The 55539-nt window shown below is 68.2% G+C and carries 57 protein-coding genes and 1 pseudogene (1 of these 58 only partly in view); 32 read left to right on the forward strand and 26 right to left on the reverse strand.

The genetic code is table 11. The annotated features are described in order from the left end of the window. The coding region (locus JWQ81_RS10600) for an NAD(P)H-dependent oxidoreductase (protein WP_297540129.1) at nucleotides 1-357 on the reverse strand (357 nt) is incomplete at its 3' end. An 84-nt stretch (nucleotides 358-441) separates the two neighbouring features. Here JWQ81_RS10600 and JWQ81_RS10605 point away from each other — a divergent pair. Then, nucleotides 442-909, forward strand: a complete 468-nt coding sequence (locus tag JWQ81_RS10605) for a MarR family winged helix-turn-helix transcriptional regulator (protein WP_297540131.1) — start codon at nucleotides 442-444, stop codon at nucleotides 907-909. Nucleotides 910-1661: 752 nt separating this feature from the next. Next, nucleotides 1662-2411 carry a nucleotide disphospho-sugar-binding domain-containing protein gene (locus JWQ81_RS10610; protein ID WP_297540133.1) on the forward strand — a complete coding sequence of 250 codons (750 nt, stop codon included), beginning with the start codon at nucleotides 1662-1664 and terminating at the stop codon, nucleotides 2409-2411. A 43-nt stretch (nucleotides 2412-2454) separates the two neighbouring features. Here the strand turns inward: JWQ81_RS10610 and pcp are convergent. Further along, nucleotides 2455-3094: pseudogene (gene pcp / locus JWQ81_RS10615) on the reverse strand (pyroglutamyl-peptidase I). A 49-nt stretch (nucleotides 3095-3143) separates the two neighbouring features. Between pcp and JWQ81_RS10620 the strand changes: the two are divergent. From JWQ81_RS10620 to JWQ81_RS10635, 4 genes are all read left to right on the forward strand, one after another. Then, complete coding sequence (locus tag JWQ81_RS10620) at nucleotides 3144-3956, forward strand: class I SAM-dependent methyltransferase (RefSeq protein ID WP_297540135.1); 813 nt, start codon at nucleotides 3144-3146, stop codon at nucleotides 3954-3956. An 11-nt stretch (nucleotides 3957-3967) separates the two neighbouring features. After that, on the forward strand, nucleotides 3968-4645 hold the full coding sequence (locus tag JWQ81_RS10625; RefSeq protein ID WP_297540137.1) for a GGDEF domain-containing protein: 678 nt from the start codon (nucleotides 3968-3970) through the stop codon (nucleotides 4643-4645). 70 nt (nucleotides 4646-4715) lie between these two features. Next, entirely contained in the window at nucleotides 4716-5036 is a 321-nt protein-coding gene (locus JWQ81_RS10630; protein WP_297540139.1) for a metalloregulator ArsR/SmtB family transcription factor, read from the forward strand. After that, nucleotides 5033-5545 (forward strand): SRPBCC family protein, encoded by a 513-nt coding sequence (locus JWQ81_RS10635; protein ID WP_297540141.1) that lies wholly within the window; start codon nucleotides 5033-5035, stop codon nucleotides 5543-5545. The genes JWQ81_RS10630 and JWQ81_RS10635 overlap by 4 nt, the downstream gene beginning before the upstream one ends. A 107-nt stretch (nucleotides 5546-5652) precedes the next feature. Here the strand turns inward: JWQ81_RS10635 and JWQ81_RS10640 are convergent, their stop codons facing one another. The 3 genes from JWQ81_RS10640 to JWQ81_RS10650 all read right to left on the reverse strand — a co-directional run bounded on the left by JWQ81_RS10640 (nucleotide 5653) and on the right by JWQ81_RS10650 (nucleotide 9914). Continuing rightward, the gene (locus JWQ81_RS10640) at nucleotides 5653-6129 is read right to left on the reverse strand and encodes a (2Fe-2S)-binding protein (RefSeq protein WP_297540143.1); all 477 of its coding nucleotides are present in this window, start codon (nucleotides 6127-6129) and stop codon (nucleotides 5653-5655) included. A 10-nt stretch (nucleotides 6130-6139) separates the two neighbouring features. Continuing rightward, on the reverse strand, nucleotides 6140-8470 hold the full coding sequence (locus tag JWQ81_RS10645; protein ID WP_297540144.1) for a molybdopterin cofactor-binding domain-containing protein: 2331 nt from the start codon (nucleotides 8468-8470) through the stop codon (nucleotides 6140-6142). A gap of 217 nt (nucleotides 8471-8687) precedes the next feature. Next, a complete protein-coding gene (locus JWQ81_RS10650) occupies nucleotides 8688-9914 on the reverse strand; it encodes a CdaR family transcriptional regulator (protein WP_297540146.1) in 1227 nt (408 codons plus the stop codon). A 9-nt stretch (nucleotides 9915-9923) separates the two neighbouring features. Between JWQ81_RS10650 and JWQ81_RS10655 the strand changes: the two genes are divergently transcribed. Further along, nucleotides 9924-10289, forward strand: coding sequence for a GntR family transcriptional regulator (locus JWQ81_RS10655; RefSeq protein ID WP_297540148.1), 366 nt, complete (start codon nucleotides 9924-9926; stop codon nucleotides 10287-10289). A 948-nt stretch (nucleotides 10290-11237) separates the two neighbouring features. Further along, entirely contained in the window at nucleotides 11238-13016 is a 1779-nt protein-coding gene (gene murJ / locus JWQ81_RS10660; RefSeq protein ID WP_297540150.1) for a murein biosynthesis integral membrane protein MurJ, read from the forward strand. A 68-nt stretch (nucleotides 13017-13084) separates the two neighbouring features. Here the strand turns inward: murJ and JWQ81_RS10665 are convergent, their stop codons facing one another. From JWQ81_RS10665 to JWQ81_RS10685, 5 genes are all read right to left on the reverse strand, one after another. Then, complete coding sequence (locus JWQ81_RS10665; RefSeq protein ID WP_297540152.1) at nucleotides 13085-13912, reverse strand: hypothetical protein; 828 nt, start codon at nucleotides 13910-13912, stop codon at nucleotides 13085-13087. A gap of 89 nt (nucleotides 13913-14001) precedes the next feature. Further along, complete coding sequence (locus JWQ81_RS10670; RefSeq protein ID WP_297540154.1) at nucleotides 14002-14604, reverse strand: response regulator transcription factor; 603 nt, start codon at nucleotides 14602-14604, stop codon at nucleotides 14002-14004. Then, the gene (locus JWQ81_RS10675) at nucleotides 14601-15701 is read right to left on the reverse strand and encodes a histidine kinase (RefSeq protein WP_297540156.1); all 1101 of its coding nucleotides are present in this window, start codon (nucleotides 15699-15701) and stop codon (nucleotides 14601-14603) included. Before JWQ81_RS10675 ends, JWQ81_RS10670 begins: the two co-directional genes overlap by 4 nt. Beyond that, a complete protein-coding gene (locus JWQ81_RS10680; RefSeq protein ID WP_297540158.1) occupies nucleotides 15698-16483 on the reverse strand; it encodes an ABC transporter permease in 786 nt (261 codons plus the stop codon). The genes JWQ81_RS10675 and JWQ81_RS10680 overlap by 4 nt, the downstream gene beginning before the upstream one ends. Next, nucleotides 16480-17403 (reverse strand): ABC transporter ATP-binding protein, encoded by a 924-nt coding sequence (locus JWQ81_RS10685; protein WP_297540160.1) that lies wholly within the window; start codon nucleotides 17401-17403, stop codon nucleotides 16480-16482. Before JWQ81_RS10685 ends, JWQ81_RS10680 begins: the two co-directional genes overlap by 4 nt. 410 nt (nucleotides 17404-17813) lie before the next feature. Here JWQ81_RS10685 and JWQ81_RS10690 point away from each other — a divergent pair, with 410 nt between their 5' ends. Together JWQ81_RS10690 and JWQ81_RS10695 are read left to right on the forward strand one after the other, a co-directional pair. Further along, the gene (locus tag JWQ81_RS10690) at nucleotides 17814-18764 is read left to right on the forward strand and encodes an ATP-binding cassette domain-containing protein (protein ID WP_297540161.1); all 951 of its coding nucleotides are present in this window, start codon (nucleotides 17814-17816) and stop codon (nucleotides 18762-18764) included. A 5-nt stretch (nucleotides 18765-18769) separates the two neighbouring features. Further along, a complete protein-coding gene (locus JWQ81_RS10695) occupies nucleotides 18770-19564 on the forward strand; it encodes an ABC transporter permease subunit (RefSeq protein WP_297540163.1) in 795 nt (264 codons plus the stop codon). Here the strand turns inward: JWQ81_RS10695 and JWQ81_RS10700 are convergent. Beyond that, a complete protein-coding gene (locus JWQ81_RS10700; RefSeq protein WP_297540165.1) occupies nucleotides 19539-20231 on the reverse strand; it encodes a methyltransferase domain-containing protein in 693 nt (230 codons plus the stop codon). The genes JWQ81_RS10695 and JWQ81_RS10700 overlap by 26 nt on opposite strands. Nucleotides 20232-20240: 9 nt before the next feature. Beyond that, complete coding sequence (locus JWQ81_RS10705) at nucleotides 20241-21437, reverse strand: glycosyltransferase (protein ID WP_297540167.1); 1197 nt, start codon at nucleotides 21435-21437, stop codon at nucleotides 20241-20243. Between the two features lie 16 nt (nucleotides 21438-21453). Between JWQ81_RS10705 and JWQ81_RS10710 the strand changes: the two genes are divergently transcribed. From JWQ81_RS10710 to JWQ81_RS10725, 4 genes are all read left to right on the forward strand, one after another. Then, a complete protein-coding gene (locus tag JWQ81_RS10710; protein WP_297540169.1) occupies nucleotides 21454-21603 on the forward strand; it encodes a hypothetical protein in 150 nt (49 codons plus the stop codon). A gap of 81 nt (nucleotides 21604-21684) precedes the next feature. Continuing rightward, on the forward strand, nucleotides 21685-22704 hold the full coding sequence (locus JWQ81_RS10715) for an acetamidase/formamidase family protein (protein WP_297540171.1): 1020 nt from the start codon (nucleotides 21685-21687) through the stop codon (nucleotides 22702-22704). A gap of 10 nt (nucleotides 22705-22714) precedes the next feature. Continuing rightward, nucleotides 22715-23302, forward strand: a complete 588-nt coding sequence (locus JWQ81_RS10720) for a hypothetical protein (RefSeq protein WP_297540173.1) — start codon at nucleotides 22715-22717, stop codon at nucleotides 23300-23302. A gap of 32 nt (nucleotides 23303-23334) precedes the next feature. Beyond that, complete coding sequence (locus JWQ81_RS10725; RefSeq protein WP_297540175.1) at nucleotides 23335-23607, forward strand: hypothetical protein; 273 nt, start codon at nucleotides 23335-23337, stop codon at nucleotides 23605-23607. On the opposite strand, the gene JWQ81_RS10730 is transcribed toward JWQ81_RS10725, so the two are convergent. Together JWQ81_RS10730 and JWQ81_RS10735 are read right to left on the reverse strand one after the other, a co-directional pair. Then, nucleotides 23591-25288 carry an L-lactate permease gene (locus tag JWQ81_RS10730; protein WP_297540177.1) on the reverse strand — a complete coding sequence of 566 codons (1698 nt, stop codon included), beginning with the start codon at nucleotides 25286-25288 and terminating at the stop codon, nucleotides 23591-23593. The genes JWQ81_RS10725 and JWQ81_RS10730 overlap by 17 nt on opposite strands. A 73-nt stretch (nucleotides 25289-25361) precedes the next feature. Further along, nucleotides 25362-26195 carry an IclR family transcriptional regulator gene (locus tag JWQ81_RS10735; RefSeq protein ID WP_366942280.1) on the reverse strand — a complete coding sequence of 278 codons (834 nt, stop codon included), beginning with the start codon at nucleotides 26193-26195 and terminating at the stop codon, nucleotides 25362-25364. A 213-nt stretch (nucleotides 26196-26408) separates the two neighbouring features. Between JWQ81_RS10735 and JWQ81_RS10740 the strand changes: the two genes are divergently transcribed. Both JWQ81_RS10740 and JWQ81_RS10745 read left to right on the forward strand, forming a co-directional pair. Next, nucleotides 26409-27470 carry a glycosyltransferase gene (locus JWQ81_RS10740; RefSeq protein ID WP_297540182.1) on the forward strand — a complete coding sequence of 354 codons (1062 nt, stop codon included), beginning with the start codon at nucleotides 26409-26411 and terminating at the stop codon, nucleotides 27468-27470. Next, the gene (locus tag JWQ81_RS10745; protein ID WP_297540184.1) at nucleotides 27467-28165 is read left to right on the forward strand and encodes a polysaccharide deacetylase family protein; all 699 of its coding nucleotides are present in this window, start codon (nucleotides 27467-27469) and stop codon (nucleotides 28163-28165) included. The genes JWQ81_RS10740 and JWQ81_RS10745 overlap by 4 nt, the downstream gene beginning before the upstream one ends. On the opposite strand, the gene JWQ81_RS10750 is transcribed toward JWQ81_RS10745, so the two are convergent. Both JWQ81_RS10750 and JWQ81_RS10755 read right to left on the reverse strand, forming a co-directional pair. Then, on the reverse strand, nucleotides 28067-29038 hold the full coding sequence (locus tag JWQ81_RS10750) for a M56 family metallopeptidase (protein ID WP_297540186.1): 972 nt from the start codon (nucleotides 29036-29038) through the stop codon (nucleotides 28067-28069). The two genes, JWQ81_RS10745 and JWQ81_RS10750, sit on opposite strands and share 99 nt — an antisense overlap. 5 nt (nucleotides 29039-29043) lie before the next feature. Further along, entirely contained in the window at nucleotides 29044-29427 is a 384-nt protein-coding gene (locus JWQ81_RS10755; protein ID WP_297540188.1) for a BlaI/MecI/CopY family transcriptional regulator, read from the reverse strand. Between the two features lie 159 nt (nucleotides 29428-29586). Between JWQ81_RS10755 and JWQ81_RS10760 the strand changes: the two genes are divergently transcribed. From JWQ81_RS10760 to JWQ81_RS10775, 4 genes are read left to right on the forward strand one after another with little or no spacing between them, the layout of a single operon-like run. Continuing rightward, nucleotides 29587-30876: a MurT ligase domain-containing protein gene (locus tag JWQ81_RS10760; protein WP_297540190.1), complete on the forward strand. Its 1290-nt coding sequence runs from the start codon at nucleotides 29587-29589 to the stop codon at nucleotides 30874-30876. Next, nucleotides 30866-31591 carry a glutamine amidotransferase gene (locus JWQ81_RS10765; RefSeq protein WP_297540192.1) on the forward strand — a complete coding sequence of 242 codons (726 nt, stop codon included), beginning with the start codon at nucleotides 30866-30868 and terminating at the stop codon, nucleotides 31589-31591. Before JWQ81_RS10760 ends, JWQ81_RS10765 begins: the two co-directional genes overlap by 11 nt. A gap of 27 nt (nucleotides 31592-31618) precedes the next feature. After that, nucleotides 31619-33043: an ATP-binding protein gene (locus JWQ81_RS10770; RefSeq protein ID WP_297540194.1), complete on the forward strand. Its 1425-nt coding sequence runs from the start codon at nucleotides 31619-31621 to the stop codon at nucleotides 33041-33043. A gap of 3 nt (nucleotides 33044-33046) precedes the next feature. Continuing rightward, a complete protein-coding gene (locus JWQ81_RS10775) occupies nucleotides 33047-33718 on the forward strand; it encodes a response regulator transcription factor (protein ID WP_297540196.1) in 672 nt (223 codons plus the stop codon). Here the strand turns inward: JWQ81_RS10775 and JWQ81_RS10780 are convergent. The 7 genes from JWQ81_RS10780 to lysS form a co-directional block, all read right to left on the reverse strand. Continuing rightward, nucleotides 33697-33846 (reverse strand): hypothetical protein, encoded by a 150-nt coding sequence (locus JWQ81_RS10780; RefSeq protein WP_297540197.1) that lies wholly within the window; start codon nucleotides 33844-33846, stop codon nucleotides 33697-33699. The two genes, JWQ81_RS10775 and JWQ81_RS10780, sit on opposite strands and share 22 nt — an antisense overlap. 192 nt (nucleotides 33847-34038) lie before the next feature. Further along, complete coding sequence (locus JWQ81_RS10785; protein WP_297540198.1) at nucleotides 34039-34626, reverse strand: hypothetical protein; 588 nt, start codon at nucleotides 34624-34626, stop codon at nucleotides 34039-34041. 56 nt (nucleotides 34627-34682) lie between these two features. Further along, entirely contained in the window at nucleotides 34683-35186 is a 504-nt protein-coding gene (locus JWQ81_RS10790) for a VOC family protein (protein ID WP_297540200.1), read from the reverse strand. An 86-nt stretch (nucleotides 35187-35272) separates the two neighbouring features. After that, nucleotides 35273-36154: an alpha/beta hydrolase gene (locus JWQ81_RS10795; protein WP_297540201.1), complete on the reverse strand. Its 882-nt coding sequence runs from the start codon at nucleotides 36152-36154 to the stop codon at nucleotides 35273-35275. Between the two features lie 3 nt (nucleotides 36155-36157). Beyond that, the gene (locus tag JWQ81_RS10800) at nucleotides 36158-37645 is read right to left on the reverse strand and encodes a wax ester/triacylglycerol synthase family O-acyltransferase (protein ID WP_297540203.1); all 1488 of its coding nucleotides are present in this window, start codon (nucleotides 37643-37645) and stop codon (nucleotides 36158-36160) included. A 121-nt stretch (nucleotides 37646-37766) separates the two neighbouring features. Then, complete coding sequence (locus JWQ81_RS10805; RefSeq protein ID WP_297540275.1) at nucleotides 37767-39125, reverse strand: amino acid permease; 1359 nt, start codon at nucleotides 39123-39125, stop codon at nucleotides 37767-37769. A gap of 381 nt (nucleotides 39126-39506) precedes the next feature. Continuing rightward, nucleotides 39507-41219, reverse strand: coding sequence for a lysine--tRNA ligase (lysS, locus tag JWQ81_RS10810; RefSeq protein WP_297540205.1), 1713 nt, complete (start codon nucleotides 41217-41219; stop codon nucleotides 39507-39509). 199 nt (nucleotides 41220-41418) lie between these two features. On the opposite strand from lysS, the gene boxC reads away from it, so the two are divergent. Genes boxC through JWQ81_RS10830 form a run of 4 tightly spaced genes read left to right on the forward strand, consistent with a single transcriptional unit; the run spans nucleotide 41419 to nucleotide 46956 of the window. Then, nucleotides 41419-43074 carry a 2,3-epoxybenzoyl-CoA dihydrolase gene (gene boxC / locus JWQ81_RS10815; RefSeq protein ID WP_297540206.1) on the forward strand — a complete coding sequence of 552 codons (1656 nt, stop codon included), beginning with the start codon at nucleotides 41419-41421 and terminating at the stop codon, nucleotides 43072-43074. Nucleotides 43075-43077: 3 nt separating this feature from the next. Continuing rightward, nucleotides 43078-44499: a benzoyl-CoA 2,3-epoxidase subunit BoxB gene (boxB, locus tag JWQ81_RS10820; RefSeq protein WP_297540208.1), complete on the forward strand. Its 1422-nt coding sequence runs from the start codon at nucleotides 43078-43080 to the stop codon at nucleotides 44497-44499. 16 nt (nucleotides 44500-44515) lie between these two features. Beyond that, entirely contained in the window at nucleotides 44516-46102 is a 1587-nt protein-coding gene (locus tag JWQ81_RS10825) for a benzoate-CoA ligase family protein (protein WP_297540210.1), read from the forward strand. Continuing rightward, complete coding sequence (locus JWQ81_RS10830) at nucleotides 46099-46956, forward strand: amidohydrolase family protein (protein ID WP_297540212.1); 858 nt, start codon at nucleotides 46099-46101, stop codon at nucleotides 46954-46956. The genes JWQ81_RS10825 and JWQ81_RS10830 overlap by 4 nt, the downstream gene beginning before the upstream one ends. A 77-nt stretch (nucleotides 46957-47033) precedes the next feature. Here the strand turns inward: JWQ81_RS10830 and JWQ81_RS10835 are convergent, their stop codons facing one another. Beyond that, the gene (locus JWQ81_RS10835; protein ID WP_297540214.1) at nucleotides 47034-47411 is read right to left on the reverse strand and encodes a YciI family protein; all 378 of its coding nucleotides are present in this window, start codon (nucleotides 47409-47411) and stop codon (nucleotides 47034-47036) included. A gap of 100 nt (nucleotides 47412-47511) precedes the next feature. Here JWQ81_RS10835 and JWQ81_RS10840 point away from each other — a divergent pair, with 100 nt between their 5' ends. Then, nucleotides 47512-48873 (forward strand): MFS transporter, encoded by a 1362-nt coding sequence (locus tag JWQ81_RS10840; protein WP_297540216.1) that lies wholly within the window; start codon nucleotides 47512-47514, stop codon nucleotides 48871-48873. Here JWQ81_RS10840 and JWQ81_RS10845 read toward each other — a convergent pair. Next, on the reverse strand, nucleotides 48863-49333 hold the full coding sequence (locus JWQ81_RS10845; protein WP_297540218.1) for a MarR family transcriptional regulator: 471 nt from the start codon (nucleotides 49331-49333) through the stop codon (nucleotides 48863-48865). The two genes, JWQ81_RS10840 and JWQ81_RS10845, sit on opposite strands and share 11 nt — an antisense overlap. A 92-nt stretch (nucleotides 49334-49425) precedes the next feature. Between JWQ81_RS10845 and JWQ81_RS10850 the strand changes: the two genes are divergently transcribed. From JWQ81_RS10850 to JWQ81_RS10870, 5 genes are all read left to right on the forward strand, one after another. Next, on the forward strand, nucleotides 49426-50394 hold the full coding sequence (locus tag JWQ81_RS10850; protein ID WP_297540220.1) for a ring-cleaving dioxygenase: 969 nt from the start codon (nucleotides 49426-49428) through the stop codon (nucleotides 50392-50394). Continuing rightward, entirely contained in the window at nucleotides 50391-50990 is a 600-nt protein-coding gene (locus JWQ81_RS10855) for an alpha/beta hydrolase (RefSeq protein WP_297540222.1), read from the forward strand. Before JWQ81_RS10850 ends, JWQ81_RS10855 begins: the two co-directional genes overlap by 4 nt. Nucleotides 50991-51039: 49 nt before the next feature. After that, nucleotides 51040-51501 carry a GNAT family N-acetyltransferase gene (locus tag JWQ81_RS10860; protein WP_297540224.1) on the forward strand — a complete coding sequence of 154 codons (462 nt, stop codon included), beginning with the start codon at nucleotides 51040-51042 and terminating at the stop codon, nucleotides 51499-51501. A gap of 60 nt (nucleotides 51502-51561) precedes the next feature. Further along, nucleotides 51562-52371, forward strand: coding sequence for a methyltransferase domain-containing protein (locus JWQ81_RS10865; RefSeq protein ID WP_297540226.1), 810 nt, complete (start codon nucleotides 51562-51564; stop codon nucleotides 52369-52371). Nucleotides 52372-52432: 61 nt separating this feature from the next. Beyond that, nucleotides 52433-52810: a lipopolysaccharide assembly LapA domain-containing protein gene (locus JWQ81_RS10870; RefSeq protein ID WP_297540228.1), complete on the forward strand. Its 378-nt coding sequence runs from the start codon at nucleotides 52433-52435 to the stop codon at nucleotides 52808-52810. A 136-nt stretch (nucleotides 52811-52946) separates the two neighbouring features. Here JWQ81_RS10870 and JWQ81_RS10875 read toward each other — a convergent pair whose 3' ends face one another. Further along, nucleotides 52947-53771, reverse strand: a complete 825-nt coding sequence (locus JWQ81_RS10875) for a maleylpyruvate isomerase family mycothiol-dependent enzyme (protein ID WP_297540230.1) — start codon at nucleotides 53769-53771, stop codon at nucleotides 52947-52949. A 91-nt stretch (nucleotides 53772-53862) separates the two neighbouring features. On the opposite strand from JWQ81_RS10875, the gene JWQ81_RS10880 reads away from it, so the two are divergent. Next, on the forward strand, nucleotides 53863-54672 hold the full coding sequence (locus JWQ81_RS10880; RefSeq protein ID WP_297540233.1) for an Abi-alpha family protein: 810 nt from the start codon (nucleotides 53863-53865) through the stop codon (nucleotides 54670-54672). A 10-nt stretch (nucleotides 54673-54682) separates the two neighbouring features. Next, nucleotides 54683-55539 carry the 5' portion of a DUF445 domain-containing protein gene (locus tag JWQ81_RS10885; RefSeq protein WP_297540235.1) on the forward strand. Its footprint extends 379 nt past the window's final position, so 857 of the gene's 1236 nt are visible here — the first part of the coding sequence; it begins with the start codon at nucleotides 54683-54685; the stop codon falls past the right edge of the window.

The raw sequence follows: 55539 nt of genomic DNA on the forward strand, positions 1-55539 counted from the left end.
GACGGATAGTCCGGACGCGATGAGGTGGTCCACCCAGGCCTTGACGCTGCTGGGGGGTCCGAAGTTGTACAGCGGAAGTCCGAGCAGGACGGTGTCTGCTGCCTTGATCTCGTTGACCAGTTCTTCGGCGAGTGCCAACGTGGCGACCTGAGCCGGGTTGCGCTGCTCCGGCGGCACACGCACGGCCAGTCCACCGGCCGCGTCGAGGTGTGGGACGGGGTTGCTGCCCAGGTCCCGGTAGGTGAAGGTGCCTCGGGGGTGCGCGGTGCGCCAGACGTCCGCGGCGCGCGCGGTGAGCTTGCGGCTGACGGACCGGTTGCCCTGGATGCTCGAGTCGATGTGCAGGAGGTGCATCACTTCACTGCCCCTTCGTAGATGGTTTGTGCGACATCAACCATGTATAGCACACCGATCCATGGTGTGGGCGGGTACACTTGACGTATGGTTTCCGTTCCCGTGGTAAACGCTCCGGTGCATCGCTCCGGCGCGCTTCTCGACCACCTCGCGCGTCGCGTGCGAGTGCGTTCCGAGGCAGTGCTGACACCGCTGGGTCTGCGGCCGCGTCATCTGGTGGCGCTGACGGTGCTGCGGCATCGCGGCGACTGCACTCAGCAGTCGCTCGCCGCGACGCTGGAGATGGACGGGACCAACATTGTCGGCCTGCTCAACGAGCTCGAGGCCGGGAACCTGATCGAACGACGACGCTCGCCCGAGGATCGCCGCCGGCACATGGTCGAGCTCACCGACGCCGGCGCGAAGCAGCTCGCGAAGGCCGAATTCGCGCTCGCGGCGGTCGAGGACGAGGTGCTCGGCGCGCTCGACGAGAGTCAGCGCGAGATGCTGCACGCCCTGCTTCTGCAAGCGGCCCGTGGAGGGGAGACACGCTGCCCCACGGACGTCGACGCCTAGGTCGCTGGTCTCGAACGGGGTCCCGTGGCCGTTGACCTGGCTGTTGTTGTGTCGGCCGGTCGTTGTCGTGGATGAGCGCGGTCGATGGTTGGGCAGGTCACCGACGCTGTGGGGTCGGGTGGCCTGGTAGGACGCCTTCCAGGCGAGGCCGGTGTGTCGGGCGCAGCCGGCGGCCAGGTGGGCTTCGTAGTGGCCGACGGTGATAGAGCGGCCGTTCTGGCAGTACTGCGCCCGGTAGTCAGAGGGCCGGCGGCGCGAGCTACTTCTGGAGGGCCTGGCCTGGAATCTCGTCGGACGCTGACCTGCTAGGACGCACTGGGCGGACTCGGCAGGACAAGGTCTACTTGCCTGGTAAACAGGAGGTCAGGGGTTCGATCCCCTTGCCGGCTCCAAAGAATGTTCACATGGTCCCCGTTTGGCTTCGGCCGGATGGGGTTTGTGCGTTCGGGAGTATCTCGGTGAGTTGCGCCTGGACTGGTAGCGGCCGGACGGGGTGGGTTGGGGCTCGTCAGTGCCCTGATCGCATGCTCACTTGGGCTGTGTTGCCGTTTCCGAGGTCGAGCAGTAGACGCGCGAGAGTGGCGGCAATCCAGCTCTCGGCGTCCTGGCCAGACCAGCCCCGATCCTGGATGAGGGAACGGAAGACGTCGCCCGCCGGTCGATCTGGCCGCGCCCCTGCTCGCGGCCGGTTTGGGCGTGCCGTCGATCACCTACGGCACCGGACTACTGCTCGAACCCGAACTGCCGCCGCCATGGCCGGCTGGGTCGGGCCGCTGTGGCTGGCCGCCGGACTCGAGCCCGATGACAACGCGGGGCTCTATCGGTACGGCTACCTCGACCCGGTGCCGACCAGCCTGCAACCCACGCTTGGTCCGGCAGCCGGTTGCGCCCGTCCTGTCCGCCCCACCGTGCCCGGGTCTGCCGACGACGGCCTTCCCCCGTGGGCGGAACGACTCGGCAACCGCCCGGTGGTCTACGTGTCCCTCGGCACCGTCCCGATCTTCAACCAACCCGGGACTTTCTCCCCGATCCTGGAGGCCCTCGGCACCGAGGACATCGACGTAGTCGTCACCGTCGGGAACACCAATGACCCGGCCGAATTCGGACAACTCCCCGCCAATATCCACTTCGAACGGTGGCTGTCGCTGGCCGCGCTCCTCCCGCTGTGCGATGCCGTGGTCTGCCACGGCGGCGCCGGTACCACGCTGGCTCACGGCCTTCCCTTGGTATTGCTGCCCCGGGGCGCGGATCAGTTCCCCACCGCGGCAGCCTGCCGGCGTGCCGGAGCGGCTCAGGTGATCACTCCCCGGGAGGTCAGCGCCGACGCCATTCACAGCAGTGTCCACGCTGTCGTGAACAACAGCGACCATCGCGATGCGGCAGTGCGGCTACAGGAGGAGATCGAGACGATGCCGTCCGTCGAGTCGGCTGCGCGAGAACTGGTCGACATCGCCCTCAATGCGAAGCGGTTCGGCACCCCATCGACGAGATGGACGTCATAGTGGAGAAAGCAATGCAGATCTTCGAAAATGCCAGTCGGCAGTGTCAATGCAGCGATCCGGCGGGCGTGGTGAGGTCGGTGGTCGTGCTGAGGGCGGTGTCGACGAGCACGCCGAGGGCGTCGGCGCATCGGTCGACCGACAGACTCGGGGCGTCGGTTCCGGCGGCGGCCACGTGCTCTGGACTGTAGGGCACGTGGACGAAACCGCCGCGCACGTTGGGGAACCCGGTGGCCAGTAGGTGCATCAGGCCGTAGAACACGTGGTTGCACACGTACGTCCCGGCGGTGTGGGAGACTGACGCCGGGACGCCCTCCGCTCGGATCGCCGCTGCGCACGCTTTGACGGGCAAGGTGCTGAAGTAGCCGACCGGGCCGTCCGGGACGACGGGGGTGTCGATCGGTTGCGCGCCCACGTTATCGGGGGATGCGCGCGTCGGCGAGGTTGACGGCGACGCGTTCCAGTGAGACGCCGGGGCGGCCGCCCGCTTGACCGACGCAGACGACGAGGTCTGGCCGGTGTTCGCCGATCGCCGGGTGGAGCGCGGGCAGTGAGGCGGCGAACTCGCAGGGTAGTTGGACGGCGATGATCGGCCGGCGTGTCGCGAGCAGGGAAACCGCCTGTCAGGAGGGATTTACCCGCTCAACACCGAAAGGGGTGAACCCGGTCATCAGGATACGACGCATATGCGCGAGTATGCCCGCGCGCGGCCGAGGCGTGGGGTACCGTCCCCCGATGAATCCCACCGCTTCCTCGGTACGTAAGTCCGCGCGCAGAGTGGTCGGAAGAGGTCTGCACAAGGTGGCGAGGAAGTTCAGCGACCCGTACGTCGAGGAGCTGAACCGGATCGCCGCCGAACTCCGCGAGGAGATCGTCCGGCAGGGAGACCGCTGCCTGGACCGCGTCGTCGAATTCGAAATCCGCACCCGACGCGACATGATCTACGCCGGCGACCTCGAGGCGGCCGCGGAGAGCAACCGGTTCGCGTCCGAGTTCCTCCGTAGCGCCACACCCTTCGCCCGGCCCCAGGAGACCTTGGCCAACGCGCTCCTCCTCGCGCCGGCCGGCGGGATGGCACTGGAATTCGGCGTCGCCACCGGGAACACGCTGCGAGTGATCGCGGAGTCCCGGGGTGGCAAAGGCGTCTTCGGATTCGACTGGTTCCAGGGGCTGCCCGAGGACTGGATCAACGGGATGCCCGCCGGGTCGTTCGCCAGGCCCGACCCGCCCGACGTCCCCGGAGCGGAACTGGTGGTGGGCCTGTTCGCCGACAGCCTCCCTGGCTTCCTCGACACCCACCCCGGGGACGTGTACTTCCTGCACGTCGACGGCGATCTGTACAGCTCGGCCAAGACCGTGCTCGACCTGGTGGGGCCGCGGCTGCGCCCGGGCAGCATCGTGCACTTCGACGAGTTCTTCAACTACCCGGGCTGGCAGCAGCACGAGCACAAGGCCTGGCTGGAGTACGTCGAGCGGACCGGTGTCGAATTCGAGTACGTGGCCTACACCTACGCCGACAACCAGGTGACCGTGCGCATCGGCGGCTGACTTCTCAGCCCATGGCGTCCTTGGCGGCGAAGTTCGTCGTGGGCAACCCGGTGGACTTGGTGCCGGTGGTGCTCGTCCTCGTCGCGTTGCACCGAGGGCTGCTGCTTTCGCAGTTTCAGCTGCTGTCGCGGACCGACGGCAAGACGGGACTGTCCACCGCGCGATGGTGGCAGCAGATCGCCGAGAAGATCTTCAGCACGGCGCGCGGCAGGGGCGCGACGATGGGTGTGCTGATCATCGACATCGATGACTTCAAAGGCGTCAACGACCGCTACGGCCACCTGGTCGGTGATCGGGTGCTGCGGGCGGTCGCCGAGGAGATCCAAGGCGAGATCCGCGGCCAGGACGTGTGCGGCCGGTGGGGCGGGGAAGAATTCGTCGTCGCGATCGCCGATGTCGGCACTCGGGGCAACCTGTTCGCCGTGGCCGAGCGGATCCGGTTGCGGGTGCGGGGCCTGCGCATCGCCGACGTCCCTGGCGACGAGTCGGCTGAGGTGACGACGACGGTCTCGATTGGTGGCGTGTGCTATCCGTCTCCCGGCCTGGACAGCGTCGACGATCTTGTCCGTATCGCCGACAACGCGTTGTACCGGGCCAAAAAGTCGGGGCGTGACCAGGTCCGGCTGGTCGACGGGAACCCGCCGCTCGGGCGGGACCACCCCGCTTTCGTCGAACCCCCGCTCGGGTAGTCACGGTCATCCACGGCAGGGCGTCCTCCACACGTTGACATGTGACCTTTTAGTCACCTATCCTCGCTTAGTGACCGACGACGACCTGATCTTCAAGGCGCTCGCCGACTCGACCCGCCGCTTCCTGCTCGACCTGCTGTTCACGCGTGACGGACGCACGCTCACCGAACTGGAGTCGGGTCTGGAGATGACCCGATTCGGGGTCATGAAACATCTGCGGGTGCTCGAGGAGGCGGGGCTGGTCGTCACCCGGAAGTCGGGCCGCGAGAAGTTGCACTTCCTGAACCCGGTCCCCATCCGGCTGATCCACGACCGCTGGATCGACAAATACACCGCGGCACAGGTGTCCGCGCTGGCCGAGCTGAAAGCCCAATTGGAGGAAGAGCCATGACCGACACGAAGACCACGCAGGTTTTCCGCGTCTACATCAAAGCCACGCCGCAGGCGATCTGGGACGCGATCGTGAAGCCCGAGTGGACGGCGAAATACGGCTACGGCGGCAACGTCGAGTTCGACCTGCGCCCGGGTGGCAAGTTCGCCATCTTCGCCACCGACGAGATCAAGAAGTCCGCGGCCGACCAGGGCTACCACCTGCCGGACCTGATGGTCGACGGCGAGGTCATCGAGGCGGACCCGCCGCGCAAACTCGTCCAGACCTGGCGGATGGCGATGGACCCGGGGGCGAAGGCCGAGGGCTTCACCCAGCTCACCTACGAGATCACCGAGACCCAGGGAAGCGGCACCAAGCTGACCGTGATCCACGAAACCGGCGAAGCCAAGAGCGTCGCGGCCATGATCGAGGGCGCCGGCGACTCCCAGAGCGGTGGCGGCGGCTGGCCGTGGATCCTCAGCGACCTCAAGACGTTGCTGGAATCAGGCACCGCCCTCGTCGACCACTGACGCCCCGGCCCGGCCCTGTGGACGCTGCGCAAAAGACCCCTCGGGGCCACCCTGATGGCTTCTAACGCCACAAGGGTGGCCCCGAGGGGTCCTGAACACGAGCCGGACTACATGTTCTTGGCGCCGGCTTTGATGGCGTCGCGGATGCGGGAGTAGGTGCCGCAGCGGCAGATGTTCCGGATCTCGTCGAGGTCGGCGTCGCCGATCTCGTGTCCGGCGGCCCTGGCCTGCTTGACTTTCGCCACCGCGGCCATGATCTGGCCCGGCTGGCAGTAGCCGCACTGCGCGACGTCGATCTCCAGCCAGGCTTCCTGCATCGGGTGCAGGTCCTTGCCGACGGTCGCCGGCAGGCCTTCGATCGTGGTCACCTCGTCGGTGGCGTTGATCTTCGACACCGGCACCGAGCAGGGGTTGAACGCCTTGCCGTTGATGTGCGAGGTGCAGGCCTTGCAGACGTCCAGTCCGCAGCCGTACTTCGGGCCGGTGACGCCGAGCATGTCCCGCAGGACCCACAACAGGCGAACGTCGTCCTCGGCTTCGACGGTGACCTGCTTGCCGTTGAGTTTGAAGGTGTGGCTTGGCACGGAAGGCTCCTTAGAAAGCGTGGTCGAGGCCGTCGGTCGGCGATTGCGGGGTCGACGGCTCGGTCGGGTAAGGCTCGAAGCTGAGCGTGCCGTGGTTGATCGGGAAGGTGGTCGGCATCGTCCCGGTTGCTCGCGCGTAGGCACACGCGACGGCGGCGAACGACGGGGCGACACCGAGTTCACCGGCACCACTGGGCTCACCGGTGGTGGGCGGCATGATGACGACCTGAATCTCCAGCGGCGTGTTCCACTGTCGCGTGTAGAAGTAGTTGTCCCAGCTGCCTTCCAGCGGGATACCGTCCTTCATGTGCAGGCTGGACGTCAGCGCGAGCGCGATACCGTCGTTCATCCCGCCGATCATCTGCGCTTCGAGCCCGCGCGGGTTGAGCGCAAACCCCGCGTCGACCACGATCAGTGCCTTGGTCACGCGCGGCCCGGTGACACCGTCGGTGACCTTGCGGTTCACCGTCTCGGGCCGGCAGTCGAGTTCGACCAGGCAAGCGATCGCGCCGCGATACTCCGAGTGCAGCCCGATGCCCTGCGCGACCCCGGCCGGCAGCGATTTGCCCCACTGCCCGACCTGGACGGCCTTTTCCATACACGCCTTGAGCCGGTCGTCCTTGAGGAACTCGCGGCGGAACACCACCGGGTCCTTGCCCATCTTCTTGGCGAGCTGGTCGGTGATGAGCTCCTGGGCGCACACCACGTTCGGCGAGTAGATGTTGCGCATGCTGCCGGTGTTGTACTTCAGCGGCGACTCCATCAGGAGCTGCGTGGTGATCCCGTAGTTGTAGGGAACCGACTGGGTCAGCTCGAAAATCGACTCAGCGAAGCTCAGGTTCCCGGCGATCGGCAGGTGCGCCGCGGTCGCGGTGATCATCTCGCCGAGCCCGTGCCCGAAGTCGGTCTCCACGCTGGTGTGCCGCTGCTCGTAGCTGACGACGTTGCCCAGCAGGTACGTCGCGCGAACCCGTGACGTGCACATCGGGTGGACGCGGCCCTGGCGGAAGTCGTCGGTCCGCGACCACATCAGCTTGACGGGCTTCTTCATCTTCTGCGAGATCTCGGCCGCTTCGGCCGCGACGTCGTGGAAGAGGTGGCGGCCGAACGAGCCGCCGCCCTGTGCCACGTGCACCTTGACCGCGCTGATCGGCAGGCCCAGGTTGGCGGCGATCGCCTCCTGCGCGACGATCGGCACCTTCAGGCTCGACCAGATCTCCGCGCTGTCCGCCCGGACGTCGGCGATCGCGTTGTCCGGTTCGAGCGGCGCGTTGCTGGCGAAGGCGAAGGTGAACGACGTCTCGACGTACTGGGTCAGCAGCGGCGGCACCACCATCGGCAGTTCGGCCGCCTTCAGCGCCTTCGCCACGGTGGCGTCGGACTGGCCGTCGACCGTGCCCCCGCCCCAAATCACTTTGAGCGCACGGATCCCGTCGACACACTGCCCGAAGGTCGCGGCGCGCACAGCGACGCCGTTGGCGATGATCGCGACGTCGGTGACGCCGGGCATCGCCTTCACCGCGGCGAGGTTCGAGACGGACTTCACCGTGCCGTTGATGGTCGGCGGGCGGCGGACCATCGTCGGCAGCGCGTTCGGCACCTTTATGTCCATGCCGTAGGTCTTGCGGCCGGTGACGATGTCGTGCGCGTCGATGCGGTTCTGCGGCGTGCCGAGGATCTTGAAGTCGGCCTGCTTCTTCAGCGGCGCGGAGATGACGGTCGTGACCAGCGCGGCCGCGGCCTCGGTCAGCGAGCCGAAGCTCAACGTCTGGCCGTTGGGGTGCACGACGAAACCGTTGCGGGTGCTCAGGTTCGCGGCGGGGGTGCTCCACTTCTTCGCCGCGGCCGCGACGAGCTGCTGCCGCGCGATCGCCGCCGCCGTGCGGATCGGCGTGTACATGCTGCGGACCGAGTTCGACCCGCCGGTGAGCTGGTTCATCAGCAACTCCGGCCTGGCGTCGGCCAGGGTGACGACGACCTTGCTCAGCGGCAGGTCCATCTCCTCGGCGATCATCATCGCGGTGACCGTGGTGATGCCCTGGCCGACTTCGGCGCGGGGCAGCGCGAAGTGGGCGACGCCGGCGGTGTCCACCTGGACGCCGATCAGCCCGGACGTCGGGAGCGCGGCTAGGTTCTGCAGGTCACCGAGGTCGAAGAGATCGGCGGGCTGGGGAATCGACGGGATGGCCGCGCCGGCCTCCTGCGGGGAGGCGGACTGCAGTCCCCACTGGACGCCCACGGCGAGTGTCGGCGCAGCGATCAGATATCCCAGGAACCGGCGGCGCCCGAGGCCGCTCGAATCCGGGTCCGGAGCTTTTGGCGAACGTCGGTGTTCTGCCATGGAGGGTCCTCTCGACGAACGCGGACGGACGGAGCCGCCCGAGCAGCTAACTGGTGTGTTTCGCGCGGTCGCGGTGGGGGTGCGCGTGACCTTGTGTCGCGGAGTGTGTCACGAGACACACGCACCGTGCCATGACCAACGCGCCTACATTTGGCCTAGCGCCGCTGTGCACTCTGCCCAATCCGCCCAGCCGCAAGATCAAGTTGGACGTGCGGGGTCAGGCCAGGGGGCCGGGGGCCAGGAGCCAGGAGGCTCGCAGCGCGAGGGAGAGTTCCAGGTGGGGCGCGACGTTGGCGAAGTCGTGCCCGGTGACCTCGTGGATCCTGTGCAGCCTGTTGATCACCGTGTTGCGGTGGCAGTGCACGAGCTCGGCCGTGCGGGTGGTCGAACCGGCCGTCGCGACCCACGCTTCGAGGGTGTCGAGCAGCAGCCTCCGCTCGGCCACCGGCACCCGCAGCAAGGGGCCGAGCCACAGCAGGACCAGCCGCTCGGCCAGCTCCGGCGAGCCGAGCAGCAGCGCCTCTGGCAGCCGGGCTTCCAGCGCCACGACCTCGATGCGGCCGGGTACCACCGTGCGTCGCGCGAGGAGTGCCTGCCGGTACGCGACGTCGATCCCGGCGAGCCCGTCGACGACCAGCGACACTCCCGCTGTCGTGTCCAGCGAGTCCCTGAGCGTGTGCAGCGTTGTGCCCAGTGTCGGTTCGGCCAGTGCGAGCAGCCCGACCAGCGTGTTGGCTCGCACTTGCCATGCCGACTGGACGCCGTCGGCGGTCAGCCGCTCGCCGAGGTGGTCCGCGATGCCCTCGTCCTCGGCGCGCAGGTCGATCGCCACGACGACGTAGGGTCCGTCCACCGGGACGCCGACGATCCGCGCGGCTTCGTGGGCGAACGCGAGGTCCTTCGCGCGGCCCTGCAGCAGCCCTTCCCAGAGCATCGCGCGCCGGCGTTCGTCGGCGCGGACGAGCTGACGTTCCGCTGCGTGATACGCGAAAGCGACCTGCGCGGAGATCGCGTCGACGACCTCCCACACTCGCGTCGCGACGTCGAGCAGCCCGTCGGTGTCGACCGTGTCGTCCTCGCGAGCCTGGTCGATCAGGGCTTCCCAGACCAGCCGCCCGCCGAGCCGGAACGACCGCAGGACGTCGTCGAGCGGCATCCGCTGCTCGGCGCGGCGCTGACCGGTCGCGCGCGCCGCGTCGTAGTAGCGCTCGCGCGCGGTCTCCGGGACCTCCTGGCCGGCCGTGCCGGAGATCAGTTCGAGGACGCGGGTGACGTTGTCATGGCAGGACTTCCACAGGTCGTCGCGGCTGACGACCTTCACCCGGCGGTAGCCGGGATTCTGCTCCTGGATCGTGCGCACCATGACGTCGGTCAGCGCCGGCACCCGCAGCAGCACACTCGCCGCGAGTGACTCCGCGATCAGCCCACTCGGTAGGTCGCCCATAGTCGCCTGATGCTAGTACCCGTGATGGCAAGAAAGCCGCGAAGCGCCTCCACCCGGGTGGAGCGGATGTACCTCGCGCTACGCCAGGACACCCTGGCCGGACGGCAGGCGTCAGGAAGTCGCCTGCCGTTCGCCGAGCTCTGCGCCCGGTACGACGTGAGCATGGGGGTGGCCAGGGAGGCGCTGTCGCGGCTGACCGCCGAGGGCTTGGTTCAGTCTGAGCCGCAGCTGGGCTTCCGCACCACGCCCATCTCCGCCGAGGACCTCGTGCACCTGACCGACGCCCGGTGCGCGATCGAATCGCTCGTGTTGCGCGAAGCCCTCAAACGCGGGGGCGTGCGGTGGGACGCCGTTTGCCCGGGCCGCGACGGCTGACGAGCGGGAGCACGCGACACCAGCCGCAATGAAGAATCCATGAAGGCTTGGTTCGCCTTCGATGAAATCAAGATCGGATCGGCTCAGCACGGCTTCTTCATCACTTCTTGATCGACGCCGACCTAGCGTGGTTTCCAATCCGACGCGGGATTTGTCGTTGAGGTGACCGTGCCCACCCGGCGGGGTGACAGGGAATTGTCGCGAACCGATGGGGAAAGGCCGGTCGATGAACCAGAGCACGCTGTCCGAGGTCTGGACGCCGATGACCGCAGCGGATCGGGACGCCTTCGAGCGGGACGGCTACCTGGTCGTTCGCGGTGCGGTCGGCTGTCAGTGAATGTGGGACTCGTCGGCCTGAACGTGGAACTCGCCAGGCCGGAGTGTGGGACTCGCCGATGTGCTGTGCGAGTCCCACGTTCAGCGAGGGCGAGTTCCACAGTCAGACCGACGAGTCCCACACCCAGCTCCGGACACCGGCATTCGCCGTACACCGCCCGTCCCAGCCCTTGTCGCGGTAATACGCAGCGAGTCCACAGCAACCAGCACCCACATATACGACCGAAGAGCCACAAAGGTGTTGCGCTGCATCAGCTCAGCGCGGTCAAGTGCTGCCCGGACTTGGCGGGGCTGCTCGACCACCCGGCGGTTTTCCCTTTGTCTGGTCGATCCTCGGCTGGAACGTGCATGTTTATGGTTCTTCGAAAACTTCGGTCTGGGTGACGTCGTCGACGTGACCAACTCCGGCGGCCCCGCGCTGCCACTGGACGACCTCTACGGCGACTGGTCGAAGTCGTGGACCGACTGGCAGGCCGGCAGTGCCATCAAGTGAGCCGGCTCACCTCTCCAGCGTCGCACTTTGGCGCTTTTGTGGGGTCTCTTAGTTTTTAAGAGATCGCAAGTCGCCGTCGAGTTGCGGTGGCGGAAGGCTCGTTTCCGGGGAGTCTACGGGTGGCGGACGACTACATTGCGAAGGTGATCGACGACGAGCCGACGGTGTTCATCCCGCGTGACCGTGGGCTGCCGATCGGCGTGCGGTGGCCGACGAACGACCCCGACGTGCGGCGCCCGTACTCGGAGCTCGCCAGCACGGTCGTGTTTTCGGCCGTCACGGTCGGTGGCCCGGCGCCCGCTCAGTCGCTGGCGAAGTCGAGCGGCCGGATCGCGATCGCGTCGCTGACCAGCCGGATCACCGGGTTCGGGTGGAAGATCGCGCTGGTCATGGTGGTCGGCGCCGGCGCGGTCAACGACGCGTTCAACGTCGCCAACACGTTGCCCAACATCGTCTTCGAACTGCTGCTCGGCGGGGTGTTGTCGAGCGTGGTCGTGCCGCTGCTGGTGCGCTCGCACGACGACCCGGACGGGGGCCAGGCGTACGCCCAGCGGCTGATCACGATGGCGCTGGTGCTGCTCGCGGTGGGCACGGTCGTGGCGGTGGCCGCGGCGCCCTGGTTCACCTCGCTGTATGTCGACAAATCGGCCAACCCGACGAGCCGGACGCTGACCACGGCCTTCGCGTACCTGCTGTTGCCACAGATCCTGTTCTACGGCATGTTCGCGCTGCTGTCGGCGATTTTGAACGCGAAGAACGTCTTCGGGCCACCGGCCTGGGCACCGGTGCTCAACAACCTGGTCGTCCTCGTCACGTTGGCCATGTTCTGGCTGGTGCCCGGCCAGATCTCGCTGAATCCGGCGCGGATGGGCGACGCTCACGTCCTCGTGCTCGGCTGCGGCGTGACCCTCGGCATCGTCGCGCAGGCGGTGACGCTCATTCCGCCGTTGCTGCGCAGCGGATTCCGGTTCAAATGGCGCTGGGGCATCGACCCGCGGATGAAGGAGTTCGCCGGCCTCGCCGCGTGGATCCTCGCCTACGTCGGCGTCAGCCAGGTGGGTTTGGTGGTCAACACCCGGGTGCTGACCGGCTGGGGCGTCGACGGGAGTGTCACCGCGTACACCTACGCGTGGCTGCTTTTCCAGCTGCCGTACGGCGTCATCGGAGTGTCGCTGCTGACGGCGTTGATGCCCCGCCTGAGTCGGGCGGCGGCGGACGGTGACACCGCGAAGATGGTCGGCGACCTGTCTTACGCGTCGCGGATTTCGACCGTGCTGCTGCTGCCGATCGCCGCGGTGCTCGCCGTTGGCGGCACACCGATCGGGATCGCCGTGTTCAGCCACAACGGGCTCGAAGCCGGAAATCGGCTCGGCGAGACGTTGGCGATCTCGGCGTTGGGCCTGTTGCCTTACGCGATGGTGTTGCTGCAGCTTCGCGTGTTCTACGCGATGAAGGACGCACGCACGCCGACGTTGATCGCGCTGGCGATGACCGCGGTGAAGATCCCGCTGCTGTACCTGTGCCCCGCGTTGCTCGGCCACGACCAGGTCGTACTCGGCGCGATGCTGGTCAACGCGCTGAGCTTCGTCGTCGGCGCTGTCCTCGGCCAGGTGTGGTTGTGGGTCAGGCTAGGGCATCTTCGCAGCCGGCGTGCGCTGCGCGTCGTCCTGTTCACGGCCGTCGCCGGTGGGGTCGGCGCACTCGCCGCGTACTTGGTCGGACTCGCGGTGCCCGGCTCGTTCGGTGCGCTGTGGCAGGCGTGGGTCCGGGTCCCGGTCGAGGGCCTGGTGGGCGTCGGCGTCGCGTTTGGCCTGCTCGCGGCGTCGCGGATGCGGGAGTTCGCGCCCGTCACCCGCCGGGTCACCGCTCTCTGGCGCCAAACCTTCGCAAGCTCGTGAGCGTTCCGGCCGGTTACTGCGCCCCTGCGGGACACCCGCACCGGGGCGTGCCGGAACGCTCACGAGCCCTACGAGGTGGGCGGAGGGGTGGTGGCCTGGTGCACGGTGAGGGCCCCGTCGGCGGCGCCGGTCTGCGCCCAGGTGCCGGACGAGGCAGTCCACGTCTGGCCGTCGAAACGGACCTGGTCGACATTGAAGCCGTCGGCGTGGGCGACGAGCCAGCTCGCGAGCTGCCAACCCCGCGTCGCCGCGTACTGGCCGGTGAGCTTCGACGTGCCGAGTTCGTCGCCGGCCGCTGACGCGAGGTCGGTGCCGGACGGGGTCATCACCAGGTTGTGGCAGGTCAGCGCGGCTTGGCGTTCACCGGTCAGCGCACCGGCGACGGCCCGGGCTTCGACCTCCCACTGCGCGTACGCCTCCGGTGCACCGGAGTGCTGGACGGCTTGGGCAGCTTCCGTGACGCTGATTGTCGTCCAGTTCGAGAGCTTGGAGAGCTTCTTGTAGAACGCCGTCGACGCGTACACCGGGTCCGCGACCTGTGTCGCCGTGCCCCAGCCCTGGCTCGGCCGCTGCTGGAACAGTCCGATGGAATCCCGGTCCCCACCAGGCAGGTTGCGGAGTTTCGACTCCTGCATCGCGGTGGCCAGCGCCACCGTGACCGCGTGGTCGGGCATGCCGAGCTTGAGTCCCACCGCGGCGATGGTGGCCGCGTTCCCGGCCTGGTCCGGGTCCAGCGTGTACTGAGTGGCCTTGCCGGTCGAATCCGGAGCGGCGGTGGCTACACAACCTGGGGCCGGGGTAGTGGTGTGCCGCAAGAACGTCCACGCCGTGATCCCGCCGGCCACCACAACCCCGACCGTCACCACACCGACCACCGCGCGCCGGACATTCCCCACTGTCGACCTCCTGTCCCACCAAGTTACAGCCAGCGATGTGTGGGCAGGGCGTGCTCAGTGTTCGGTAGGCGTTAAGCGTCTACTAAGGACTACAACCAACCGCGTTCCTGTGCGGTCCTGGCGGCGTGTGAACGGCTCTGCGCCGCCAGTTTCGCCATCGCCCCGGAGAGGTAGTTGCGGACCGTGCCCTCCGCGAGGTGCAGCCGGGCCGCGATCTCGGCGTTCGACGCGCCGGTGAGCACCTCGCGCAGCAGCTCCCGTTCCCGGTCGGTCAGCGGGTCGGCGTTGTCCCAGGCGGCGACGGCGAGCTCGGGTGCCACGACACGTTTTCCCGCATGCACTTGGCGTAGCGCGTCAGCCAGGTCGTCGATCGGGGCGTCCTTGAGCACGTAACCCGAGACGCCCGCGTCCAGCGCGCGACGCAGGTAGCCGCTGCGGGCGAACGTCGTCACGATCAGCACCCGCGTCGGGTCGCCGAGCCGGTGCAGCTCGGCGGCGACGTCCAAACCGGTGCGGCCGGGCATCTCGATGTCGGTGAGCAGCACGTCCGGGCGATGTTCGGCGACGGCTTCGAGCGCCTGGTTCCCGTCGGTCGCGGTGGCCACCACCTCGATGTCCGACTGCAGGTCGAGCAGCGACGCGAACGCGCCGAGCACCATGGTCTGGTCCTCGGCCAGCACGACCCGGATCACATCGCCACCTCCAGCGGTACCGCGATCGTCAGTGTCGTCCCGGCCACGGTGACCCGGTCCAGCCGGCCCCCCAACGCCGTCACGCGCTCGCGAATCCCGGTCAAACCGTTGCCCTCACGGGATTTCCCGCCGACGCCGTCATCCGAGATCCGCATTCGGAACTCGCCGTCGGCTCGGCCGATCTCGACCCGGCAGGTGCCCGCGCGAGTGTGCCGGGCGACGTTGGTGACGGCTTCGCGCAGCGCCAGCGCCAGCTCGTGTTCGGCGGACCCGACCAGCACGAGCCCTGGTTCGCGCTCGACGACCAGGTCGATCCCGAGACTGGACAACGTGCCGCGCGCGGATTCCAGTTCGGTTTCGAGGTTCGCCTGACGCCAGCCGGACAACGCGTTGCGGACCTGCGTCAACGCTTCGCGCGCGGTGCTCTCGATCTCGGCGGCCTCGGCGGCTGCCCTGGCCGGGTCGGCGACGATCAGCTGCGCCCGCATTACCACCGCGGTCAGCGAGTGCCCGAGCAGATCGTGCAGGTCACGGGCGATCCGCTCGCGTTCGGACATCGTCGCGAGGTGCTCGATCCGGGCGTTCCGCAGCCGCAGCTCGGTGGCATCACGGGCCCGGTCGGCCTCCTCGATCATCACCAGGCCGATGACCCACAAGAAGATCAGCGAAGGCGCCATGCTCACGAACCGCCACGGCACCGCCACGGGCGACACCAACGCCGACAGGATCAGCAACACGGTGAGCGCGGCGAACCAGCGGATCGCGTCCCGCCGGGTTTCGGTCCGGCCCGCCGAACCGGCGGCATACACGAGCAGGATCGCCGCGCCGGTGTTCAGCGGCATCGCGGCGACACTCAGCGCGGCGAGCGGGATCGTGCTGGCCCATCGCGCGTGCTCCGGCCATCGCTGGCCGACGAGGACCAGCGCCGCGCCGGCCGCGATGAGCGCGGCGGCGAGGTACCACCGCCACGGCCGCGTCGTCGGGTCGAAGACCGGCTGGAACACCATGATCAGCAGGTAGATCATGGTGATCCAGCGGAAAACCCGCTGCCAAGCGGTGCCGGCGGCGGGTGGTCCGGAGGGCTCGCAGTTTGTCATGGTCGCTGATGACGATAGGACATCGCGGCCAAAAGGCCGGTGATGACCGTCATTCCGGCCAGCACCAGGAGGTGCACCAGCACCGGACCACCGGTCAGCACGGCGAGCGCGAGGTGGCCGAGGTGGTAGGTCGGCAGGTACAAGGCCAGATGCTGGACAAACGGCGGCAGGATGCCGAGCGGCATCCACAGCCCGGCGAACACCGAAAGCGGCAGCAGGATCGCATTGAGGACGGCCGAGGTCGCGTTGGGGCTGGCCCAGAACCCGACGGCCAACCCGAGCAGCACGAACGGCAGCGAGCCGAGCAGCAGCACCGCGGCGACGGCGAGCAGCCTGCCGACCGGAGCGTCGAGCGTTCCGGTCAGCGCCGCGACGATCGACATCGCCACCAGCTCCGCGAGCGCGTAAGGCAGTGCGGCCAGCAGTTTCGCGACCAGCGTGATTCCGGTCGGCACCCCGGACACCTGTTTGGCTCGCAGCCAGCCGCGGTCGCGGTCGGACGCGACGCTGACGGCGGGGTTGAGCATCATCACCGACACCACCCCGAAGGCGCCGAAGGTGGCGACCATCGTCGTGCCGACGAAGTTCGTCGTCCCGGTGCTGGTCTGGTGCCCGAACAGCGACGCGAACAGCGCGAAGAAGCCCACCGGCATCAGGACCGAGAAGAACAGCGCCGCGGGTTCCCGCACGATCGCGCGGACGTCTTCGGCGACCTCGACGCGCAGTACCCGGATGTTCAGTGCCGTGTTCTGGGCCGTGGTGTGGGTGCTGATGGTTGTCATGCCGCTACTCCTGCCGTGGCCCCGCGAGTCAGCGCGACGACCGCCTCTTCCAGCCCGGCACCCTCGACCCGCAGGTCGGCGAGCCCGGGATCATCGACGAGCAGCACCCGCAGTAGCGCCTCGGGCGACCGGGTGGCGAGCCGCACGTGCTCGCCCTCCCGGTCGACCGAGACGACCCCCGGAAGGCGGAGCAACTGGGCATCGGACAGCCCGCTCCGCGCGGACACTGTGCGGTCCGGCAGCCGGTCGACCAGCGCTTCAGGCCGGTCGTCGGCCAGGATCCGGCCGTGGTCCAAGACGACGACGCGGTCGGCGACCGCGGCGGATTCTTCGATCAGGTGGGTGGTCACCAGCACCGCGGTGCCCTTGGCGCGCCGCTGTGCCAGCAGGTTCCAGAACTGGCGGCGAGCCGGGACGTCGAGCCCGACGGTCGGTTCGTCGAGCACGAGCAGCGCCGGCTCGGCGACCAGCGCCATCGCCAACTGCACACGCTGCCGTTGGCCTCCGGAGAGCTTCACGACCCGCTGCTTGACGAAGTCGGTCAGCCCGAGCTCCGCGATCACCGGACCGGCCGCACTCCGCCGGACCCCGGCGCGGATCGCGGCGCCGATCACCGCTTCGCCGACGCCCAGCGTGTTCGGGAACCCGAGCGACTGCTGCACCACCCCCAGCCGGCGTCGAGTCGCCGCGTGTCGTGGATCCCCGCCGGCCAACGTGATCTCTCCGGCCTGCCGTGCCAGCAAACCGATCGCGAGGTTCACCAGCGTCGTCTTCCCAGCTCCGTTCGGCCCGAGCAGCGCGACGCATTCCCCCGCCCGCACGTCGAGGTCGACCCCGGCCAGCGCGATCGTGTCACCGTAGTGGTGCTTCGCTCCCCGCACCCGGAGCACCGCGTCCGTCCCGTCCCCAGCTCGTTCCATGTCTCATACCGTGCTCTTGCTGGGCGGATGCCGGTAGTGAGCCGCAGTCACCACCCGGATATGACGAATGTCAACTGGGGCGACTGGCTGGCTACGCTGCCGTCGGGCGCCAGGACAGTGCGGGGTCGGGTCGGTCGACGAAGCCGAGCGAGCGGTAGAGGGGTTCGCCGTCGGGCGAGGCAGGGGAACTTCGAAAAAAGAAGTTCACCGACGAGGTTTGGAAGTGGCGGGGGCGGGGTACGAAGGGTCCAGACTTCACTGAATCGAAGCGCCGGCGGCTGCCTCCAAGGCCCGCCGGCGTTTCTACTTCCCGCAACTTTAGTTGCACCGGTCGCCCTCTTTTCGCGCTAGAAAAGCAATCCGCCAAGGGGGTTCGCTGTCCTCAGGTGCAATCGAGGTGGGGAGCTGCGATGATCCGAGCGGACGGTCTGGCGAAACGGTATGGGGGCACAACGGCGGTCGACGGCTTGTCGTTCGACCTGAAACCCGGGGTCGTCACGGGTTTCCTGGGGCCGAACGGGGCAGGCAAGTCCACCACCATGCGCATGATCCTCGGGCTGGACCGGCCCAGTGCCGGCTCGGTGACCGTCAACGGCAAGGCATACCGGGACCTGCCCGCGCCGATGCACGAGGTCGGCGCGTTGCTCGATCCCAAGGCCGTGCACGGCGGCCGGTCCGCGCGTAGCCACCTGACGTGGATCGCGCAGGCCGGCGGCATCGCGCGCAAGCGGGTCGACGAGGTGCTCGACGTCGTCGGGCTCACCGAGGTCGCGGGCAAGAAGGTCGGCGCGTTTTCCCTGGGTATGTACCAGCGGCTCGGCATCGCGACGGCTCTGCTGGGCGACCCGCCGGTGCTGATCCTCGACGAGCCCGTCAACGGCCTCGACCCCGAAGGCATCTACTGGATCCGCACGCTCATGCGGAAGCTGGCCGCCGAAGGCCGGACAGTGTTCGTCTCGAGCCATCTGATGAACGAGATGGAGGAGACGGCCGAGCACGTGCTCGTGATCGGCCGCGGCAAGCTCATCGCGGACATGCCGATCGCCGAACTGACCCGCGGCAGCGGGCGTAGCCACGTCCGGGTCGTCTCCCCGCAGGTCGCCGAGCTGGTCGAAGGGCTGCACGCGATCGGCGCGACCGTGACCGCCGAGGAGGACGGCGCGCTGCACGTCGTCGGCATGGACGCCCCGGAGATCGGGGATCTCGCGCGCGTCATGGGGGTCGGACTGCACGAGCTCACGCCCAAGCGCGCGAGCCTGGAAGCGGCGTTCATGGACATCACCCGTGACAGCGTCCAGTACTCCTCGGGCGCACCCGAAGTCGCCGAACCGTTGCGGGCACTCACGCCCGAAGGGAAGTGAAGACCATGAAACCGAGCCTGCTCGGCACTGTCGGTTCGGAATGGACCAAGCTCCGGACGGTCCGGTCTACCTGGTTGACGCTGGGGATCGCACTGGTGGTCAGCGTCGGGCTGTCCGTGCTGTTCACGTTCGCCGCCGCGTCGCAGTTCGACAAGCTCTCCGTGGACCAGCGGACGAACTTCGACGCGGCGGGCACCAGCCTGGTCGGGGTCAACCTGGGGCTGATCCTGTTCGCGGTGCTCGGTGTGCTGGTCGTTTCGGCCGAGTACGCGAGCGGGATGATGCAGCTGACGTTGTCCGTCACCCCGCGGCGTGCCCGCGTGCTGGTGGCGAAGGGTGCTGTCGTCATGGTGCTGTCGTTCGTCAGCGGTCTGGTCTACACGGCCATCGCTTTCTTTGCCGGACAGGCGGTTCTCCGGGGATATGGCGTTCCCAGCGCCGGGCTCGGCAGCCCCGGGGTCGTGCGCGGCCTGCTCGGCTGGGGCCTGGCCGTGGCGGCCTTCAGCCTGATCGCCATGTCGCTGGGCATCCTGCTGCGCAGCGCCGCCGGTGCCATCGCGACGTCGATCGGGCTGATCTTCGCGCCGGTCATCGTCAGCGGCCTGCTGCCGACCTGGGTGCGGCACAACATTCTGGCGTACCTGCCGGATTCCGCCGCGTCGAACCTGAGTTCCGCGCAGCTGGACCACACGTCGGCCACCTACCTCGCCCCCGGCGCGGCCTTCGCGATCTTGGCGGTTTGGGTGGGCGTACTGCTCATGACGGCGTATTCGGTCATGAAGAGCCGAGACTCCGGCTGATCTCGTAGTACGAGTGGACGGCGGGCTGGCCGGTGTAGTTCGGGCCGGCCCGCTCGTCCGCGCCGAGGTAGCGGAACGGAAAACCGACCGTCGCGTGCCCCTCGCGGCGTATACGCCGGTTGCGGGCGTCGTAGTCGAAACCGGTCTGACGCAACGCGGCGGACAGTCGCCGACCTCCCGGGGAACCGTCCGAGAGCCGTACGCCGGACGTGTCGAAGTTGGCGACGAACAGTCCGTCCGCGGCCAGCCAGGAAGCCGCTTTGGCGAGCGCGCCCAGCTTGTCCCCGATGTAGTGCAGGCCGTGGACGCAGGTGATCAGGTCGAAACTGTGCGTGGGTGTCCAGGTGGTGATCGACGTCGTCAGCAGGTCGACCTGCGCGGGGACGTCAGCGGTGAAGTACCCCGCGAGATCGACGCCGGTGATGGCCAACCCCGTCGCGTTCAGCGCTCGGGCAGCGTCGACGAGCGCCTTTCCACTGCCGCAGCACAGATCCAGCCAGCGGAACGTGCCCGCCTCGGCGAGCCTGGCCGTGATCAACGCGGCGATGTCGAGACCGAGAACCCGCGAATACCCGTCCCGTCCGGCCAGCCGGCGGGTTCGGTTCATCGCGTTGTTGGCCACCACGGAAGACCGCTCAAGACGCCCGTCACCGACCAGTTCCGCCACGCCCCGATCCTAGTGTGTTCCGTACCAGGGGGCCCCCGGTTCGACACTTCCCACCGCCATTTTGCCTAGGGCTTCCAGTAGGGGAATGGCGGTCTCGGGGCCGGGCAGGGCTGCCATCTCGTCGCGGATTCGCTCGGCGGCGTCGCGGTAGGACGGGACTTCGAGTACGTCGGACACCGTATCGCGCACGGTTTCCGACGCCACGCGGACGGCGTCGAGTACGCGGCCGACGCCGAGTGCGGCGCACCGTTCCGCGTTCTCCGGCTGGTCGGCGCCCATCGGGACCAGTACCAGTGGCAGGCCGTGCGCGAGGGCGCCCATCACGCTGCCCGATCCGCCGTGCGAGACGACGATGTCGCAGCGCGGCAACAGAAGCGACTGAGTGACGTACTGTTCGATGTGGACGTTCGCGGGCTGCGGCCCGAACTCGGCCGGGTCGATATGCGGTCCGACCGTGACGACGAGGTTCACCGGCAGCTCCCGTAGTCCATTGAGGACTCGCGGGAAGAGGTCCCCGGACTCGGTATTGAACACCGTGCCGAGGGTGAAGTAGACCGTCGGCACGTCGGTCAGGTCGTCGAGCCACCGCGGCGTGACTTCGCTCGTCGCCGGACCGGCGAGGTGCGTGCGGATCGAGTGCGCGGTGGCGGGGAGCGGAAAACCCGGATCCCGGAAGCTCGGCGGGAACGGCGACAGGACGAGGTGACGGCCGAGCATCTCGAGTTCGGGATCCGGCGCGAGCCCGTAGTCGGCCCGCAGATCGTTGAGCGGTTCCGCGACGGTTTCCTTGCGTACCAATGATCCCGCAGCGGTAACCTGCACGGAGGCGTGTGGCAGACCGAGGCTTTCGGCGACGACGACGCCCCCGAAGTCGACCTCTTCGCAGACGAGCAGGTCCGGTTTCCACTCGGCGCACACGGCGTTGATCAGGCCGGCGCGTTCCGGGGCCGTGCGGCGCGCGAAGCCCTCGCGGAGATCCCGCTGCTCGCGTTCGGCGTCCAACTCCAGCAGCGGACGTCGTTCGCGTGCGCCGAAAGTGTCACCACCGGTGGGGAAGAACCGGTGCCCGGCGTCGGAAACCATCCCGGCCAACGCCGGCTGTCCGGCGAACGCGACCGTGTGCCCGGCGGTTTCGGCAGTGTGCGCAATGGGGAGCAGCGGCTGGAGATGGCCGTTTCCGCCGGCGAACGTGAACAGAATGCGCACCGGAGGTCCTTTCGGGATGAGCGCGCAGGCTACCGCGGCGCGGCCCGGTAGCTCAACCGATTTCCCGGACGCTGTCGAGCAGTTCGCGCACCTGCGGCACGTGGTCGTAGAGGGTGACGACCTCGAACGTCGTCACCCAGAGCTTGCGGCCTTGGAACTGAAGTGAGCCGCGCAGGTGCGAAGTGGTTCCACGGCTTTGGCGACTAGCGTTAGGTTGCCTTGAAGGAAACCACGGACGGAGGGTGACTTGAGCGACTTGACGGTGCGGCGGCTGGATCCGTCGCCGGACCAGTTGCGGTACGTTTTCGGTGGTGGCGAACCACTTCTGCGCATCGAGCCCGGCACGGTCGTCGAGCTCACCACGGAGGACTGCTTCGGCGGCCGGGTGCGCGGCGTGGACGACCTGCCGAGCCGCGTGTGCGACTTCCCGCGGCTCAACCCGGTCACCGGCCCGATCCACGTGGCCGGCGCGGAGCCGGGTGACCTGCTGGCCGTGCACTTCGCCGACATCCGGCCCCGGCGCGACTGGGCGGTGTCGACGACGTTCCCGCACTTCGGCGCGTTGACCACCACGCACAGCACGGCGATGCTCCACCCGCCGCTGGACGAGGTCGTGTGGATGTACGACGTCGACGTCGAACGCGGGGTGGTCCGCTATCGGGCCCGCCGCAGCGAGTTCGAGGTCGATCTGCCGCTCGACCCGATGCACGGCACGGTCGGCGTCGCGCCGGCCGCGGGCGAGGTCGTCATGTCGATCACCCCGGCCGCCCACGGCGGCAACATGGACACGCCGGAGCTGCGCGCCGGCACCACGATCTACCTCCCCGTCAACGTCGAGGGCGCGATGCTCGCGATCGGCGACGGGCACTGCCGCCAGGGCGAAGGCGAGGTCTGCGGCACCGCTGTCGAGGCCGCGATGGAAACGGTGATCGTCGTCGACGTCGTCAAGGACGCCCAACTCGCCTGGCCGCGGCTGGAAAGCGACGAGTTCGTCATGTCGACCGGCTCGGTGCGCCCGCTGGAGGACGCGTACCGGATCAGCCAGCACGACCTGGTCGGCTGGACGGCCGAGCTGCTGGGTCTCGACCCGCTCGACGCGCTGCAGCTGGTCAGCCAGGCCGGGCTCGCGCCGGTCGGCAACGTCGTGGACACCAACTACACGATGGTCGCCAAGCTCCCGTCGTCGATCCTCGGCGCCGCGCGGCCGTACGACGGCCTGCACTCCAGGCTCCGGGAAACCGCCCGCTCCTATCTGGCCGAACGCTGAGGAGGACGTCGTGACCGTCACCGCCGAAGACCTGGACGTCGCGCTCGTCGCGGTGGACGTCGCGCTCCAACCCGTCACGTTGCGTGACTGGTCCTCCGTTCCCGGCACCGGCGAGCTCACCGCGTGGCAGACCGCGGAGCACCTGGGCGACTGCCTGCTGTCCTATGCCGCTCAGCTCGCGACTCGACAGGTTGACGGTTATGTCCGGTTCGAAGCGTTCGCGGACAAGGAAGCCACCTCAGCCCAAGTGCTTGAGTTCGCCAGGGCCGGGGGCGGCATTCTCGCGGCGACGGTCCGCGGCGCGCCCGCGGACGCCCGGGCCTATCACCCGAGCGGCATCGCCGACCCCGAAGGTTTCGCCGCCATGGGCTGTGTCGAGGCCCTCGTCCACGGTGAAGACATCGCGCGCGGCCTCGGCGTCGCCCTCGATCCGCCGCGTGACGTGTGCGCTCGCGTGCTCGCGCGGATGTTTCCGCAGGTCAACGAGGACGTCGACGCTTGGACAGCGCTGCTTTGGGCCACCGACCGGGTCCAGCTCCCCGGCCGTGGAAGGCAGACGGGCTGGCGTTGGCGGGGGTCGCCGCTCGGCGGGGATTAGGCAAAGCCGCCCGATGGCGGGAGACTTCGAGGATGACTCCCGAACTGGTTGAGGAAGAACGAGTAGCCCATGCCCTGCGTTCGGTGCGGAAGACCTCGTTCCGGGTGAGCCGGAGCCCCGCCGGAGTCGGGCTGACCCTGGTGATGGGCGCGAGCGCGGCCGGGCGGCGAAACGCGGCCGCGATGATCGTCGAACTGCTCAAGGCGGACGGCCTCACCGTCGCCGCGACGGACCCCGTCGGCGCGCTCGCGATGAGCCGCGACGCCGTCACCGTCACCGGATCGGCGGTTACTGCGGGACCATGAACGACAGGATCGTCGACTGCAGCAGCGAGATGATCCCGACGACCCCGGTCAGCGCCAGGGACCACAGGAAAGTCTGACGCAGCAACGAGCCTTCCTTACCGCTCTGCCCGATCGCGGTCGCGCCGATCGACAGGTTCTGCGGTGAGATCATCTTCCCCATCACTCCGCCGGACGTGTTCGTGGCGCCGGCCAGGATCGGGCTGATGTGCAGCTGCTGCGCCGAGATGACCTGCATCGGCCCGAACAGGCTGTTCGTCGACGCGTCCGAGCCGGTGAGGAACACACCGAGCCAGCCGATGTAGGCCGAGAACAGCGGGAACACCGCGCCGGTGGTGGCCAGTGCGAGGCCGAGGGTCTGCGTGGCGCCGGAGTAGTTCATCACGAACGCGATCGCCAGGATCATGAAGATGGTGAACGCGGCCCAGCGCATCTGGTACATCGTCTTGCGGTAGGTCGCCAGCAGCTTCCCCGGCGTCGCGCCCATCACCAGACCGGCGATGATCGCCGCGATCAGCGCGATGGTGCCCGGCGAGAACAGGAAGTCGAACGTGAAACTCGCCGCGTACGGCGTGTTCTTCGCGGTGATCGGCGCGTGCTGGATGACCTCCTTGTTCAGCCCCGGCCACGCGAAGATCCAGTCGGCCTTGTGCAGCAGCTTGCTCAGGTCGAGCCAGGTCGGCAGGTGCGTGAAGATGCTGCCGATCCGCGAGGCGAAGATCGCGATGATCAGGATGACGTACGGCGTCCAGGCGTATAGCGCGCCGTGGGCCGGTTTCGCCGCCGCGCCAACGCTTTCGGGCACCTTGGGGGCCGTCGGCTCCTCGCCGTCGAACCGCCACACCGTCTTCGGCTGCCAGAACCGGGTCAGCACCCACAGTGCGGCCATGCCGGTCAGCGCCGCCATGACGTCGACCAGGCTCGGGCTGATGTAGTTGGACGCGACGAACTGCATCGCGGCGAACGCCAGCCCGGCGGTCAGCACCGCGGGCCACACCTCGACCATGCGCTTCCAGCCGGCGAGCACGACGATCAGGAACGCCGGGATGATCAGCGCCAGTATCGGGACCTGGCGGCCGACCATCGCGGTGAACAGGTCGGTCGCGTGGTCCGGTTTGAGCCCGACGATCGGCGCGGTGATCCGGCCGAGCACGATCAGGGGGTTGCCGAGGCCACCGAACGCCACCGGCGCGGTGTTCGCCAGCAACGCCAGCACCACGGCCTTGACCGGCGGAAACCCGAGCGCGGCCATCATCGCCGCGGTGATCGCGATCGGGGAGCCGCCGCCCGCGACGCCTTCGAGCAGCGCGCCGAAGCCGAACGCGATCAGCAGCGCCTGCAGGCGGCGGTCCTCGCTGAACCCGGCGAGCACGGTCTTGATGTTGTCGAACCGGCCGGTCGCCACGGTCATGTTGTGGAAGTACACGGCGTTGAACGCGATCCAGGCGACCGACCACACGCCGAACACCACGCCCATGGCCGCGGAGTCGAACGCCAGCCCGACCGGCATGCGGTACAGGAACAGCGCCACCGCGAGCGCCGTGACCAGCGCGAGCCCGGCCGACAGGTGTGCCGACCGTTTCAGTACCCCGAGGCTGACCAGCAGCACGATGATCGGCAGGGCGGCTAGCAGCGCGGAGAGCCACAAGCCACCCGCCGGCTGGTAGTCCTGGATCCAGCCCACGGTCAACCCCTTTGTCTTCGTGGATGGTGTCTTCGTGGATGGTGCGAGTGTTTCGGCCGGGCGATGTAAGCGCTTACGCGGTCTTCTGGAAAGACGCGGGCACGTACCCGAGCCGCAGTGACAACGCCGCGGCACCGGCGGCGACCCGCGAGCCGAGGTCCTCGAGCCGCACCAGGACCCGACTGGCCGGGCCGGCGATGCTGATCGCGCCGACCGGATCGCCGGAATGGTCCCGGACGACCGCGGCAACGCAGCCGACGTCGGGTTCGTTCTCGATGTCGTCGATCGCCCAGCCGCGCTCGCTGGTCGCGGTCAGCTCGTCGAGCAGGCGTTCGTGATCGACGATGGTGTTGCTGGTGAGGGGGTCCAGCCGCATCCGGCGGACGCGTTCCGCACGGTCGTGCTCGGGCAGCGCGGCGAGCCAGGCCTTGCCGAGCGACGTCGCGTGCTGCGGGCGGCGGGTGCCGAGCCGGCAGGCCAGCGTCACCGCGCTGGGGCCGCCGCTCTGCTTGGTCGCGACGTAGACCATGGCGTCGTTGTCGGGGACGGCGAGATACGTCGTTTCGCCGGACTCGTCCGCGAGCGTGCTGAGATAGCGCGGCGCGCAGCGGTGCAGATCGGTCGCGGACATCGCGCGGACGCCCAGCTCGACGAGCCGCGTGCCGAGGCGGATGCGCCCGGTGACGTGGTCGGCTTCGAGGTAGTCGAGGTTCTTGAGGGTGCCGACGATGCGGTACGCGGCGCTCCTCGAGAGCCCGAGCTGGCGGGCTATGGCGTTCGTGGAGATTTCCTGGCAGCGTCCTACATGTTCGAGCACGGCGAGGCCGCGTTCAAGGGTGCCGCTCTGGCTGAGCCCGACTTCGGTGTTGTTCACGGCCTGCCGTCCTTTCCCGTCGGAGACATACATCAGCAGATGTACGTCAGGAGACATACATCAGACCTATGTCCCGCTGAGTGGTATGGGTGCCCATCCAGCGGTGTGGTGACGTTAACAGCTCCGACCTTTGATAGGGAAGGTCTTAATTCAAGTTCAAAAAGAACTCACGTTTGGTGATCACCGCGCGCCCTTGAATCTACGATCGTGTAGAACTACTACAGCCCTGTAGTAGTGGAGGAAGTCATGGAGCGGATCGTGATCGTGTCGGCGCGGGTCGGCGCGGGGCACGACGGCGCGGCCGAAGAACTCGCGCGCAGGTACACCGCCCGCGGCCGGCAGGTCGACCGCTACGACTTCCTCGATCTGCTGCCCGGCCGCCTCGGTCAGCTCCTTTGCGACAGCTACCACCGGCAACTGCAAGTCGCGCCGCGTAGCTGGGACTGGTTACTCGGCGCGCTCGGCTCACCGCCGCTGTCCACTGCGGCCCGACGGTTCGCCACGCTGGCCGGCCGTGAGCTGCGCAAGGTGCTTACCCAGGACGTCTCGCTGGTTGTGTCGACATATCCACTTGCGACGCACGCGCTCGCGCAGCTCAAGCGACGCGGCAGCCTCGAAGCGCCATTCGCTGTCTACCTGACCGACCCGGCCGTGCACCGGCTTTGCGTGTCCCGGCACGCGGACCTGCACATCGCGCCCAACGAAATTGCGCGGGAGCAGGCCCAACGGCTCGGCGCGCTGTGGACGATCGTCTCGGATCCCGTTGTCGCCCCGGGTTTCCGTCCGGTCACCGGCGACCTTGAGCGGGCTGACCTGCGGCGGAAGTTCGGCCTGCCGGCCGAGGGACGGCTGGCGCTGGTGCTGTGCGGATCCTGGGGCATCGGTGAGGTCGAACGGATCGCCGTCGACATCGCCGCGTCCGGCCCCGTCGAGCCGGTGGTCGTCTGCGGCCGGAACGACGCCTTGCGTGCCAAGCTCGCCGACGCCGGAGTCGGGCACGTTTTCGGCTGGGTCAAAGAGATGCCGGAACTGATGCGGGCCTGCGACCTCGTCGTGCAGAACGCCGGCGGGCTGACCACGTACGAGGCGTTGGGCAGTGGACTCCCGGTGCTCACGTACCGGAGTCTGCCGGGCCACGGCCGCGCGAACGCCGAGGTGCTCGACGCGGCGGGGGTGGTGCCGTGGGTCCGGGACCAAGCCGACCTGCCCGAGGCGCTGAACTGGGCGATCACGGTGACCCGCAAAGAAATCCCCGAGAAGATCCCTGAGAAGATCTCCGAGGAAGTCCCCGAACGGATCGCGGGATGAAGCGTGCGCTCGCCGGGCTGGCCGCGCTCGGCTTGGCCCACGCCGCGCCCGCGGCCGCGTTCGTTCCGGCCCTGCGGCCCGGCGGGCTGGCCGGGCAGGGCGAACCGGGGCACGTGGCCCTCACCTTCGACGACGGTCCGCATCCGCGGTCGACCCCGCATTTCCTGCGGCTGCTGGCCGAACACCACGTGCGCGCGACGTTTTTCGTGCTGGGCTCGGAACTCGCGCGGACACCGGGGCTCGGTGCGGACATCGTCGGTGCGGGGCACGAGATCGCGTTGCACGGCTGGGACCACCGCTGCCTGCTGCGGCGAGGTCCTCGTGCCACCTACGACGACCTCGCCAGGGGCGTAGACCTCATCGAACGAACAACCAGCGTCACTCCGCGCTGGGTCAGAGCGCCTTACGGGGTGTTCAGCGCAGCGTCGCTGGTCGCCGCGCGTCGGCTCAGCCTGACTCCGGTGCTCTGGACGTGCTGGGGCTTCGACTGGACTAGTCGCGCGACTCCGCGCACGGTATTCGACACCGTCAACCGCCGCCTGCGCGGTGGCGGCACGATCCTGCTACACGACTCTGATGTCGCGGCGAGCGTCGGCTCATGGAAGTCGACGCTGGGGGCACTTCCATTGCTGCTGGAGGAATGCCGCTCGCGCGGGCTGAGCGTCGGCCCGCTGTCCGAGCATGGCATGCGCTGACGGGCAGACCTCGAGCGAGATTTGCAGGTCAGTCGCCGATTCGACGACGACCTGCATGGACCAGCCGCTGACGACGAGCACGACAGCCGCGCCGGCCCCGGCCATGGACAGCCAGCGGGAGCGCCTCGCGGAAGGGGCGCTGAGCAGTGCAGACACCCGTTGAGGTACCGGACCACCGGCGCCGGCGAGTGCGAACGACGTCGTCTCCTGCGAAGCTAGCGCCGCCTTGGCCACCGCCGATGCCACTACTTTCCGGCTGCCGACCCGCTCGGCTGCGACCTCGTCGGCCCAGCGTTCCAGCGCGAACACCGTGGCCGGTCGCAGCGGCCTGATCAGCGGGTTCAGCAGGCCCGCCAACGCGATGGCGCCGAGGAAGAGGTGATGGCGGCACCGCAGATGGGCGCGTTCGTGGGCCAGGAGTGCGCACCGTTCGTCCGGGTTCAGCAGGGCGAGCATGCCGCTGGAAATCGCGATCCGCCCGCCACGCCCCGGAATCGCCACGGCCAGCGGTTCCAACCCTGGCAGCACGACAATTCCAGGCTCACGGCTGTGGCTGTCGAGTTCGCTGTGCAGCCCGCGTGACCAGCGTCGATAACGCAACACTGTCCGGACCAACGAGCCGCCGATCCAGGCGAGCGCGATCCCGCAGCTGACGCCGGCCGGCCATGCGGCGACACCGTTGATCGGCGGAATCGCGAACAAGCTGGCGAAAGTGAGCAGTAGCAACGACGCCGTGCTGCCGACAGCGAGTGTCACGCCGGTGACGCCCAGCAGCCAGCTGGCGAACCTCGGGGGCAGCTTCGGCGCCGCGAACCGGCTGACCGGCCACGCCGCCAACGGGAGCAGCAGCGGCAGGAAAGTGTCGGGGTCCACCGGGTTCAGCCGATGGTTTCGTTGTCGTGCAAGAGCTGCCGCAACAACTTTTCGTCCGCTTCGGACAGATGCGAGACGAAACTCGCGAGCACGCCGACGCGGTCAGGCTCGTTGTCGAGCACCTTGCGCATCCGCCGCGCGGCCAGCCCGGCTTCGTCGTCCACCGGTGAGTACAGGAACGAGCGGCCCTGTTTGTCGCGCACGGCGACGCCCTTTTCGTGCAGGCGGGAAAGGATGGTGACGACCGTGGTGTAAGCCAGGTCACCGTCGAGGCTGTCCTTGACTTCGGCGGCGCCGACCGGTTTTCCCGCGCGCCACAAGGCCGCCAGCACCTCGGCCTCCAGCTCGCCGGGAGCCCGCCGCGCGTGCCCGCCTACCTGCCTCACCACGCGCTCAATCTACACGTGTGTAGTGGGTCACCAAAGGCCCCGAGGGCCACGCACCTGGCCGACGTGCGCTCTCAGTGTCCTCACAGCGGCAGTGGCGCACGGTGGGCCCCAGTTGCGGGAGAACTCCGTTCCCGCCCGGGAGAAAGGTGTGGCGCACCGGTGACCACAGGCAGCCCTGTCCGTCCTGACCGAGCGAGCCTGCCCGGCTTTCGGGCCCCCGGTTCGAAACTTCCCTTCCGTACCAGGGCTTCCGTCGCCGCGGGAAACCTGACGGCCTGGCTGTCGCGCAACGCCGGCCTCGGCAGCGGCGGGATGATCGGCGGCCGCGTGACGCTCAAGCTCGACCCCCGCGCCCTTCGCCGTCTCGCCCGCGATCGCACGGTTGTCCTCGTGACCGGTACGAACGGCAAGACGACGACGTCGCTCATGCTCAGCCGTGCGCTCGAAGCGCTGGCGCAGGTCGCGTCCAACACCGACGGCGCGAACATGCCCGACGGCGTGCTCGCGGCGCTGACCGCGAGCCCCGAGGCGCCGTACGCCGTGCTCGAAGTCGACGAAACCTACGTGCCGTGGGTCGCTCAGCAGATCCAACCGGCGGCCGTGGTGCTGCTCAACCTCAGCCGCGACCAGCTCGACCGCGTCGGTGAAGTCCGCGGCACCGAGCGTGACCTGCGTGCGGCGATCGAGGCGCTGCCGAACTCCGTCGTCGTCGCCAACTGCGACGACGTGCTCGTGACGTCTGCCGCGATGGGCGCCGCGCACCCGGTCTGGGTCAGCACCGGACAGCTCTGGCGTGAGGACTCGGTGTCCTGCCCCCGCTGCGGCCAAGCCGTGGAGCATGTCCTCGAGTACTGGAGTTGCGCATGCGGCCTGGCCAGGCCGGTGCCTTCCTGGTCGCTCACCGGTGACCTGTTGTCGACGCCTCACGGCAGTGTGATCGATCTCGACCTGCGCCTGCCCGGTGACGCGAACCGCGCGAACGCCGCGCTCGCGCTGGCTGTGGCGGACAGTGTCGGCGTGCCACCGCACCTCGCGATCGCCCGGCTCCGGACCATTTCCGACATCGGCGGGCGGTACCGCACGATCCAGCGGCCCCGGCATTCGGTGCACCTGATGCTCGCCAAGAACCCGGCCGGCTGGGCGGAAACGCTGCCGGTGCTGGCCGACGACGCGCCGGTCGTGGTCGCGGTGAACGGCAGGGAAGCCGACGGCCGCGACCTGTCCTGGCTGTGGGACGTCCCGTTCGAGCGCCTGCGCGGACGGCACGTCGTCGCCGCGGGTGAGCGTTCGGCGGACCTCGCCGTGCGGCTGCGGTACGCCGACGTCCCGCACCAGTGGGTCCCCGACCCGGTGCGGGCCATCGACGCGCTCCGTGCCGGGTCGGTGGAGCTGGTCGCGAACTACACGGCGTTCAGAGAGCTCGTGGGCAGGTTTGACAGTGGCCGGTGAGTCGACCGCCCGGATCGGCCTCCTGCTGCCCGAAGTGCTTGGTACGTATGGTGATTCCGGTAACGCCACGGTGTTGGCCAAGCGGCTCGAGTGGCGGGGCTTCGAGGCGGAGGTGGTGGAGGTCCGTCTCGGTGAGCCCGTGCCGTCCACATTGGACATCTACCTGCTCGGCGGTGGCGAGGACGACGCGCAAGCCCTGGCCGCCGACCATCTCCGCAAGTACCCGGGTGTCCGGCGCGCGGTCGCGAACGGCGCGGTCGTGCTCGGTGTCTGCGCCGGCCTGCAGCTGCTGGGCACCCGGTTCCGCGGGACCGACAACGTCGTCCACGAAGGACTGGGGCTGCTCGACGTCCGCACCGAACCGGGCGAGAAACGCGCTGTCGCCGAACTGGTCGCGACAGCGCTCCCGCCGCTGGATTCCGAGCCGTTGACCGGCTTCGAAAACCACCTCGGCCAGAGCCGGCTCGGCCCGTCGAGCGAGCCGCTCGGCAAGGTGGTCCGCGGCACCGGGAACGGTGACGGCACCGAGGGCGCGGTCACCGGCAACGTGCTCGCGACGTACCTGCACGGCCCGGTGCTCGCGCGCAACCCGGCACTCGCCGACCTCCTGCTCGGCCGCATGCTCGGTTACCCGCTTCCGCCACTGGAGCTGGTCGAGGTCGCTCAGCTACGACACGAACGGCTTACCGCCGCGAGTGGCCGCCGGGCGCGCTGAGCTGTGCACCCCACCTAGGCTGCAGGAATGAGAGGCGAACGAGTGGTGCCCGGGCTGCTGGCGAGGACCGGCGTCCGGATGCGGACCACGGCCGTCGCGATCGTGGCGCTGGCGCTCGCGCTGGCCACGGCCGGGATCATCGTCGTGGTGCTGCTGGAGCAGTCGCTCGACACGACGATCACCGACAGCGCGCGCAGCACCGGTCGCCAGGTCGCGATCCAGATCGCCAGGGAAGGCGCGCGGGACTTGAGCGCGAGCGAGGTCGCCAGCACCGGGGACACCGAGGCCGTCACGCAGGTGCTCGACCGCAACGGCGCCGCCATCGCCAGCGATCCCGCGATCGCGGGCCGTCCCGCGGTGACTTCGGCCCGTCCGGGACCCGGCCGCGAGATGGTCGAGACCTTGAGCCTCGGGTTGAACAACGACGACTACGAGTACCGGGTCGTCTCCCGTGGCGTGTCCGGGCCGGGCGGGCTGTTCACGGTGATCTCCGCGCGTTCGCTGGAGCCGGTCACCGAGGCGTCGACGCGGCTCACTGTACTGCTGACCACGATTTCCGCGCCCCTGCTGGCGATTTCCGGGCTTGCCGTCTACCGCGCGGTCGGTTCGGCGCTGCGGCCGGTCGAACGGATGCGCCGTACGGTCGCGGAAATCTCCACCCGCGACCTCACCGCGCGGGTCGGCCTGCCGCCCGGACGCGACGAGGTCCATCGGCTCGCGACCACGCTCAACGGCATGCTCGGGCGGCTCGCTTCGGCGCAAGCCGCGCAACGCCGGTTCGTCGCCGACGCGAGCCATGAACTGCGGTCGCCGTTGTCCACCATCAGTACCGCGCTCGACGTCGCGACCCAGCATCCGGAGACGATCAGCCACGAGGAGCTCATTCCCGTGGTGACGCGGGAAACCGCGCGGTTGCGGGAGCTGGTCGACGACCTGCTGGTGCTGGCCAGGACCGACGACACGACGGACCGGCCGTCCTCGACCGAAGTGGACCTGGACGACATCGTGCGCGCGGAGGCCGAGCGCGTGCGTGCCGGGTCGCCGATCGAGATCGAAGTTCGCGCGGGCCCGGCGAAGGTCCGCGGCAGCGAGGCGCAGCTGCGGCGCGCGGTGCGCAACCTCGTCGACAACGCTCGTGACCACGCGCAGGGGCGGATCCGGGTGGCGAGCACGGTGTCCGGCGAGTTCGCGCGGATCGAGGTCAGCGACGACGGCCCCGGGGTGCCTGCCGGAGACCGGGAGCGCGTGTTCGAACGGTTCGTGCGGCTCGACGCGTCCAGGCAGCGGCAGCACGGCGGAACCGGGCTGGGGCTGGCGATCGTCGCCGGGATCGCGGCCAGGCACGGTGGTAGCGCCCGGTATGCCGACGTCGGCGACGAGCGTTATCCCGGCGCGCACTTCGTCATCGAGCTGCCCGCGATCGAGCTGCCGCTCGGCGAACCGGAGGACTGAACCATGCGGTTGCTGATCGTCGAAGACGAGCGCGAGTTCGCCGAGACCCTGCGGAAAGGCCTGCTGGCCGAGGGTTTCACCGTCAACATGGCCCACACCGGGCCGGACGGGCTGTGGGCCGCCACCGAGCACGACTACGACGTCATCGTGCTGGACATCATGCTGCCGGGGTTCTCCGGGTACGAGCTGCTCAAGCGGCTGCGCGCGGCGCAGAAGTGGACGCCGGTGCTGATGCTGACAGCCAAGGACGGCGAGTACGACGAGGCCGACGCCTTCGATCTCGGCGCCGACGATTACCTCAGCAAGCCGTTTTCGTTCGTGGTGCTCATCGCCAGGCTCCGCGCGTTGCTCCGGCGCGGCGCGCCTGCCCGGCCGACCGTGCTCAGCTCGGGTGACCTGCGGCTCGACCCGGCCGCCCGGACCGTCTACAGGGGACAGAAGCGGATCGACCTGACCGCGCGGGAGTTCGGGCTGCTGGAGTTCCTGTTGCGGCGGGCGGGTTCGGCGCTGAGCAAGAACGAGATCCTCACGCACGTCTGGGACGCCCACTACGACGGCGACGAAAACGTCGTGGAGGTCTACGTCGGCTATCTGCGTCGGAAGATCGACACGCCGTTCGGTACGCACACCATCGAGACCGTGCGCGGGGTCGGTTACCGGCTTTCGGTGTCCTGACGGCTTTCGGTGTCCGGGTGCACGGCTGTCACGGGCGGTCCGTCACCGACGCGGCGGAACCCCCAGACGAGCACGGCGACCAGCGCACACCCCAGCGCGAGCACCGCCACCACCGAACCCGTCGTCATGACGCCAAGTTAAGGCCACCGCACTGTGAGGAGCCTGAGTCCCCGCTGTGAACGCCCTCAACCGCAACTCGCCGTCGAGTTGCGGTAGGTGACGTTCGCAACCATCGCAACTCGACGGCGAGTTGCGATGGTTGGTGTGTCCAACGATCGCAACTCGACGGCGAGTTGCGGGGCGCTAATGCGCCCAAGGGGTCAGAGCTTCCAGAGGCGGAGGCCGCGGACGCGGTAGACGGGCCACAGCACGTGCCACGGCGTGCGCCGCAGGAACCGGTCCGAGCAGGTCAGGACGTTGCGCGCGGACGTCGTCTGGACGAGTTCGCGATCCGGCCACACCGCCCCGGGCGGCCCGATCGCCAGCCGGAACACCGTGAGCAGACCTCGCCCCTGGAGGTCGTACTGCGCGCCGGTGTCGCCGGAATCGGGCACGAGCCCGGCGATCTCGGTGCGGAAGACGTTCGCCAGCACCGTCCCCGCCAGCTCCGACCCGCTCTCGCGCGGGATGTCGCTGACGGTCGCCAGCACGGCCTTCCCATACAGCCGCTTCGCGTAGCGCGCCAACAGGAACCGCTCCCACTTCGGCAGCAGGCGCTGATGGTCGAGCAGCTGCGAACACTCGTAGTGCGCGAGCGCGAAGATGTCGGCCACGTTGTCGTACGGGCTACCTTCGAGTGGCTCGTTCAGATGGAGACGGACTTCGTACCGTGCTCGCGCTATCAGCTCGTCGAGGTGCTCGCGGTGATCGAGCCTGGCCTTCGCGCGGGACTGCAACCAATCGGACATCTGTCTCCCAACCGTCGCGGACAGGTTAGGTGAGTTCGGCCATCCGTGTGCGGGGATCAGCCGATTTTTTCGCCGTACATCTCGCCGAGCTGGTCCGAGATGAGTTCGATACGGGCGCCGTCGGGGTCGGGCAGGTAGATCGAGTTCTCGCTCTCCACCTGGTACTTGACGCCGGCCGCGTCGAGGCGGGCGCGCTGTTCCGCCCACCGCTGGGGGGTGACCGACAGCGCGAGGTGGTGCAGGCCGCCGAGCACTTCGGCGTAGGGACCGAGGTCCAGCCCCGGCAGGTCGAAGAAGGCGACCGCGTTGCCGTTGCCTACGTCGAAGAAGAAGTGCGTCGACCCGGGGTAGTCCCGGTTCTCGAACATCTCCGTGAGCGGGAAGCCCAGCAGGTCCTGATAGAACTCGATGGTCTTCTCGACGTCGCTGGAGATCAACGCCGTGTGGTGGATCCCCCGGCCGGCGGTCTCCGGGCGCTCCGACGCCGGGTGCAGGTGGCGTTCGGCCAACCGCGCGCGGGTCTCGGTCAGTTCGGCGACGGTGCTTGCGGCGAGGGTCATGATCGTCCACTTCCTCTAGCTCGGCTGGTAAGAGCAAAGCTACGCCGGTATTGTCTCGCGCGCAAGAGGTTTTCTGGCGAGAGGTTTTAGGGCCGCGTCCCTACCTCGGCCCGGTCGGCAGTCCGCACGATGCCGTCGATCAGCCGCGGCCACACCTCGCGAGGCATGTCGTGACCCATGCCAGGCACCAGGTCGAACTCGGCGCCGGGGATCGCACGCGCCGTCGCCCGCCCGCCCGACGGGTGCACCAGCGGATCGCGCGAACCATGGACGACCAGCGCCGGAACGCGCAGCCGCCGCAGCAGCGGACCCCGGTCGCGCGAAGACATGATCGCCGCGAGTTGCCGGGCCGTGCCACCGGGGTTGAGCCCGCGGTCGAACGTCCGCGCGGCCCGGTTGCGCATCCGGGGCTCGTCGAACGGAAACCCCGGCGACCCGATGACCCGGAACGTCCGGACCATCAGGTCGAGGTAGGCGTCCCGGCTGTCCGGCCGTCGCGACAGCAGCATCGACGCCGCCCGCAGACTCGGCCGCCCGACGAACCGGGCGCCAGTGGTCGACATGATCGACGTCAGCGACCGCACCCGCGACGGATGGCGCACGGCGAGGGTCTGCGCGATCATCCCGCCCATCGACGCCCCGACGACGTGCGCCGCGGGAATGTTCAGCACGTCGAGCAGCCCCACCGCGTCGTCGGCCATGTCGGTCAACGCGTACGGCGCGGACCTCAGGACGTACGCGCCGGGCAGCGAACCGCGGCCGCGCATCTTGGTCGACCGCCCGCAGTCGCGGTTGTCGAAGCGGACGACGAAGAACCCGCGTTCGACGAGCTGCTCGCAGAACTCGTCGTCCCACCAGATCATCGGCCCGCCGAGCCCCATCACGAGCAGCAGCGGACGCGCCGAGGGCTCACCAAACGTCTCGTAACAGAGGTCGATGCCGTTGACCCTGGTCATGACTTCGGTCAAGGGCTACTCCTTCGAAAGTGACTCAGTAGCCCGATCCGTGGCGAGCTTGGTGAGTTCGTCGAGCGCCTCGTGGAGGTAGTCGATGATGTTCCAGACGTCCGGGATCAACTCGCGGCAGGCGACCAGGCCGAAATCCAGCTGACCGTTGTAGGACATCACAGTGATGTTCAGGCCGCCACTCGCGTCGGTGATCGCCGACACCGGGTAGTTCGCCAGCAGCCGCGCCCCACCCTGGTACAGCGGGAACTGCGCGCCGGGCACGTTGGAGACGACCAGGTTGACCACCGGGGCCGTCGCGCCGAGGTACCGCATCAGCGCCCGCGCGGACAGCCCGCCGAGCGCGGCAGGCAGCATTCCGCTGAAGTCCACCAGCCACGACGCCGGCAGCGGCTGGTATCGCTTCTTCGCCGACACCATCGACGTCGTCATCGCGGCGAGCCGCTCGGCGGGGTCGGCGATGTTCGTCGGCAGCGGCGCGAGCATCGCCGAGATCTGGTTCCCGGCGGACCCGGCCTGCTCCGGCGTCCGGACCGACAACGGGACGAGCGTGACCAGCGGGTCCGCCGGCAGTGCGTCGTGGTCGATCAGCCAGCGCCGCATGGCGCTCGCGCACAACGCCATGACGACGTCGTTGACAGTCACGCCGAACGCCGTCTTGAGCGCCTTGACGTCCGCGAGCGGCAACGAGCCGTAGGCGAACCGGCGGTGCTGGCTGATCGGGCCGTTGAACGGCGTGTGCGGCGCGACCATCTTCGGGCGTTCGGCCTCGTGCCGGCCGGGGCCCTGCCGGGTGAGCCGGCTCAGGGCGTCGCCGGCCTTGGCGAGCAGGTCGATCCCCGGTACGCGCTCGATGCCCGGGATGTCGTCGACGTGCGGGAGCAGGCGAGGCACCTTGAGCAGGCTTTTCACCGGCTGCAGCAGGATCCTGCGCACGCCGTCGGCCAGCAGCTCGAACTGGCTCGGCGGCCGCTTGGCGATCCACCGCTCCGGCTTCTCGATCTTGCGCGGCTCGGGGCTCGTGTCCATCAGTGCGCCCAGGATCTCGGCGCCCGAAACACCGTCGATCGCCGAGTGGTGGACCTTGGTGTAGATCCCGACGTTGCCGCCCTGCAGACCGTGGATCAGGTACGACTCCCACAGCGGACGCCGTCGGTCGAGCGGCCGCGAGGTCAGCCGGGCGACCTGCTCCGCGAGCTGACGCTCGTCGCCAGGGGCAGGAAGCGCAATCTCGCGGACGTGGTACTCGATGTCGAACTCGGTGTCGTCCATCCAGTATGGGTGGTCGATGCCGAGTGGGACGTGGAGTAGCCGCCATCGGAACGGTTTCACCAGGTGAAGCCGCTCCAAGATGAGCTCGCGGAAGCTTTCCACGGTGAGTTCGCCGCCGGGTGCGGTGGACGGGTCGAGGATCGACAACCCGCCAACGTGCCCGGTGGTGGTGGTCGATTCGGCGTTCAGGAACTGCACGTCCAATGCGGTCAACTGGCGCATGGGGCCTCCTCTGCGGCGCTCACAAAGTCTGCCGACCCCCCGTGCGACCGTCCATCCGCCGCACGGGGGGACTCGTGAGCGTTCCGGCCGCCTAGAACCAGCCTAGAACCGGCCGGAACACTCACGAGTCGTCGGTCATCGCGGCCAGTTCGGCGTCGGCCTGCACGCTGGTGACGCGCTTGCGGACCAGGAACCAGCCGCCGACGAGGATCGCGACGATGATCGGGATGCACAGCAGCGTCACGCGGCCGGCGGGCTTGTCGAACCACATGAGCACGGCGACGGTGGCGAGGAAGACCAGCGTCACGATCTGCGTGACGGGCGACCACGGCAGCTGGTAGCTCGGCCGGCTCACTTCGCCGGTCTTCGCCTTATGGACGAAACGCAGGTGGCAGACGATGATCATGGCCCAGGTCGAGATGATCGCGACCGCGGAGAAGTTGAGCACGATCTCGAAGGCCGACGCGGGGACCAGGAAGTTCAGCCCGACCCCGAGTACGCAGATCCCGCCGGTGAGCATGATGCCGCCGAAGGGCACCTGGTTCTTGTTCATCACGCCGACGAACTTGGGCGCGGACCCCGACTTCGACATCGACCGCAGGATGCGCCCGGTCGCGTAAAGGCCGGAGTTGAGGCTGGACAGCGCCGCGGTGAGCACGACCAGGTTCATCACGTCGCCGGCGGCGGGAATACCGATGTTCGACAGCACGGTGACGAACGGGCTTTCGCCCTGCTTGTACGCGCTCGACGGCAGCAGCATCGACAGGAGCACGACCGACCCGACGTAGAACACGCCGATCCGCCACATGATGGAGTTGATGGCCCGGGGCATCACCTTCGCGGGCTCGGCCGTCTCACCGGCCGCGACGCCGACCAGTTCCAGTGCCGCGTAAGCGAAAACGATGCCCTGGGTGACCATGATCAGCGGGACCAGGCCGTTGGGCAGGATGCCGCCGTGCTGCGCGATCAGCTGCGGGCCGGGGGTGTTGCCGCCGACGTGGTGCTGGGTGACGAGCAGGAAGATCGCGATCACCATGAACAGCACCAGCGTCGCGACCTTGACGATGGAGAACCAGAACTCCATTTCGCCGAAGATCTTGACCGAGATCAGGTTCAGCGTGAGCACCACGGCCAGTGCGATCAGCGCGAGTACCCATTGCGGAATCGAGGTGAAGAAACTCCAATAATGGGCATACAGCGCGATTGCGGTGATGTCGGCGATGCCGGTGGTGGCCCAGTTGAGGAAATACATCCAGCCCGCGACAAACGCCCCTTTTTCGCCAAGGAATTCGCGGGCATAGGAGACGAACGCGCCCGAGGACGGCCGGTACAGCACGAGTTCACCCAGCGCGCGGACGACGAAGAACGCGAACAACCCGCAGACCCCGTAGACGATGGCCAGTGCGGGGCCGGCCTGGTGCAGCCGTCCGCCGGCGCCGAGGAACAGGCCGGTACCGATGGCACCGCCGATGGCGATCATGCTGATGTGCCTGGGCTTGAGTGCCTTGCTGTAGCCGGCATCCCCGGCGTCTACGTGAGTCCGTTTTCCCAGCACCTTGGTGGGCAGCATGCCTTGATCGGTCACGGTTCCGCTCTCTCTTCAGGGTTCACTTGAAGGTGCAGAGAGTGGCCTCGATCATCTGGTCAGGTCAACGTTATGCATACGGAATATGTACATTTGGGCAGGGATTGACGTCAGCGCAGGCAATACTTGATCTGCATTTAAGGCGATTGTTGGGACGGATTTAAGGTAACGCTATTTCGGCGCCGTGTCACTGCTTAGGGCTCGTGAGTGTTCCGGTAAGCCCGGGTGCGGGTGTCCCGCAGGGCACAGCTGGCGGTCGGAACACTCACGAGTCCGTCAGCCGCCGAGCAGGGTGCGGACGCGGTCGGCGCCGACGGCCAGCAGCAGTGTCGGGAGGCGCGGGCCGGTGTCCTTACCGACGAGCAGCTGGTAGAGCAGCGCGAAGAACGTGCGCTGCGCGACCTTGAGCTCCGGCGTCGGCTTGACGTCGGCGGGCAGCCCGAGTTGTGTCTTCGGCACGCCGTAGACCAACGTCGTGAGCCCGTCGAGCGACCAGTGCGAGCCGAGGCCTTCGAGCAGCAGCCGCAGCGACTCGCGCTCGGTGTCGCCGAGCGAGCCCAGCAGCTCGGTGTCCGGCTCCTCGCGGACGCGGGTGCGCTGGTCGGCGGGCACCTGGGTGGTGATCCACCGCTGCGCGCGGTCGAGCCGGGGCCTGGTCACGTCGAGCGAGGTGACCGGGTTCTCCGGGTCGAGCTCGTGCAGGATGCGCAGGGTCTGCTCGTCATCGCCGGTGGTGATATCCACAATGGACGCGAGTGTGCGGTACGGCAGCGGACGCGGGGTGCTCGGCAGCGGGCCGGCCGCGGTGCCGATCGCGCGGCTGTGCGCGGCGATGTCGCCCGGCTGGGCGTCCGAGCCGGCAACCTTGCGCTCCAGCGCGTCCCACTCGTCGTAGAGCCGCTGGATCTCCTGGTCGAACGCGATCTTGAAGGACTGGTTCGGCTTGCGGCGCGCGTACAGCCAGCGCAGCAGCGCCGGTTCCATGATCTCCAGCGCGTCGGACGGGGTCGGGACGCCGCCCTTGGAGCTGCTCATCTTCGCCATGCCGCTGATGCCGACGAACGCGTACATCGGGCCGATCGGCCGCTCGCCGCCGAACACCTCGCCGACGATCTGGCCGCCGACGACGAAGGACGAACCGGGGGACGAATGGTCCACACCGGACGGTTCGAAGGTGACGCCTTCGAAGGCCCAGCGCATCGGCCAGTCGACCTTCCAGACCAGCTTGCCGCGGTTGAACTCGGACAGGAACACCGTTTCGGTGTGTCCGCAGGAACCGCAGACGTACGTCAGCTCGGTGGTCTCGTCGTTGTACGCGGTGACCGTCGTCAGGTCGCGCTCGCAGTTGCCGCAGTACGGCTTGTACGGGAAGTAGCTGCCGCCGGACGCGCCGTCGTCCTCGGTCGCCGCGCCGGAACCCTCGGCGGCGGCCTCTTCGGCTTCATCCTTGGGCTTCTTCGACGGCGCCTTGCCCTTGGTCCGGAAGCGGCCCAGGATCGTGTCGATCCTGGCGCGCTCGCGCATCGCCAGCAGGATCTGCTCGCGGTACGCGCCCTTGGTGTACATCTCGGTCTGGCTGATGGGCGTGTACTCGACGCCCAGCTCGGCCAGCGCGGCGATCATCGGCGCCTTGAAGTGCTCGGCCCAGCTCGCGTAGGTACTGCCGGCGGGGGCCGGGACCGAGGTCAGCGGCTTGCCGATGTGCTCGGCCCACGACGGGTCGATGCCGGCCGGGACCTTGCGGAACCGGTCGTAGTCGTCCCAGGAGATGAGGTGCACACACTCGTGCCCGCGGCGGCGGATCTCGTCGGCGACCAGGTGCGGGGTCATCACCTCGCGCAGGTTGCCGAGGTGGATCGGGCCGGACGGGCTCAGGCCGGACGCGCAGACGATCGGCTTGCCGGGGGCACGTCGTTCGGCCTCGGCGATGACCTCGTCGGCGAAACGGGAGACCCAGTCGGCCTCGGGACTCTGAACCACGGTGGACATGTCCCCGATTCTCCCCGACCGCTGGTTGTGGCGGTGCGAGGACCCCTCAAGCATCCTGACGGCGACCCTAAAGTTCCACCCTTGTGGCGTTCAACGCGCTGCGAGGGTCGCCAGGTCGTGACCTTGAGGGAACGTCCGATCGGGGGGTAAGTTTCTACATAACATTGACGTGCTCAATTAATGTGTAGACAATCAGGGGGTGACCACTCCTGAAGCGGTGACCTTCGAGCGCGCGCCCGCGTCGTACCGGCACTGGCGGCTCCGGGTCGACGGCGAAATCGCCTGGCTGGAGCTGGACGTCGATGAGCAGGGCGGGCTGCGGCCCGGCTACGAGCTCAAGCTCAACTCCTACGACCTCGGTGTCGACATCGAGTTCTATGACGCTACGCAGCGGCTGCGTTTCTCCCACCCTGAAGTCAAGACAGTAGTCCTGACCAGCGCAAAGGAGAAGGTCTTCTGCGCCGGTGCGAACATTCGCATGCTCGCCGCGTCCTCGCACGCGTGGAAGGTCAACTTCTGCAAGTTCACCAACGAGACGCGCAACGCGGTCGAGGACGCCACCGAGAACTCCGGGCAGACCTACGTCGCCGCGGTGAACGGCAGCTGCGCCGGCGGCGGTTACGAGATCGCGCTGGCCTGCGAAAAGATCCTGCTCATCGACGACAACTCGTCGACGGTCGCGCTGCCCGAAGTGCCGCTGCTCGGGGTCCTGCCGGGCACCGGCGGCCTGACCCGCTTGGTCGACAAGCGCCGGGTGCGCAAGGACCTCGCTGACGTCTTCGCGACCCGGCCGGACGGCGTCAAGGGCAAGACGGCCGTCGAGTGGAAGCTCGTCGACGAACTCGTGCCCCGCGCGGGTTTCGCGGAGTCGGTCGAGCGCCGCGCGCGCGAAATCGCCGAGGGCAGCGATCGCCCGGCCGCCGCGAAGGGCGTCGAGCTGACGCCGCTGCACTGCAAGGTCACCGATGACGGCATGACGTACTCGCACGTCAGCGCCGTTTTCGACCGCGCCGGCGGGATCGTCTCGATCACCGTCAAGGGGCCCGAGGAAGCGCCAGGCAATCTGCACGAACAGGGTGCCGAGAGCTGGCTCCTCGCGCTCACCCGCCAGCTCGACGACCTCATCCTTCGCTTGCGTACCAACGAGACCGAGCTGGGAACCTGGGTGCTGCGCACTGAGGGTGACCCGGTGAAGGTGCTCGCGCATGAGCGGGCGCTGTTCGAGGCGCAGGATTGGCTGGGCAACGAGATCGTCCACTACTTCAAGCGGACGCTCAAACGGCTCGACGTCACCAGCCGCAGCCTGATCGCGCTCATCGAACCCGGAAGCTGCTTTGCGGGACTATTGCTGGAAATCGCCCTGGCCGCCGACCGTCAGTACATTTTGGATGGTCCGCCGATTTATGACGAGGACAGCGAGCAGCGCGCCACGATCACGTTGTCAGCAGCGAACTTCGGCTTCTTCCCGATGGGCAACGGACTGTCCAGACTGGAATCGCGCTTCTACCGCGAAGACGCGCACATCGCTTGGCTGCGCCGCGAATCCGACCGTCCGCTGAGCGCGTCCGAAGCCAACGAGCTCGGCCTGGTCACCGACGCGCCCGACGACCTCGACTGGGAAGACGAGATCCGGATCGTGCTGGAGAGCCGCGCCTCGCTCAGCCCGGACGCGCTGACCGGTATGGAGGCCAACCACCGGTTCGTCGGCCCGGAGACCATGGAGACCAAGATCTTCGGCAGGCTCGCCGCGTGGCAGAACTGGATTTTCGTCCGCCCGAACGCTTCGGGTCCCGAAGGTGCCTTGCGTCGCTATGGCACCGGGCAAAAGGCCGTGTTCGACGACAAGCGGGTGTGACCGATGCCGGAGAAGATCGACTACGACGCCAAGATCCCCAACAACGTGGACCTGGCGGGTGACCGCCGGCTCCAGCGCGCGTTGGAGGGTTGGCAGCCGAAGTTCATGAACTGGTGGGGCGAGATGGGCCCCACCTTGGCGACTCAGGGCGTCTACCTGCGCACCGCCATCAGCGTCGGCCGGGAGGGCTGGGCGCATTTCGACCACGTCAACGTGCCGGACTACCGCTGGGGCATCTTTCTCGCCGAGCGTGACCCGGACCGCACGATCGCCTTCGGCGAGCACCGCGGCGAACCCGTGTGGCAGCAGGTCCCGGGTGAGTACCGGTCCGAGCTGCAACGCCTGATCGTCATCCAGGGCGACACCGAGCCGGCATCGGTCGAGCAGCAGAAGCTCCTCGGCTTGACCGCGCCGAGCCTGTATGACCTGCGCAATCTGTTCCAGGTCAACGTCGAGGAAGGACGCCACCTGTGGGCGATGGTTTACCTCCTGCACGCCTACTTCGGTCGTGAGGGACGGGAAGAGGCCGAGGGCCTGCTGCTGCGCAACTCCGGCAGCCCCGACGCGCCGCGGATCCTCGGCGCGTTCAACGAGGAAACCGCCGACTGGCTCGCCTTCTACATGTTCACCTACTTCACCGACCGGGACGGCAAGTACCAGCTCGGGACGTTGAAGGAGTCCGCGTTCGACCCGTTGTCGCGCACGTGCGAGTTCATGCTCAAAGAAGAAGCGCACCACATGTTCGTCGGCACCACCGGCGTCGACCGCGTGGTGCAGCGCAGTGCCGACCTGATCCGCGAGCACGACACCACCGATATCGCCGCGCACGGCGGGATCCCCCTGGAAATCATCCAGCGCTATATCAACTTCCACTACACCGTGTCCTTGGACCTCTTCGGGAGCGAGACCTCGACCAACGCGGCGAACTACTACACCGCGGGCCTCAAAGGACGGTGGCTCGAGACCCGGCGCAAGGACGACCACAAGCTCACCGACGACGCCGCGCTCCTGGCGAAGCCCCTGGCCGACGGCACCTGGGGGTCCGAAGAACTGCAGGCCATCCTGCTGCTGAACCTGGATCTGCGCGCCGAGTACATCGCGGACTGCCAGACCGGGGTCAAGCGCTGGAACAGGATCCTCGAGGACGCCGGAATCTCGTTCCGGTTCGCCCTGCCGCACCCTGGTTTCAACCGGGAAGTGGGCATAAACTCTGGCCACCACGTGACGCCGGACGGCTCCATCGTCGACGAGCAGACCTGGCAGGCCGCCAAACACCAGTGGTTGCCGACCACGGAGGACCTGTCCTTCGTGCGTTCGTTGATGCGACCCGTCTACGAGCGCGGCAAGATCGCTAGCTGGGTGGCGCCACCGCGCCAGGGAATCAACGGCAAGCCGTTCGACTACGAGTACGTGTACCTCCCTTAGCGAACAGGGGCGCGCAGTGACCGTTCTGCCGAGCACGTTCAACGCCGCCGACTTTCTGGTGGACAGACATGTCCGCGAGGGTCGCGGGGAGAGGGTCGCGGCCGTCTCGGCGCGTCGCACGCTGACCTATGCCGAGCTGTCGGCGGAGGTGCGCCGGGTCGCCACCGGGTTCCGGAACCTCGGTGTGCGCCCGGAAGAGCGCGTCATGCTGTGCATGGTCGACGACGTGGAGTTGCTGTCCGGGATATTGGGCGCGATGTACGCCGGGGCTGTGCCCATCCCGGTGTCCACTATGGTCACCGGTCCTGAGCTGGGCAAAGTACTCGGTGACTCGCGCGCGCGGGTGCTCTGCGTCTCCGGCGAGTTCGCCGGGCAGGCGGTGGAAGCCGTCGCGCTCGCGCCCGAGGTCACCGACGTCGTGCTCGATCGCGGGGAGACGGCCGGCTTCGGAGACCGCGTTGCCACCCACGACTGGACTTCACTGTCCACAATGGAGGACAACGGGCGCGGGCCGTATGCGTCGTGGGAGGATTCGCCCGCGCTGTGGCTCTACACCTCGGGCACCACCGGCCAGCCCAAGGGCGCGATGCACCGCCACGGCAGCATCCGCGCGGTGTGCGAGACCTACGCCGACCAGGTCCTCGGGGTCCGTGCCGACGACCGGTGCCTGTCCGTCCCGAAGCTGTTCTTCGCGTACGGACTGGGGAATTCGGCGTTCTTCCCGCTCGCCGCGGGTGCCACCACCCTGCTCGAACCGGGCCGGCCGACCCCGCAGCTCATGGCCGCGCGGGTGAGAGCCGACGCGCCGACATTGTTCTTCGGAGTGCCGACGTTCTACGCGGCAGTACTCGCCAGCGACCTGCCGTCGGACTCGTTCGCCTCGGTGCGCCAAGCCGTTTCTGCTGGTGAGGCCCTACCCCCGGCGCTGTTCGAGCGCTTCCGCGCGCGGTTCGGTGTCGAAATCCTGGACGGGATCGGCTCCACCGAGGCGCTGCACATCTTCCTGTCCAATGTGCCCGGTCAGGTGCGGCCCGGCAGTACCGGGGTCCCGGTACCGGGCTACCGCGTCGAGATCCGGGACGAGCTCGGCGCGCCGATCGAGGTCACTGGGCAGGCCGGTGAGCTGTACGTGTCCGGGCCGTCGACGGCGACTGGCTACTGGTCGCGCTACGAGACGTCGAAGCAGGTGTTCCAGGGCGACTGGGTGCGCACCGGCGACAGCTACGTGCGCAACGAGGACGGCACCTACAGCTGTCTCGGCCGATTCGGCGACATGCTCAAAGCGGGCGGGATCTGGGTGTCGCCCGCAGAGGTCGAGCAACGCCTGCTCGAGCATCCGTCGGTCGCGGAAGTCGCCGTTGTCGCAGCTCCGGACGCCGACGGCATCGACAAACCGGTCGCCGTCGTGGTCGGTGTTCCGGGTCACAGCGTCGACCCCGACGAGCTGATCGCGTTCTGCCGGGCGGGGCTGGCGTCGTTCAAACGGCCGCGAGGTGTGATCGAACTCGCCGAGCTTCCGAAGACCGCGACCGGCAAGGTCCGGCGTAACGTGATCCGGGAACTGGTCCACGACTCCCTCCAGGTGGTGCGGGTTTCCCCATGATCGATGGTCACCCGGTTGTCGACGCCCATGTGCACGTCCCCCGGCTTTCCACACTGAAGCCCGCCTGGATCGAGTGGGCGCACAAGTACTCCGGTGACCACCCCTGGCGGTCGGCCTACGACGACTGGGGCAACCCCGTTCCGGCCAAACTCGACGCGCTGTTCGAGGCCGAGGGCGTGGACAGGGCGTTGCTGTTCTGCGAGTACAGCCCGCGCTCGACCGGGATTCAGCCGATCGAGGACAACCTGCCGCTCATCGAGTTCAACCCGGAGCGGTTCCGGCTGGTCGCCAATGTCAACCCGCACTTGCACCACCCCATCGCCGCCGAAGTGGAACGCCAGCTCGAACTGGGCGCGGTGGCGCTGAAGATCCACCCGGTCCACGGCGGGTTTTCGCCGGCCGACAAGGAGCTGTACCTCGCGTACCAGGTGTGCGCCGAGCGCGGGGTGCCGGTGATCCTGCACTCGGGGGTCAGCAGCTTCCCCGGGGCGCGCGCGTCCTTCGGCAATCCCGAGCTGCTGACCGATGTCGTCGAGGACTTCCCGGACGTGCAGTTCATCTTCGCCCACGGCGGCCGCGGCTGGTGGTACGACGTCGCCGCGTTTCTGGCCCTGGCGAAGGACAACGTCTGGCTCGACCTGTCCGGCCTGCCGCCGAAGAAGCTGCCTGAGTACTTCGCGAAGTCCGATTTCCCGCGCCTGGCCGCGAAGTTCCTCTTCGGCACCGACTGGCCGGGGGTGCCCGGAGCCAACCGGAACGTCCGGGCGCTGGCCAAACTCGGCCTGCCCGACGACGTCCTGCGCGGGATTCTCTCCGGCAACGCCGTGAAGCTGTTTCCTGGACTGGGGCTATAGGACTGGTGAGTGTTCCGGCCGCCTGCTGTGCCCTGCGGGACACCCGCACCCGGGCGTGCCGGAACGCTCACGAGTCTTTAGGACAGAATCGGGCGCACTTCGACGGCGGCGAACCGTGCGTCGGGGAAGCGTCCGGCTATCTCTTCCGCGCGTTCGGGGCTTGCGCAGTCGACTACGAAGTAGCCGGCCAACTGCTCCTTGGCTTCGATGAACGGACCGTCGGTGCCCGCGGAAACCCCCTTGCGCACCCGGACGGTCCGCGTGCTTCGCGGGTCTCCGAGCGGCGCGCTGTCGATCAGCTCGCCGGACTCCGAGATCTCCTTGAGCAGCGCTTCGAACTCGCCGGTCAGCTCGTCGCGCTTGTCACCGGACATCGCCAGTGCCTCCGGGGTCCGCAGGAAGATCGGGTGGCCCCAGCTCGCGGGGTTGCTGTAGATCATCAGCAGGTACTTCACGTTCGCTCCCCGATCTCGACATCCGTCCGCGAAACATACCGATGTCGAGATCGAACGGCTGGTTTCTACGTCTCCGGTGAACCCACCGGGAGGCGACGCCATGACCGAGGTATTTCGAACCACCACCGAAACCGGGCTGGATCCGCGCCGCTGGAAAGCGCTGGCGCTCCTCTGCGTCACCAACTTCATGGTGATCCTGGACTCGCAGATCGTCATCCTGGCGCTGCCGTCGATCGAAAAGGATCTGCGGCTCGCGCCGGGGAGTGGGCAGTGGGTGCTGAGCGCCTATCTGGTGGCCTTTGGCGGCCTGCTGCTGTTCGGTGGACGGCTGGCCGACCTGCTGGGCCGACGCCGGATGTTCCTGGTCGGGACCGCGTTGTTCGGGGTGTCTTCACTGCTGTGCGGCGCGGCCTGGTCGGGCGAAATGCTGATCGGAGCCCGTGTGGTGCAGGGAATCTCGGCCGCGATGGTGGCGCCGGCAGCGCTGTCGGCGTTGATGAGCCTGTTTCCCGACGGCGTTGAGCGGAACAAGGCTCTGGGCTGCTGGTCCGCCGTCGGCGGCTTGGGCGCCACGGCTGCGCTGCTCATCGGCGGCTCGTTGACCGGAAGCCTGGGTTGGGAGTGGATCTTCTACCTCAACCTGCCGGTGGCCGCCGGGATGCTGGTGTTCGGTCCGAAGCTGCTGCGGGAAAGCCGTGGCCGGGCCGGGGCCTACGACCCGGTTGGCGCGTTCACCAGCACGGTGGGCCTGATGCTGCTCGTCGGCGCGATCGGCTTGGCGCCCGCCCAGGGCTGGGGCAGCGCACCGGTCCTCGCGATGGTGGTCGGCGCCTTGGTGCTCGGCGGACTGTTCGTGGTGACCGAGCGGCGATCGAACGCGCCGCTGCTGCCGCTGCGGGTGTTCCGCTCCCGGCAGTTCACCGGCGGCAACCTGGTGATGGCCCTGATCGCGATGACGGCGTGGGGGATGGGTTCGACCGTGTCTGCGTATGCGCAGGACGTGCTGGCGTACTCGCCGCTTCGGTTCGGCCTGGGCACGACCGCGATGACCGCCATGACGATCATCAGCGCCTATGCCGCCCAGGCAGTCGTGGCGAAGGCGGGGATTCGGACGGTCGCTTCGGTAGGCATGGTCCTGATGGGCACGGGGGCGTTCCTGCTCACGCACGTTTCGCCCAGCGGCAGCTACTTCGCCGACCTCTTCCCGGGGCTGGTCGTCTTCGGACTCGGGCTGGGCGGCGGCCCAGTGGCGGCGATCTCCGCCGCGCTGTCTTCGGTGGGCGAACAGGAGTCCGGCGTCGCTTCCGGCGTCAACACCGCGGCGTTCCAGATCGGCGGCGCGCTGGGCACCGCGATCACGTCGTGCGTGGTGGTTTCTTACGGTTTCCAGACCGGCTTCACAGCGAGTGTGGTCTTCGCGCTGATCGGTCTGTGCGTCGCGTTTTCGCTCCTCAGGCGTTAGTGCCGTTGGTCGCTCGCAGGGTGCGCATGGCTTCGGCGAGAGCGGCGGAGGCGTCCGGCCCGAGCGGGGTCAACACCGTACGGCGCAGAATCTCCGCGCAGGCCCTGCGCGCCTGGCCGGCGACGTCCGTCCCGTGCTCGGTCAGTTCGGCGAAGGTGACGCGGCGGTCGTCCGGGCTTGGCACGCGGCAGATCAGGTCGGCGGCGACGAGCCGGTCGGCGACCTTGGTGAACCCGCCGCTCGACAGCGCCGCCTCGCCGGCCAGCCGGGTCATCGGCATGCGGTGGCCGGGGGAGCGGATCAGCCGCACGAGGATGTCGAACGAGGCCGGGGCCAGGCCGAAGCGCTCGGCGATCTCGCCCATCAGTTTGGCCTGGGTCGCGAGGTAGCCCTCGATGACCAGGCCCCACCAGGTGACGATCTCGTCGTCATCGGTGCGGGGGTCGGGTTTGCTGTCCACGGCCGTAGCCTACCGCAACTCTCTCCCCGGAATATATCTTGCGCGCGAGATGTTCTGGGGTTAGCTTGGACAGACCCTCCAGAGGAGCAGAAATGGCGATCAAGACCAGCGGTTTGCACCACGTGACCGCGATCGGCGGTGACCCGCAGCGCAACGCCGACTTCTACCTGCGGACGCTCGGGCTGCGGCTGGTGAAGACCACCGTCAACTTCGACGACCCGGGCACCTACCACCTCTACTACGGCGACCAGTCCGGCAAGCCCGGCTCGCTGATGACGTTCTTCCCGTGGAAGGACGCGCCGCGCGGCCGCCACGGCACCGGGCAGGCGACGACGACGTCGTTCTCCGTGCCCGAGGCGTCCATCGGCTGGTGGAAGCAGCATCTCGCGGCCGGCGGCGTCGAAACGAGCGAGGTCCGCAACGCCGACAACGAGGACACGCTGACGTTCTCCGACCCCGACGGCTTGACGCTGGCGCTCGTCGCCCACCCGCAGGGCGACCCGCGCGACCCGTGGGACACCGCGCTCGTACCGGCCGAACACGCGATCCGCGGGCTGCACTCGGTGACGCTGTCGGTGTCCCAGGAGGACGCGACCGCCGGGATGCTGACCGACGGCCTCGGACTGAGTTTTTCCAGCCAGGACAGCAATCGGCTGCGGTTTTCCGCCGGCGAAGGAGGCCCTGGCGCGCTGATCGACGTCCTCGTGACGCCGGATGCCCCACGTGGCTTGGTCTCCGCCGGAACCGTGCACCACGTCGCCTGGCGTGCCCCGGACGAGCCGACGCAGGCGGCTTGGCGAGAGGAGCTCGTCGACAAGGGTGTCAATGTGACATCCATTTTGGACCGTCAGTACTTCCGCTCGATCTACTTCCGCGAGCCGGGCGGCACGCTGCTCGAAGTGGCGACCGACGAGCCTGGCTTCGCGATCGACGAACCGTTGCTGGAACTGGGTCGCGCGTTGAAACTGCCGCCGTGGCTCGAGCCGAAGCGCGAGGACATTGTCGCGATGCTGCCGAAGCTGAACCTGCCGACGGAGAACAACCCGGAGTTCGCGCGATGACCGAGTTGGTGCACAAGTTCACCGACGGCGATCCGGCCGCGCCGGTGCTATTGCTGCTGCACGGCACCGGTGGCGGGCCGGACGACCTGCTCGGCCTCGCGCGTGAGCTGAGTCCGTCTTCGGCCGTGCTCGCCCCGGCCGGGTCAGTGTCGGAAAACGGCGCTGCGCGGTGGTTCCGGCGGCTGGCCGAAGGCGTGTTCGACTTCGAGGACGTCGTCGTGCGGGCCAACGAACTTGCCAATTTCGTCCTTGAGGCACAGGAGAAGTACGGATTCGCCGGTCGGCGGCTCGTTGCCGTCGGCTTCTCGAACGGCGCCAACATCGGCGCCGCGCTCACCCTGCTGCGTCCGGACGTCGTACGCGAAGCGGCCCTGTTCGCCGCGATGTCACCAGTGCCCGACCCGCCGGCGTTGGACCTCTCCGGGACGCGGGTCTTCCTGTCCAACGGCGAACGGGACGCCATGGCGCCACTGTCGTCGACCGAGCACCTCATCACCGCACTCCGCGACCGCTCGGCCGAAGTAACCTCCCATCGCCACCCTGGCGGCCACCAGATCACCCTCGATGCTCTTTCGTCGGCGAAGGCGTGGCTTTGAGGAACGTTATTAATTTACCAGGAAAAAAGAACGCGGTAGCGTCGCCGTCATGGAGATAAGAATCGCTACCAAGGCAGACGTCGCGGTGACTGCGGAGCTGAATCAGTTGCTGTACAAGGAAGACGCCGCAGTCAGGGATCCCTTCGCCGACATCGAGGCCGCCTGCGCCGACGCGGTCCCGTACTTCGAAACCTTCATCGGCGGCGAGTCCACGGACGTTTTCCTCGCCGAGGAAAACGGCACCGTAGCCGGTTACCTGGGCGCCAGGTACTCGGCCGGGAATCTCCGGCGGCCGGCGTCCACCGCGGAACTGGAAGCCATGTACGTCCGCGAATCCTTCCGTGGACGCCAGGTCGGCGGCCTGCTGATCACCGCATTCTTCGGCTGGGCGAAAGAAAAAGGTGCGGGCCGAGCCGCGGTTTCGGCTTTCCACGCCAACGAATCCGCGCGGCGCCTGTACGAACGTTTCGGGTTCGCCTCAAAGTTCGTCACCCTGGACATGCCCCTGTAGTTCACTCTCGCGCGTTGCCATCCATGGACACGTGTCCGCCGATGCCGGTAGGAAGGGTGCATGACAGCACTCGAGAACTGGTCGGCGCAGCTGGCGGGCTGGGCGATCCCGGAGCACATCCTTGCGGCGGCCACGGAGTCGCCGTGGGTCCTGCCGCACGCGGTGTTCGTCCGCCGTGCGGACAGGCATGTCCTGTCTCCGACGGGCGCGTCCTATGCGGAGCTGCGAAAAGCCCTGGGCGACAGCGGGACCGTGCTCGACATCGGCGCGGCGGCGGGTGCGGGAAGCCTGCCGGCCGCCGAAGCCATCGAGCACGTCACGGCGATCGACGTCAACGAGCGGCTGCTCGGCGAGTTCGGTGAGCGTGCGGTGGCGCTCGGGGTACCGCACCGGCTCGTCGAGGGGCTCTGGCCGGACGTCGCCGAGCAGGTCGACGTCGTCGACGTGGTCGTATGCGCGCACGTCCTGTACAACGTGCCGGACCTCGCGCCGTTCGTCGCCGCGCTCACCGGGCACGCGCGGCGGCGGGTCATCGTGGAGATCTCCGAAGCGCATCCGCTGACAGCGCTCAACCCGCTTTGGCGGCGTTTCCACGGCATCGAACGCCCCGAAGGGCCTAACGCCGACGACGCGGTGGCCGCATTGCGCGAACTCGGAGTCGAGCCCGAGGTCACTCGCTGGAGCAAGGCCGCCGCTCCGGAATACCAGCGTTTCGACGAGCTCGTCGACGTCACCAGGCGTCGCCTCTGCCTGCCGTCGGACGCCGCGTCGGAGGTCGGCGCGGCGTTGCGTGAACTCGACGTCGACACCCGGACCCCGCCCGACCTGGGCTCCTCCGGCCGCAACGTGGTGACGCTCAGCTGGTCTTGACGTTCATCCATTCGAGGGCTCAGCGCAGCGTAAACCACCCGGGGGGCTGACAATCAGAGGTATGACTCACGCACAGGACGGCCGACACGCCGCGGCGCCGGCCGAGGTCCCTTCCGGTACCGCGCCGGAGTCCGATGTGGACGGTCTGCCGCCGGTCACCGAGCCGGCGCCCTCGGTGAAGATCAAACGCACCCGGGTCAGCGGGACCTGGGTCGCGGTCGTCGTCGCGATCCTCGTGCTGATCCTGCTGCTGATCTTCATCCTGCAGAACCTCGACAGCGCGACCGTGCACTTCTTCGGCATGTCCGGCAGCATGCCGCTCGCGGTGGCGATGCTGTTCTCGGCGATCGCCGGGGCGCTGCTCGTCGCGCTCGTCGGCGGCGCGCGCATCCTGCAGCTGCGCGGCGAAACCCGGAAAGCCCGCAAAGCCCTCCGCTAACCCCCTGACTCCTCTTTTCCTATCCTGGCCCGCCGCAAGCCCCTGAAGTGCAGTTAGCGGGCTAAATGTAGCGCTTAGGCATGCTAAGCAACGGGCGCAAACGTTTGCGCGGGGGGTGCCGGGTGGGTCGGGTGGCTCAGCGGATGATCGACACCATCGCCAGGATGGCTTCGCCGACGGCCTTGTCGCCTTTGAGCTTGACGCGGTCCCGGACGTCGCGGAGTTGGATGTTGCGGGTGCACAGCCGCCAGAACGTCCCGGCGTCCGTCGTCGCCGACGCGAGCGGCGTCCGTACGGGCCCACCGCGGGCGACCGTCCAGCGGCCACCCGCGCGGGTCGCCGTCCACGTGCCCAGACCGGTCACGGTGTACGCCGCCTGCTTCCCCTCGGCCGCGACACATCCGCGCAGCGCGTGCGGCAGCGCGCGCATGAACGTGTCCACCACCGGCTCGACGAACTCCGCCTGGTCGAGCAGCGCGACCCCGGCCGCCTCCCGGATCTGCTGCTGGTGCACCCAGTACTCGGTGTACTCCCGCGCCGCGTCGAGCCAGATCGGCGCGGGCTCCGGCCCGGCCCAGCTCACCGGCCCGCCGAGCTCGTCGACGTCGACGCGGCTCCAGACGTCGACAATCTGCGCGCTGACGTCGACGAGCATCGCGAACAGCACCTCCGGCGACAGCCTGCGGCAGGCGAGCACCCACTCGGCGTTGATCCGGTTGATGAACGCCGGCAGGTCGTCGCCCGGCTCGTCGACGCGGTAGCCATCGCGGTCGCGGGAGAGCCTGCCCAGCTTGTCGCCCAGGATGTGGGCGGCGACGTCGTGCACCGTCCACCCCGTGCAGACCGTCGGCGCGGCCCACTGTTCGGGCGTGAACTGGCCGAGAACCGCCAGCAATGACTGCTCTTCCCTGGCCAGCAGCGGCAGGACGTCGATCGGCGGACCCCACGGCGAATCGCTCATGCGGGGGATTGAAACATCGACGCCGAAAGGTTTGTAAAGCCCGCTCGCCTACTCGCAGGTAGCATCACCCCGAACGTGAGGAGCTGACGCCGTGACCACGCACGATCGACTGCTCGACGCCCACAGCGGCGACGAGGTCCCGAACCTGGCGCAACGCGCCGTCGGGCTGGCGGGCTGGGCCGCGCGAACGGGCTACTCGTTCACCCGGAAACTGCCCGGCGTCGACACCGCCGAGCGCGGTATCCGCCAGGTCGAGCGCCAGCTGCTGGGCGAGCTGCGCCGTCGGCTGGACGAGGTCGACGACCCGTACCACGCCGCGCTCTCGGCCGCGTCCGCGATGAACCGGCCCACTGGCAACGGGCGCGCGACGGCGTTCGATGCACCCGCCGTCATCACGGTCGTGCCCTCGCGGGACGGACACAGCGAGCCGCTGCGCGCCGCGATGGCCGAGCTGCTCAACCGGTCGATCGGCTTCGGCCGGGAACGCGCCAAGGAGTACCTCTACGCGATCATCCTGCGCCAGCTCACGCCGGACGAGGCCCGCATCCTCTCCGCGCTGTCCGACGGCTCGCCGTTCCCACTGATCGACGTCGCCGAGCGCGCGGGCGTCGGCGGCACCGGCCGGATCGTGCTGCGCAACGCGTCCACGGTCGGCAAGGCAGCGGGTGTGTCGCTGAACGACCAGGTGCCCAGCTACCTGACGCGCCTGATCGGGCTCGGCCTCGCCGACATCGACGAAGAAGCACCCTCGCTGGAGACGCAGTACGAAATCCTGATGACCGACGAGACGGTCCGCCAGGCGGAGGCCTCGATCAAACGCGCCAAGCTGATCCGGCGCACCGTGCACATTTCCCGGCTCGGCGCCCAGTTCTGGGAAGCCTGCGACCCGACGGCCCGTTAGTGCCCCGCGGATGAGCGGGATCATCGACGACTTCGCTCAGCATTGGCCCTTGTTCGTGTCGATCCCGATCGTCGCGGCGCTGATCGGGTACGGCACCAAGCTGATCGCCATCCGGATGATGTTCCAGCCGCTGGAGTTCATCGGCGTCAAGCCGTTCCTCGGCTGGCAGGGCATCGTGCCGAAACGTGCCGCGCGCATGGCCAGTATCGCCTGCGACACGATGACCGAGCAGCTGATCAAACCGGCCGAGATCATGGCCAGGCTCGATCCGGAACGCATCGCGAAAGAGATCGAAAAACCGATGCTGGCCGCGGTCGAAGACATTGTCCGCGACGTCGCCGGCCATTATCAGGCCGGGCTTTGGGAATCGATGCCCGTCCGGGTGCAGCAGTTGGTCATCCGCCGCGTCCAGGCGGAGTCGCCGCGCATGATCGCCGCGGTGCTGGACGCGATCAAGGAAGACGTCGACAACGTTTTCGACCTCAAGGACATGGTCGTCACCAGTCTGGTCAAGGACAAGGCGCTGCTGAACCGGATCTTCCAGGAGGCCGGCCGCAAGGAGTTCCAGTTCATCGCGCGGTCAGGAATCGTGTTCGGCGGCCTGATTGGCGTGATCCAGATGGTCGTCTGGGTGCTGTTCAAACAACCGCTGATCATGCCGCTGTTCGGTCTGTTCACCGGCTGGTTCACCGACTGGCTGGCGTTGAAGATGATTTTTGTGCCCCGGCAGCCCAAGCGGTATCTCGGGATTTTCGAATGGCAGGGCCTGTTCCTCAAACGCCGTGCCGAGGTATCCGAGTCGTACGGATCGTTGATCGCGCAGGAGATCATCACCCCGCACAACGTCATCGAGGCCGTTTTGCGCGG

This window comes from Amycolatopsis sp., from assembly GCF_025464955.1.
Classification (GTDB): Bacteria; Actinomycetota; Actinomycetes; order Mycobacteriales; family Pseudonocardiaceae; genus Amycolatopsis.

Excerpts from the sequence above, each read along its gene's own strand:
- JWQ81_RS10605 (WP_297540131.1), top strand. The coding sequence starts at position 442 with ATGGTTTCCGTTCCCGTGGTAAACGCTCCGGTGCATCGCTCCGGCGCG.
- JWQ81_RS10610 (WP_297540133.1), top strand. The coding sequence starts at position 1,662 with ATGGCCGGCTGGGTCGGGCCGCTGTGGCTGGCCGCCGGACTCGAGCCC.
- JWQ81_RS10620 (WP_297540135.1), top strand. The coding sequence starts at position 3,144 with ATGAATCCCACCGCTTCCTCGGTACGTAAGTCCGCGCGCAGAGTGGTC.
- JWQ81_RS10625 (WP_297540137.1), top strand. The coding sequence starts at position 3,968 with ATGGCGTCCTTGGCGGCGAAGTTCGTCGTGGGCAACCCGGTGGACTTG.
- JWQ81_RS10635 (WP_297540141.1), top strand. The coding sequence starts at position 5,033 with ATGACCGACACGAAGACCACGCAGGTTTTCCGCGTCTACATCAAAGCC.
- JWQ81_RS10645 (WP_297540144.1), bottom strand. The coding sequence starts at position 8,470 with ATGGCAGAACACCGACGTTCGCCAAAAGCTCCGGACCCGGATTCGAGC.
- JWQ81_RS10650 (WP_297540146.1), bottom strand. The coding sequence starts at position 9,914 with ATGGGCGACCTACCGAGTGGGCTGATCGCGGAGTCACTCGCGGCGAGT.
- JWQ81_RS10655 (WP_297540148.1), top strand. The coding sequence starts at position 9,924 with ATGCTAGTACCCGTGATGGCAAGAAAGCCGCGAAGCGCCTCCACCCGG.
- JWQ81_RS10675 (WP_297540156.1), bottom strand. The coding sequence starts at position 15,701 with ATGACAAACTGCGAGCCCTCCGGACCACCCGCCGCCGGCACCGCTTGG.
- JWQ81_RS10680 (WP_297540158.1), bottom strand. The coding sequence starts at position 16,483 with ATGACAACCATCAGCACCCACACCACGGCCCAGAACACGGCACTGAAC.
- JWQ81_RS10685 (WP_297540160.1), bottom strand. The coding sequence starts at position 17,403 with ATGGAACGAGCTGGGGACGGGACGGACGCGGTGCTCCGGGTGCGGGGA.
- JWQ81_RS10690 (WP_297540161.1), top strand. The coding sequence starts at position 17,814 with ATGATCCGAGCGGACGGTCTGGCGAAACGGTATGGGGGCACAACGGCG.
- JWQ81_RS10695 (WP_297540163.1), top strand. The coding sequence starts at position 18,770 with ATGAAACCGAGCCTGCTCGGCACTGTCGGTTCGGAATGGACCAAGCTC.
- JWQ81_RS10710 (WP_297540169.1), top strand. The coding sequence starts at position 21,454 with ATGAGCGCGCAGGCTACCGCGGCGCGGCCCGGTAGCTCAACCGATTTC.
- JWQ81_RS10725 (WP_297540175.1), top strand. The coding sequence starts at position 23,335 with ATGACTCCCGAACTGGTTGAGGAAGAACGAGTAGCCCATGCCCTGCGT.
- JWQ81_RS10735 (WP_366942280.1), bottom strand. The coding sequence starts at position 26,195 with ATGTATGTCTCCGACGGGAAAGGACGGCAGGCCGTGAACAACACCGAA.
- JWQ81_RS10740 (WP_297540182.1), top strand. The coding sequence starts at position 26,409 with ATGGAGCGGATCGTGATCGTGTCGGCGCGGGTCGGCGCGGGGCACGAC.
- JWQ81_RS10745 (WP_297540184.1), top strand. The coding sequence starts at position 27,467 with ATGAAGCGTGCGCTCGCCGGGCTGGCCGCGCTCGGCTTGGCCCACGCC.
- JWQ81_RS10770 (WP_297540194.1), top strand. The coding sequence starts at position 31,619 with ATGAGAGGCGAACGAGTGGTGCCCGGGCTGCTGGCGAGGACCGGCGTC.
- JWQ81_RS10775 (WP_297540196.1), top strand. The coding sequence starts at position 33,047 with ATGCGGTTGCTGATCGTCGAAGACGAGCGCGAGTTCGCCGAGACCCTG.
- JWQ81_RS10780 (WP_297540197.1), bottom strand. The coding sequence starts at position 33,846 with ATGACGACGGGTTCGGTGGTGGCGGTGCTCGCGCTGGGGTGTGCGCTG.
- JWQ81_RS10785 (WP_297540198.1), bottom strand. The coding sequence starts at position 34,626 with ATGTCCGATTGGTTGCAGTCCCGCGCGAAGGCCAGGCTCGATCACCGC.
- JWQ81_RS10790 (WP_297540200.1), bottom strand. The coding sequence starts at position 35,186 with ATGACCCTCGCCGCAAGCACCGTCGCCGAACTGACCGAGACCCGCGCG.
- JWQ81_RS10800 (WP_297540203.1), bottom strand. The coding sequence starts at position 37,645 with ATGCGCCAGTTGACCGCATTGGACGTGCAGTTCCTGAACGCCGAATCG.
- JWQ81_RS10805 (WP_297540275.1), bottom strand. The coding sequence starts at position 39,125 with ATGATCGCCATCGGCGGTGCCATCGGTACCGGCCTGTTCCTCGGCGCC.
- lysS (WP_297540205.1), bottom strand. The coding sequence starts at position 41,219 with ATGTCCACCGTGGTTCAGAGTCCCGAGGCCGACTGGGTCTCCCGTTTC.
- boxB (WP_297540208.1), top strand. The coding sequence starts at position 43,078 with ATGCCGGAGAAGATCGACTACGACGCCAAGATCCCCAACAACGTGGAC.
- JWQ81_RS10830 (WP_297540212.1), top strand. The coding sequence starts at position 46,099 with ATGATCGATGGTCACCCGGTTGTCGACGCCCATGTGCACGTCCCCCGG.
- JWQ81_RS10840 (WP_297540216.1), top strand. The coding sequence starts at position 47,512 with ATGACCGAGGTATTTCGAACCACCACCGAAACCGGGCTGGATCCGCGC.
- JWQ81_RS10850 (WP_297540220.1), top strand. The coding sequence starts at position 49,426 with ATGGCGATCAAGACCAGCGGTTTGCACCACGTGACCGCGATCGGCGGT.
- JWQ81_RS10855 (WP_297540222.1), top strand. The coding sequence starts at position 50,391 with ATGACCGAGTTGGTGCACAAGTTCACCGACGGCGATCCGGCCGCGCCG.
- JWQ81_RS10860 (WP_297540224.1), top strand. The coding sequence starts at position 51,040 with ATGGAGATAAGAATCGCTACCAAGGCAGACGTCGCGGTGACTGCGGAG.
- JWQ81_RS10865 (WP_297540226.1), top strand. The coding sequence starts at position 51,562 with ATGACAGCACTCGAGAACTGGTCGGCGCAGCTGGCGGGCTGGGCGATC.
- JWQ81_RS10870 (WP_297540228.1), top strand. The coding sequence starts at position 52,433 with ATGACTCACGCACAGGACGGCCGACACGCCGCGGCGCCGGCCGAGGTC.
- JWQ81_RS10875 (WP_297540230.1), bottom strand. The coding sequence starts at position 53,771 with ATGAGCGATTCGCCGTGGGGTCCGCCGATCGACGTCCTGCCGCTGCTG.